Source organism: Bacillus sp. LSHTCR4 (genome assembly GCF_057197025.1).
Genome location: NZ_JBXUNO010000005.1, coordinates 1 through 57,671, shown reverse-complemented (window position 1 = coordinate 57,671; position 57,671 = coordinate 1). Strand labels below are relative to the sequence as shown.

General features: G+C 35.7%; 59 protein-coding genes (1 of these 59 running past the window's edge). 40 read left to right on the top strand and 19 right to left on the bottom strand.

Annotation, left to right across the window (positions count from 1 at the left end):
- Window positions 1-82: the 5' portion of a pyridoxamine 5'-phosphate oxidase family protein gene (locus AC2CGR_RS24155; RefSeq protein ID WP_000550219.1), read on the bottom strand. The gene continues 335 nt to the left of window position 1, outside the view; 82 of the gene's 417 nt are visible here — the first part of the coding sequence; the start codon lies at window positions 80-82; its stop codon lies beyond the left edge, outside the window.
- Window positions 83-261: 179 nt separating this feature from the next.
- On the opposite strand from AC2CGR_RS24155, the gene cax reads away from it, so the two are divergent.
- Window positions 262-1,317 (top strand): calcium/proton exchanger, encoded by a 1,056-nt coding sequence (gene cax / locus AC2CGR_RS24150; RefSeq protein ID WP_000482146.1) that lies wholly within the window; start codon window positions 262-264, stop codon window positions 1,315-1,317.
- A 79-nt stretch (window positions 1,318-1,396) separates the two neighbouring features.
- Window positions 1,397-2,194, top strand: a complete 798-nt coding sequence (locus AC2CGR_RS24145; RefSeq protein ID WP_001990596.1) for a YfkD famly protein — start codon at window positions 1,397-1,399, stop codon at window positions 2,192-2,194.
- A gap of 35 nt (window positions 2,195-2,229) precedes the next feature.
- On the opposite strand, the gene yfkAB is transcribed toward AC2CGR_RS24145, so the two are convergent.
- Window positions 2,230-3,357 carry a radical SAM/CxCxxxxC motif protein YfkAB gene (gene yfkAB, locus AC2CGR_RS24140; protein ID WP_000156015.1) on the bottom strand — a complete coding sequence of 376 codons (1,128 nt, stop codon included), beginning with the start codon at window positions 3,355-3,357 and terminating at the stop codon, window positions 2,230-2,232.
- Window positions 3,358-3,570: 213 nt separating this feature from the next.
- Between yfkAB and AC2CGR_RS24135 the strand changes: the two genes are divergently transcribed.
- The 6 genes from AC2CGR_RS24135 (at window position 3,571) to truA (ending at window position 9,497) form a co-directional block, all read left to right on the top strand.
- Entirely contained in the window at window positions 3,571-3,753 is a 183-nt protein-coding gene (locus AC2CGR_RS24135; RefSeq protein WP_000513558.1) for an SE1561 family protein, read from the top strand.
- A gap of 206 nt (window positions 3,754-3,959) precedes the next feature.
- On the top strand, window positions 3,960-5,480 hold the full coding sequence (gene fumA / locus AC2CGR_RS24130) for a class I fumarate hydratase (protein WP_074565800.1): 1,521 nt from the start codon (window positions 3,960-3,962) through the stop codon (window positions 5,478-5,480).
- A gap of 127 nt (window positions 5,481-5,607) precedes the next feature.
- The gene (gene pdaA, locus AC2CGR_RS24125; protein ID WP_000875962.1) at window positions 5,608-6,390 is read left to right on the top strand and encodes a delta-lactam-biosynthetic de-N-acetylase; all 783 of its coding nucleotides are present in this window, start codon (window positions 5,608-5,610) and stop codon (window positions 6,388-6,390) included.
- A 59-nt stretch (window positions 6,391-6,449) separates the two neighbouring features.
- Window positions 6,450-7,313, top strand: coding sequence for a DNA-3-methyladenine glycosylase family protein (locus AC2CGR_RS24120; protein WP_131101347.1), 864 nt, complete (start codon window positions 6,450-6,452; stop codon window positions 7,311-7,313).
- Window positions 7,314-7,323: 10 nt separating this feature from the next.
- Window positions 7,324-8,703 carry a 23S rRNA (uracil(1939)-C(5))-methyltransferase RlmD gene (gene rlmD / locus AC2CGR_RS24115; protein WP_000615194.1) on the top strand — a complete coding sequence of 460 codons (1,380 nt, stop codon included), beginning with the start codon at window positions 7,324-7,326 and terminating at the stop codon, window positions 8,701-8,703.
- Between the two features lie 56 nt (window positions 8,704-8,759).
- Complete coding sequence (truA, locus tag AC2CGR_RS24110; protein ID WP_029437333.1) at window positions 8,760-9,497, top strand: tRNA pseudouridine(38-40) synthase TruA; 738 nt, start codon at window positions 8,760-8,762, stop codon at window positions 9,495-9,497.
- Between the two features lie 51 nt (window positions 9,498-9,548).
- Here truA and AC2CGR_RS24105 read toward each other — a convergent pair whose 3' ends face one another.
- Both AC2CGR_RS24105 and AC2CGR_RS24100 read right to left on the bottom strand, forming a co-directional pair.
- On the bottom strand, window positions 9,549-9,746 hold the full coding sequence (locus AC2CGR_RS24105) for a hypothetical protein (protein WP_029437334.1): 198 nt from the start codon (window positions 9,744-9,746) through the stop codon (window positions 9,549-9,551).
- Between the two features lie 170 nt (window positions 9,747-9,916).
- On the bottom strand, window positions 9,917-11,320 hold the full coding sequence (locus AC2CGR_RS24100) for a sigma-54 interaction domain-containing protein (protein ID WP_087966808.1): 1,404 nt from the start codon (window positions 11,318-11,320) through the stop codon (window positions 9,917-9,919).
- A gap of 274 nt (window positions 11,321-11,594) precedes the next feature.
- Here AC2CGR_RS24100 and AC2CGR_RS24095 point away from each other — a divergent pair, with 274 nt between their 5' ends.
- The 3 genes from AC2CGR_RS24095 (at window position 11,595) to AC2CGR_RS24085 (ending at window position 14,757) form a co-directional block, all read left to right on the top strand.
- Window positions 11,595-11,849: a biotin/lipoyl attachment domain-containing protein gene (locus AC2CGR_RS24095; protein WP_000859486.1), complete on the top strand. Its 255-nt coding sequence runs from the start codon at window positions 11,595-11,597 to the stop codon at window positions 11,847-11,849.
- Between the two features lie 104 nt (window positions 11,850-11,953).
- Complete coding sequence (locus tag AC2CGR_RS24090) at window positions 11,954-13,375, top strand: amino acid permease (RefSeq protein ID WP_087966807.1); 1,422 nt, start codon at window positions 11,954-11,956, stop codon at window positions 13,373-13,375.
- A 107-nt stretch (window positions 13,376-13,482) separates the two neighbouring features.
- Entirely contained in the window at window positions 13,483-14,757 is a 1,275-nt protein-coding gene (locus tag AC2CGR_RS24085) for an acetylornithine deacetylase (protein ID WP_087966805.1), read from the top strand.
- Between the two features lie 99 nt (window positions 14,758-14,856).
- On the opposite strand, the gene AC2CGR_RS24080 is transcribed toward AC2CGR_RS24085, so the two are convergent.
- Entirely contained in the window at window positions 14,857-15,510 is a 654-nt protein-coding gene (locus tag AC2CGR_RS24080) for a DUF1232 domain-containing protein (protein WP_087966803.1), read from the bottom strand.
- A gap of 129 nt (window positions 15,511-15,639) precedes the next feature.
- Between AC2CGR_RS24080 and AC2CGR_RS24075 the strand changes: the two genes are divergently transcribed.
- Both AC2CGR_RS24075 and AC2CGR_RS24070 read left to right on the top strand, forming a co-directional pair.
- On the top strand, window positions 15,640-16,251 hold the full coding sequence (locus AC2CGR_RS24075) for a manganese efflux pump (RefSeq protein WP_087966801.1): 612 nt from the start codon (window positions 15,640-15,642) through the stop codon (window positions 16,249-16,251).
- A 114-nt stretch (window positions 16,252-16,365) separates the two neighbouring features.
- Entirely contained in the window at window positions 16,366-16,524 is a 159-nt protein-coding gene (locus tag AC2CGR_RS24070) for a hypothetical protein (RefSeq protein ID WP_000532409.1), read from the top strand.
- Between the two features lie 23 nt (window positions 16,525-16,547).
- Here AC2CGR_RS24070 and AC2CGR_RS24065 read toward each other — a convergent pair whose 3' ends face one another.
- Both AC2CGR_RS24065 and glsA read right to left on the bottom strand, forming a co-directional pair.
- Complete coding sequence (locus tag AC2CGR_RS24065) at window positions 16,548-16,889, bottom strand: DUF3969 family protein (RefSeq protein WP_000766603.1); 342 nt, start codon at window positions 16,887-16,889, stop codon at window positions 16,548-16,550.
- A gap of 174 nt (window positions 16,890-17,063) precedes the next feature.
- Window positions 17,064-17,993 (bottom strand): glutaminase A, encoded by a 930-nt coding sequence (gene glsA / locus AC2CGR_RS24060; protein WP_001992507.1) that lies wholly within the window; start codon window positions 17,991-17,993, stop codon window positions 17,064-17,066.
- Between the two features lie 69 nt (window positions 17,994-18,062).
- Between glsA and AC2CGR_RS24055 the strand changes: the two genes are divergently transcribed.
- The 13 genes from AC2CGR_RS24055 (at window position 18,063) to AC2CGR_RS23995 (ending at window position 33,263) form a co-directional block, all read left to right on the top strand.
- Window positions 18,063-18,176, top strand: a complete 114-nt coding sequence (locus AC2CGR_RS24055) for a transcriptional regulator (RefSeq protein WP_087966797.1) — start codon at window positions 18,063-18,065, stop codon at window positions 18,174-18,176.
- A gap of 142 nt (window positions 18,177-18,318) precedes the next feature.
- Window positions 18,319-19,812, top strand: coding sequence for an N-acetylglucosamine-specific PTS transporter subunit IIBC (gene nagE, locus AC2CGR_RS24050; RefSeq protein WP_087966795.1), 1,494 nt, complete (start codon window positions 18,319-18,321; stop codon window positions 19,810-19,812).
- A 254-nt stretch (window positions 19,813-20,066) separates the two neighbouring features.
- Window positions 20,067-21,317 carry a serine hydrolase domain-containing protein gene (locus AC2CGR_RS24045; protein WP_484481298.1) on the top strand — a complete coding sequence of 417 codons (1,251 nt, stop codon included), beginning with the start codon at window positions 20,067-20,069 and terminating at the stop codon, window positions 21,315-21,317.
- Window positions 21,318-21,402: 85 nt separating this feature from the next.
- Complete coding sequence (locus AC2CGR_RS24040) at window positions 21,403-22,218, top strand: sugar ABC transporter ATP-binding protein (protein ID WP_484481297.1); 816 nt, start codon at window positions 21,403-21,405, stop codon at window positions 22,216-22,218.
- Between the two features lie 168 nt (window positions 22,219-22,386).
- Window positions 22,387-22,788: an LSm family protein gene (locus AC2CGR_RS24035; protein ID WP_087966789.1), complete on the top strand. Its 402-nt coding sequence runs from the start codon at window positions 22,387-22,389 to the stop codon at window positions 22,786-22,788.
- A gap of 16 nt (window positions 22,789-22,804) precedes the next feature.
- A complete protein-coding gene (locus tag AC2CGR_RS24030; RefSeq protein ID WP_000899481.1) occupies window positions 22,805-22,999 on the top strand; it encodes an LSm family protein in 195 nt (64 codons plus the stop codon).
- 13 nt (window positions 23,000-23,012) lie between these two features.
- Window positions 23,013-24,560 carry a glycosyltransferase family 2 protein gene (locus tag AC2CGR_RS24025; protein WP_270185532.1) on the top strand — a complete coding sequence of 516 codons (1,548 nt, stop codon included), beginning with the start codon at window positions 23,013-23,015 and terminating at the stop codon, window positions 24,558-24,560.
- Window positions 24,550-25,794 carry a nucleotide sugar dehydrogenase gene (locus tag AC2CGR_RS24020; RefSeq protein WP_087966784.1) on the top strand — a complete coding sequence of 415 codons (1,245 nt, stop codon included), beginning with the start codon at window positions 24,550-24,552 and terminating at the stop codon, window positions 25,792-25,794. The genes AC2CGR_RS24025 and AC2CGR_RS24020 overlap by 11 nt, the downstream gene beginning before the upstream one ends.
- Window positions 25,791-26,756: an NAD-dependent epimerase/dehydratase family protein gene (locus tag AC2CGR_RS24015; protein WP_029437344.1), complete on the top strand. Its 966-nt coding sequence runs from the start codon at window positions 25,791-25,793 to the stop codon at window positions 26,754-26,756. Before AC2CGR_RS24020 ends, AC2CGR_RS24015 begins: the two co-directional genes overlap by 4 nt.
- On the top strand, window positions 26,749-28,293 hold the full coding sequence (locus tag AC2CGR_RS24010) for a glycosyltransferase family 2 protein (protein ID WP_131102699.1): 1,545 nt from the start codon (window positions 26,749-26,751) through the stop codon (window positions 28,291-28,293). Before AC2CGR_RS24015 ends, AC2CGR_RS24010 begins: the two co-directional genes overlap by 8 nt.
- 340 nt (window positions 28,294-28,633) lie before the next feature.
- A complete protein-coding gene (gene pflB / locus AC2CGR_RS24005) occupies window positions 28,634-30,883 on the top strand; it encodes a formate C-acetyltransferase (protein WP_087966778.1) in 2,250 nt (749 codons plus the stop codon).
- Between the two features lie 69 nt (window positions 30,884-30,952).
- Complete coding sequence (pflA, locus tag AC2CGR_RS24000) at window positions 30,953-31,684, top strand: pyruvate formate-lyase-activating protein (RefSeq protein ID WP_000238471.1); 732 nt, start codon at window positions 30,953-30,955, stop codon at window positions 31,682-31,684.
- A gap of 412 nt (window positions 31,685-32,096) precedes the next feature.
- The gene (locus tag AC2CGR_RS23995; RefSeq protein WP_087966776.1) at window positions 32,097-33,263 is read left to right on the top strand and encodes a diglucosyl diacylglycerol synthase; all 1,167 of its coding nucleotides are present in this window, start codon (window positions 32,097-32,099) and stop codon (window positions 33,261-33,263) included.
- A gap of 363 nt (window positions 33,264-33,626) precedes the next feature.
- Here AC2CGR_RS23995 and AC2CGR_RS23990 read toward each other — a convergent pair whose 3' ends face one another.
- The 4 genes from AC2CGR_RS23990 to AC2CGR_RS23975 all read right to left on the bottom strand — a co-directional run bounded on the left by AC2CGR_RS23990 (window position 33,627) and on the right by AC2CGR_RS23975 (window position 36,832).
- Window positions 33,627-33,746: a YfhE family protein gene (locus tag AC2CGR_RS23990; protein WP_087966774.1), complete on the bottom strand. Its 120-nt coding sequence runs from the start codon at window positions 33,744-33,746 to the stop codon at window positions 33,627-33,629.
- Between the two features lie 110 nt (window positions 33,747-33,856).
- Window positions 33,857-34,414, bottom strand: a complete 558-nt coding sequence (locus AC2CGR_RS23985) for a GNAT family N-acetyltransferase (protein WP_000914738.1) — start codon at window positions 34,412-34,414, stop codon at window positions 33,857-33,859.
- Window positions 34,415-34,655: 241 nt separating this feature from the next.
- On the bottom strand, window positions 34,656-35,786 hold the full coding sequence (locus AC2CGR_RS23980) for an amidohydrolase (RefSeq protein ID WP_000698299.1): 1,131 nt from the start codon (window positions 35,784-35,786) through the stop codon (window positions 34,656-34,658).
- 140 nt (window positions 35,787-35,926) lie between these two features.
- A complete protein-coding gene (locus AC2CGR_RS23975) occupies window positions 35,927-36,832 on the bottom strand; it encodes a TIGR01777 family oxidoreductase (protein WP_270185528.1) in 906 nt (301 codons plus the stop codon).
- A gap of 81 nt (window positions 36,833-36,913) precedes the next feature.
- Here AC2CGR_RS23975 and recX point away from each other — a divergent pair, with 81 nt between their 5' ends.
- Window positions 36,914-37,726, top strand: a complete 813-nt coding sequence (gene recX / locus AC2CGR_RS23970; RefSeq protein ID WP_000268520.1) for a recombination regulator RecX — start codon at window positions 36,914-36,916, stop codon at window positions 37,724-37,726.
- Between the two features lie 9 nt (window positions 37,727-37,735).
- Window positions 37,736-38,053: a YfhH family protein gene (locus tag AC2CGR_RS23965; RefSeq protein WP_270185527.1), complete on the top strand. Its 318-nt coding sequence runs from the start codon at window positions 37,736-37,738 to the stop codon at window positions 38,051-38,053.
- Between the two features lie 64 nt (window positions 38,054-38,117).
- Here AC2CGR_RS23965 and AC2CGR_RS23960 read toward each other — a convergent pair whose 3' ends face one another.
- Together AC2CGR_RS23960 and AC2CGR_RS23955 are read right to left on the bottom strand one after the other, a co-directional pair.
- The gene (locus AC2CGR_RS23960) at window positions 38,118-38,270 is read right to left on the bottom strand and encodes a YpzG family protein (RefSeq protein WP_000122093.1); all 153 of its coding nucleotides are present in this window, start codon (window positions 38,268-38,270) and stop codon (window positions 38,118-38,120) included.
- A gap of 37 nt (window positions 38,271-38,307) precedes the next feature.
- Window positions 38,308-38,466, bottom strand: a complete 159-nt coding sequence (locus AC2CGR_RS23955; RefSeq protein ID WP_000517891.1) for a small, acid-soluble spore protein K — start codon at window positions 38,464-38,466, stop codon at window positions 38,308-38,310.
- Between the two features lie 121 nt (window positions 38,467-38,587).
- On the opposite strand from AC2CGR_RS23955, the gene AC2CGR_RS23950 reads away from it, so the two are divergent.
- Window positions 38,588-38,854: a YfhJ family protein gene (locus AC2CGR_RS23950; RefSeq protein WP_000998158.1), complete on the top strand. Its 267-nt coding sequence runs from the start codon at window positions 38,588-38,590 to the stop codon at window positions 38,852-38,854.
- Window positions 38,855-38,878: 24 nt separating this feature from the next.
- Here AC2CGR_RS23950 and AC2CGR_RS23945 read toward each other — a convergent pair whose 3' ends face one another.
- A complete protein-coding gene (locus tag AC2CGR_RS23945) occupies window positions 38,879-39,859 on the bottom strand; it encodes a metal-dependent hydrolase (protein WP_000379127.1) in 981 nt (326 codons plus the stop codon).
- 149 nt (window positions 39,860-40,008) lie between these two features.
- On the opposite strand from AC2CGR_RS23945, the gene mutY reads away from it, so the two are divergent.
- A complete protein-coding gene (gene mutY / locus AC2CGR_RS23940) occupies window positions 40,009-41,106 on the top strand; it encodes an A/G-specific adenine glycosylase (RefSeq protein WP_029437349.1) in 1,098 nt (365 codons plus the stop codon).
- 187 nt (window positions 41,107-41,293) lie between these two features.
- On the opposite strand, the gene AC2CGR_RS23935 is transcribed toward mutY, so the two are convergent.
- A complete protein-coding gene (locus AC2CGR_RS23935; protein WP_000289263.1) occupies window positions 41,294-41,518 on the bottom strand; it encodes a hypothetical protein in 225 nt (74 codons plus the stop codon).
- Between the two features lie 125 nt (window positions 41,519-41,643).
- On the opposite strand from AC2CGR_RS23935, the gene AC2CGR_RS23930 reads away from it, so the two are divergent.
- The 4 genes from AC2CGR_RS23930 to AC2CGR_RS23915 all read left to right on the top strand — a co-directional run bounded on the left by AC2CGR_RS23930 (window position 41,644) and on the right by AC2CGR_RS23915 (window position 44,978).
- Complete coding sequence (locus AC2CGR_RS23930; RefSeq protein WP_000039045.1) at window positions 41,644-41,925, top strand: gamma-type small acid-soluble spore protein; 282 nt, start codon at window positions 41,644-41,646, stop codon at window positions 41,923-41,925.
- Between the two features lie 195 nt (window positions 41,926-42,120).
- Complete coding sequence (locus tag AC2CGR_RS23925) at window positions 42,121-42,381, top strand: YgaB family protein (protein WP_000997582.1); 261 nt, start codon at window positions 42,121-42,123, stop codon at window positions 42,379-42,381.
- Window positions 42,382-42,632: 251 nt separating this feature from the next.
- Entirely contained in the window at window positions 42,633-43,163 is a 531-nt protein-coding gene (ntdP, locus tag AC2CGR_RS23920; protein ID WP_087966766.1) for a nucleoside tri-diphosphate phosphatase, read from the top strand.
- 54 nt (window positions 43,164-43,217) lie between these two features.
- Window positions 43,218-44,978 carry an ABC transporter ATP-binding protein gene (locus AC2CGR_RS23915; protein ID WP_087966764.1) on the top strand — a complete coding sequence of 587 codons (1,761 nt, stop codon included), beginning with the start codon at window positions 43,218-43,220 and terminating at the stop codon, window positions 44,976-44,978.
- Window positions 44,979-44,991: 13 nt separating this feature from the next.
- Here the strand turns inward: AC2CGR_RS23915 and AC2CGR_RS23910 are convergent, their stop codons facing one another.
- The 3 genes from AC2CGR_RS23910 to hemL all read right to left on the bottom strand — a co-directional run bounded on the left by AC2CGR_RS23910 (window position 44,992) and on the right by hemL (window position 52,278).
- Window positions 44,992-46,080: an aromatic acid exporter family protein gene (locus AC2CGR_RS23910; RefSeq protein WP_000765789.1), complete on the bottom strand. Its 1,089-nt coding sequence runs from the start codon at window positions 46,078-46,080 to the stop codon at window positions 44,992-44,994.
- 258 nt (window positions 46,081-46,338) lie between these two features.
- Window positions 46,339-50,775: a glutamate synthase-related protein gene (locus AC2CGR_RS23905; protein ID WP_087966762.1), complete on the bottom strand. Its 4,437-nt coding sequence runs from the start codon at window positions 50,773-50,775 to the stop codon at window positions 46,339-46,341.
- A 198-nt stretch (window positions 50,776-50,973) separates the two neighbouring features.
- Window positions 50,974-52,278: a glutamate-1-semialdehyde-2,1-aminomutase gene (gene hemL, locus AC2CGR_RS23900; protein WP_087966760.1), complete on the bottom strand. Its 1,305-nt coding sequence runs from the start codon at window positions 52,276-52,278 to the stop codon at window positions 50,974-50,976.
- 121 nt (window positions 52,279-52,399) lie between these two features.
- Between hemL and AC2CGR_RS23895 the strand changes: the two genes are divergently transcribed.
- The 6 genes from AC2CGR_RS23895 to perR all read left to right on the top strand — a co-directional run bounded on the left by AC2CGR_RS23895 (window position 52,400) and on the right by perR (window position 56,691).
- Complete coding sequence (locus AC2CGR_RS23895) at window positions 52,400-53,413, top strand: ABC transporter ATP-binding protein (protein WP_087966758.1); 1,014 nt, start codon at window positions 52,400-52,402, stop codon at window positions 53,411-53,413.
- Complete coding sequence (locus tag AC2CGR_RS23890) at window positions 53,406-54,197, top strand: ABC transporter permease (RefSeq protein ID WP_087966755.1); 792 nt, start codon at window positions 53,406-53,408, stop codon at window positions 54,195-54,197. Before AC2CGR_RS23895 ends, AC2CGR_RS23890 begins: the two co-directional genes overlap by 8 nt.
- Before the next feature lie 4 nt (window positions 54,198-54,201).
- The gene (locus tag AC2CGR_RS23885; protein WP_000639352.1) at window positions 54,202-54,987 is read left to right on the top strand and encodes an ABC transporter permease; all 786 of its coding nucleotides are present in this window, start codon (window positions 54,202-54,204) and stop codon (window positions 54,985-54,987) included.
- 72 nt (window positions 54,988-55,059) lie between these two features.
- On the top strand, window positions 55,060-55,464 hold the full coding sequence (locus AC2CGR_RS23880) for a potassium channel family protein (protein ID WP_001974554.1): 405 nt from the start codon (window positions 55,060-55,062) through the stop codon (window positions 55,462-55,464).
- Window positions 55,465-55,508: 44 nt separating this feature from the next.
- Window positions 55,509-55,964 carry a thioredoxin-dependent thiol peroxidase gene (bcp, locus tag AC2CGR_RS23875; RefSeq protein ID WP_000259038.1) on the top strand — a complete coding sequence of 152 codons (456 nt, stop codon included), beginning with the start codon at window positions 55,509-55,511 and terminating at the stop codon, window positions 55,962-55,964.
- A 298-nt stretch (window positions 55,965-56,262) separates the two neighbouring features.
- Entirely contained in the window at window positions 56,263-56,691 is a 429-nt protein-coding gene (gene perR / locus AC2CGR_RS23870; protein WP_000237831.1) for a peroxide-responsive transcriptional repressor PerR, read from the top strand.
- A 209-nt stretch (window positions 56,692-56,900) separates the two neighbouring features.
- Here perR and AC2CGR_RS23865 read toward each other — a convergent pair whose 3' ends face one another.
- Complete coding sequence (locus AC2CGR_RS23865; RefSeq protein WP_000511742.1) at window positions 56,901-57,257, bottom strand: YgzB family protein; 357 nt, start codon at window positions 57,255-57,257, stop codon at window positions 56,901-56,903.
- Between the last annotated feature and the right edge of the window lie 414 nt (window positions 57,258-57,671).

Here is a 57,671-nt window from a genome sequence, read left to right as displayed (position 1 = left end):
GAGGTTTCTCATTTCGCACTGTAGATAATACACCAGTACGTTGACCTTGAATAATAGTTGCGATTTTTTCTTTTAAGTGCATAATTTTAACCCCTTTTCACAATTTATAATTCTGTCTGTTTAAACAAGATAATTTAAATATCTTTCATACTGTTTTCTTCAATCCGATTTTTTAAACGCAATTGTGATGAAATCGGACAAGTTAGGAGAAGAATAATAATAATATTGAGGAGAAATACATACGATGGAAGGATGGAAAGCATGTTTAATAAAATATTTCTTATCGTGGCTCTTATAGGTGTACCACTGTCTGTACTTGGGAAAACACTTCATTGGCCTCAAACAATTATGTTCGCTGTGTATTGTATTACGATTATCGCATTAGCGGGTTTTATGGGGAGAGCGACAGAAAGTTTGGCAATTGTTTCTGGTCCTAGAATAGGTGGATTATTAAATGCTACTTTCGGTAATGCCGTTGAACTAATCATTTCAATTTTTGCACTTCAGGCAGGATTAATTGAGGTGGTGTTAGCCTCTTTAACGGGTTCTGTACTTGGAAATTTATTATTAGTAGGGGGGCTATCCTTTTTTGTAGGAGGGCTTAAATACAAAAGACAAAGTTTTAATGTGTATGATGCAAGGCATAATTCAGCTTTATTAATCTTTGCTGTAGTAGTAGCATTTGTTATTCCAGAGATTTTTTCAATGAAGATGGACGCTGGAAAGACGTATCAATTAAGTATTGGTGTCTCGATTATTATGATTATTATGTACCTTGCTGCATTGCTATTTAAGTTAGTTACGCACCGTGGTGTATATCAGCATAAAAGTGATGAAGTCGCTCATGAGGAAGAACCAGAGTGGTCGAAAGGGAAAGCATTACTCATTTTAGCGATAGCAACAATTGCGGTAGCTTATGTGTCAGAGGCGCTCGTGCATACATTTGAGACAGTTGCAAAATCATTTGGTTGGTCAGAACTATTTATAGGGGTTATTATCGTCGCAATTGTTGGGAATGCAGCGGAACATGCATCTGCAATTATTATGGCGTATAAAAATAAAGTAAATATTGCAGTTGAGATTGCAGTTGGTTCTACATTACAAATTGCCATGTTTGTTGCTCCTGTATTAGTACTGCTTTCTATGTTCTTCGCGCAAAGGATGCCTTTAGTATTTACAATACCAGAACTTGTTTCTATGATTACAGCTGTTTTCTTAACGATTGCGATTTCAAATGATGGAGATACAAACTGGTTTGAAGGCGGTACTTTATTAGCGGCGTATGTCATTATGGGAATTGGTTTTTATTTATTATGAAAAATAGGCATAACAATTGTGCCCAGAGAAAACAATAAACGAAGTAGTATATACCTTTACGTAGGAAGGAGCCAGACAGGTGAAACGAGTATACAGCATATGTCTTTCAACTATGGTCTCGTTTATTCTATTATTTCCTAACATGAGTTTTGCAAAGACAACGGTAGAAACAAAAATGCCTTCATCTGTTTTAAATATTTCTAAAGACAATACGTTTCCAAACGATGCGCAAGATTTACCGCGTTTGCAGCCGAGTAAGTTTGCTCAAGAACTATTGAAAACAGCAAATATTAAAATTGAAAACCCAGACTTAATTCGAATGTTTAATGAAACGACAATTTCGAATGCGCCGCTTGCGGTAGGGTACCGAGCGAAGATTTATTTAGGTCAATGGGCTTTGCACTATGAATCGATTGATACATCGATTAATTGGGAATATAAACAAGTAAATCGCAATGTGTATGATAATCGAGGGGGAGATCGCCTATATCCGCTACGCTATAAGCAAGAAACGCAAAAGACGGTTGAAGGTGATTTAACAGCAGATATGAAAGATGCTGCTGATGTGAAAAAAATGATGCTTCTCAAAGCGCTCGAAAAAGTACAATTGCCGCTTTCATTTAAGACGACCATTGGTTATGGTACAGGACATGAGCGTGTGTATAATATTAGTCCGAGTCAACTTGGATATTTATATGCTTATACACCAGCGGTAAATGAAAAAGGAAAAGTAACGTTTGGAGAAGTATACCTTGTATTAAAGGGAAATCAAAAAAGGCTCGTTGTAAAAAATATTACTTCTCAAGGAATTGGAGCTGCTATTCCAATTCATGATCATTTATTCTTTAAATTCATTTCTTCTTCTCACTCGCAATAATAAAAAAAACGTCAGCTTATAAGCTGACGTTTTTTTTATAATGTAATGTTTGCTGTTTTTGATAAGAAATCTTCTGTCGGATAGTAGCTGTTTTTTACAAGAACATTCGGTCCAAGGCATTTTACTGCAGGACAGTGACAGCTTAATGATTTTGCTGTTTTTGAAGCACTCCATTTATCATAAGCTTCTTGTAATGTGTTTGTTTGTATGTTTCCTAGAAGGGGAACGTCACCAAAATCAGTTACAATAATATTTCCATCGAAAATGTTAACGTTTAAACGAGAACGACCATCGGGATCGTTACGAACAGTGACATTTTTGCTTTCTTGTAATTTTTTAAATGTGGCAATGTCTCGCTCGTCATCGCTACAAGCATAGAAAGGTAAAGTTCCAAATAACATCCATACATTTTCATCGCGAATTTCTAGTAAATGCTCAATTGCATCACGAATCTCAGCTTTTGTTAAAATCTCTAGCGTACTCGCGAAGTCACTTGGATACATTGGATGAACTTCATGACGTTTACAGCCCATTTCGTCAACGATTTGACGATGAATATGTTCAATGTGTGGTAGAGTTCTTTTATTCAGCATCGTTTCGGCTGATACGAGTACACCGGCATCTGATAGAGCTTTACTATTTGTAATCATACGTTCAAATAATTTCGCACGCTGTTCATACGTAGGTTTACGCTCCATCATTGCAAATCCACCTTCAACGAAGTCATCAATTGTTCCCCAGTTATGAGAGATATGCAATACGTCTAAGTAAGGAATAATTTGTTCGTAACGTGCTAAATCTATAGTTAAGTTTGAGTTGATTTGAGTGCGAACGCCTCGTTCATGGGCGTATTTTAAGAGTGGTGTTACATAGTTGTCGACGGATTTTTTTGAAAGCATAGGTTCTCCGCCAGTAATACTTAAAGAACGTAAATGAGGAATCTCATCTAATCGTTTTAATAAAAGATCCATCGGAAGCGGATTCGGGTCTTTCGGCTGTAACGTGTAACCAACAGCGCAATGCTCACAGCGCATATTGCATAACGTCGTCGTTGTAAACTCAACATTTGTTAATAGTAGTTTGCCGTACTCTTCAAGGTCCATATACGCTTCCCATGGATCGTAAGAAGGAGTAATCGGCTTCATTTTTTGTGATATCGTCATATGAAATACTCCTTTGACTATTGAAATAACAATTTGTCCATTCTCTATAATAGAAGAATATGTGCTTTTTATAAAGCGAAACTTTTTAGAGGAAAAAGAGAGAGGGCTTACATTATAGCGAATAACCGTGACAAAATTGATGAAATTACATACCCATTGTAATCATTTTTGCGGTATAATAAAAGCAACTCGAATTAAAAGGAGAGTGCCTTCATGGGAAAAGCAATTCAAGATAAAGATACACAATTAGTATATTTAAAAGAACGTTTAAATATGTTCATTGAAGTAATTGATACAATTGAACCTGAAGAAGTAGAATTAGAAGATGTAGATCGTCTTCTTGCAATGTTAGATGAATTAGAATTAAAATGTGAGCAATTTAAAAAAGACGAATAATATATTAAAAAGGCTGCCAATTCCAATTTGGTAGCCTTTTTCTGTGCGGATAATAGAAGGACGATAGAAAAAGAGGTATAATCAAGTTGTGAAAAATTTCATTTATGCTTGAATAGCTTGAAACAAATAAAAAGCTAAAGAGCATAACAATGAAATTTTCAGCTCATAACGTTTTGGTAGCGTTCACAATTGAGGGGGAAGTAACAATGGAAAAGCTTCAAGAAAGCATGTATCAACTAATTGTTGAAACGTCAACGAACTTACCGAAAGATGTTCGTCGTGCGATTCAACAAGCGAAAGAGCGAGAAAATGCAGGGACTCGTTCTGCAATGGCACTTGGCACAATTACAAATAATATTAAAATGGCTGATGATAACATCTCACCAATTTGCCAAGATACAGGGATGCCAACGTTTAAAATTTATACACCAGTTGGTGTGAATCAATTAAAGTTGAAGGAAGCTATCTATAATGCGCTTGAGCGGGCGACAAAAGATGGTAAACTTCGTCCAAATTCTGTTGATTCTCTTTTTGGAGATAATAGTGGAAATAATTTAGGACCAGGTACACCGGTTATTAAGTTTGAACAATGGGAAAAAGATTATATTGATGCACGTTTAATCCTAAAAGGTGGTGGCTGTGAGAATAAAAATATTCAGTATAGCTTACCATGTGAATTAGAAGGACTTGGACGAGCTGGCCGTGATTTAGAAGGGATTCGTAAATGCCTTCTTCATGCAGTATATCAAGCACAAGGTCAAGGATGTAGTGCAGGTGTAATTGGTGTTGGTATCGGGGGAGACCGCACATCAGGTTACGAATTAGCAAAAAATCAATTATTCCGTACATTAGATGATGTCAATCCAATTCCAGAGTTACAACAACTTGAAGATTACGTATTAGAAAATGCGAATAAGCTTGGCATTGGTACGATGGGATTTGGCGGAGAAACAACTTTACTTGGCTGTAAAATTGGCGTGTATAACCGTCTGCCAGCTAGCTTCTACGTATCTGTGGCGTATAATTGCTGGGCATATCGCCGCCTTGGTGTAACAATCCATCCTGAAACAGGTGAAATTATGGATTGGTTATATCAAGAAGGTGACGATACACTGAAGCAAGAAGCACAAGAAAAAACAGAGCAACGTGAGATTGTATTACAAGCGCCAATTACAGAAGAGCAAATTCGTGAACTTCGCGTTGGTGATGTTGTAACAATTAATGGCATGATGTATACAGGTCGTGACGCAATCCATAAGCATTTAATGGATAACGATTGTCCGGTAGATCTAAATGGGCAAATTATTTACCACTGTGGTCCAGTTGTTGTGAAAGATGAAAATGACAATTGGCAAATTAAAGCGGCAGGTCCAACGACAAGTATTCGTGAAGAACCGTACCAAGGCGATATCATGAAGAAATTCGGTATTCGCGCTGTTATTGGAAAAGGCGGTATGGGTGCGAAAACATTAGCGGCTTTAGAAGAACACGGCGGTGTATATTTAAATGCAATTGGTGGTGCAGCACAATATTATGCTGAATGTATTAAAGAAGTGAAAGATGTTGATTTCTTACAATTTGGTATTCCAGAGGCAATGTGGCATTTACGTATCGATGGATTTAAAGCAGTTGTAACAATGGATTCTCACGGTAATAGCTTACATGCAGATGTTGATAAAACATCACTTGAAAAATTAGCTAGCTTTAAAGAGCCAGTATTTAAGTAAATAAAAAATGCATCTCGAATGATTCGAGATGCATTTTTTTGGTATATATAGAAAAACATGTTCAGCATGAAAGAATGCACGGCAACAGAAACTACAAGTACGATTATATATGGAAAGGAGACTATTTATGAAATATAAATGGTTATATATCGGTCTCATTTTTTCAATTATGATGGCACTTGTTCCAGTTTCAGCACTAGCTTATACAAATACCCCACATAACTGGGGAATTCCGCGTCCTAAAAATGAAACAGTACCAGATGCAGGGAAACTGTATACAGAATTGCTACAAAAAAATGGCGGGTTTTATTTAGGAGATACGAAGAAAAAGGATATTTATTTAACATTTGATAATGGATATGAGAATGGATACACAGGGAAAATATTAGATGTATTAAAAGAGAAAAAAGTACCAGCAACTTTCTTTGTAACGGGGCATTATATTAAAACACAAAAAGATTTATTGTTAAGAATGAAGGATGAAGGACACATTATTGGAAACCATTCGTGGAGTCATCCTGATTTCACAGCGGTAAATGATGAGAAACTTCGTGAAGAATTAACGAGTGTAACGGAAGAAATTAAAAAAGTAACTGGGCAAAAAGAAGTGAAATATGTACGTCCTCCGCGCGGCGTATTTAGTGAAAGAACGTTAGCTCTTACGAAAGAAATGGGCTATTATAATGTATTTTGGTCACTTGCATTTTTGGATTGGAAAGTAGATCAGCAAAGAGGATGGCAATATGCGCATAATAATGTTATGACGATGATTCACCCGGGATCTATTTTATTACTTCATGCAATATCAAAAGATAATGCAGAAGCACTTGCAAAAATCATTGATGATTTGCGCGAGAAAGGGTATCATTTTAAAAGTCTAGATGACTTAGTAAAAAGCAATCAACCGTAAGCATGTATGCTTGCGGTTTTCTCATGCTATAATGATGTGTAAAAAGGATGGGGAAACGTATGTGGAGCGAACATGTTACGTTAGAGTATCCGTATCATTTTGAAGAAGTATTAAAACGTTTATCTTTTGATCCTCTTAACGTCATTCAATTAGATGAGAAAGTTATTTATGTCCCGCTTTGTATAGACGAGGAACAGATTGTTGTTCGCCTGCAAGGGATTGGTACTGTTCAAAATCCACAGTTTTGGATTTCTAGTCCGACAGGAGATCCAGAGAAAGTTATGAAACGAATGAGGGCCATTTTTCATTGGAATGAACCGTTTCAAGATATACAAAATCATTTTTTAAACACATCATTACGTCCACTATTTGAAACATATGCTTATACTCCAATTATTTTAGAATTTGATTATTTTGCTTGTCTTCTTCGTTGTATCATTCATCAACAAATAAATTTGAAATTTGCTACTGTGTTAACAGAACAGTTTGTGAAACGATATGGAACAGAGAAGAACGGTGTATTCTTTTTCCCCACTCCAGAAATAGTAGCAAATATTTCAATAGAGGAATTGAGAGAGCAGAAGTTTAGTCAGCGAAAGGCTGAATATATAGTAGGATTAGGTCGAAGTATTGCCAGCGGTACATTAAATTTAGCGAGTATAGAAAACAAGGCGGAAGAAGAGGTTTCAGCACAATTGTTACCAATTAGGGGGATTGGTACATGGACAGTGCAAAACTTTTTAATGTTTGGGCTTGGACGGAAAAATATGTTTCCGAAAGCAGACATTGGGATTCAGCGTGCAGTACAAGGTGTATTTCAATTAGATGATAAACCTGATGATGCATTTTTAGAAAAAGTGAAACAAGAGTGTGAACCATACTGCAGTTATGCAGCGTTATATTTATGGAAAAGTATAGAGTAGAGGTGTAATAATGATACAAAAGCAACATGAGAGTAAGTTGGAAGTTGGTCAAACGTTTCCTGTGACAATTAAACGTCTTGGGATTAACGGAGAAGGCGTTGGTTATTTTAAGAGACAAGTTGTTTTCATTCCAGGGGCATTACCAGGAGAAGAGGTTGTTGCTGAAACGACGAAAATTCAGCGTGGCTTCGCTGAAGCGAAAGTGAAAAAAGTTCGTAAAGCTTCACCACATCGCGTGAAAGCACCATGTCCGGTATATGAAGAGTGCGGCGGTTGCCAATTGCAACATTTAGACTATAAAGAACAATTAAATCAAAAGCGTGATATCGTTGTACAAGCATTTGAGAAGTATATGAAAAACAGTTTGGAAGAGAAAATTCGTCCGACGCTTGGTATGGAAAATCCATGGCATTATCGTAATAAGAGTCAATTACAAGTGGGGCGTAAAGACGAAAAGGTTATTACAGGGCTGTATAAACAAAACTCACATCAGTTAATTGATATTGCTCATTGTATGATTCAACATAAAGCAACGAATGAAGCGACAAAAGTTGTAAGACGTATTTTAGAAAAATTAAATGTTTCTATTTACAATGAGAAAAAACAAAAAGGTTTAGTACGTACAATTGTGACACGTACTGCAGTTCAAACAGGGGAAGTACAAGTTACACTGATTACAACAAAAGAAGAGTTGCCAAATAAAGAACAATTTATTGCAGAAGTACAAAAACAGATGCCAGCTGTTAAATCGATTATGCAAAATGTAAACTGGCGTAAAACATCTGTTATTTTCGGTGATAAAACATTTAAATTAGCTGGAAAAGAAGTAATTCAAGAAACACTTGGTGATTTATCATTTGAACTATCAGCACGTGCATTCTTCCAGTTGAATCCAGAACAAACGGTTGTTTTATATAATGAAGCGAAAAAAGCGGCTGCTTTAACAGGAAATGAGAAAATTGTAGATGCGTATTGTGGTGTTGGTACAATCGGACTTTGGCTTGCAAATGATGCAGCGGAAGTACGTGGTATGGATGTAATTCCAGAAGCAATTGCAGACGCAAGAAAAAATGCGAAGCGTCACGGATTTACAAATACGAAATATGAAGCAGGTAAAGCTGAACAATGGTTACCGAAATGGGTAAAAGAAGGATGGCGTCCAGATGTAATTGTTGTCGATCCACCTCGTACAGGTTGCGATGATAAATTACTGGAAACAATTTTAAAAGTGAAGCCGAAACAAGTTGTTTACGTATCTTGTAACCCTTCTTCATTAGCACGTGATGTACAAGCGTTAATGAAGAGCTATGAAGTGGAATATGTACAACCAGTTGATATGTTCCCGCATACAGCTCATGTAGAAAATGTAGTGAAGCTTGTTAGAAAGTAAAGTGTATTTATATTCCCTCACGATATGAGGGAATATTTTCTATGAAGGAGAATAAAATGAACAATTATAAATTAACGATTCAGTACGATGGTGCACGTTTTAAAGGATGGCAACGTCTCGGTAATAACGATAATACGATTCAAGGAAAAATCGAAAGTGTCATTTCTGAAATGGTCGGAAAAGAAATTGAAATTATCGGTTGTAGTAGAACAGACGCTGGTGTACATGCTTTGAATCAAGTTGCTAACTTTCAAAGTGATGAGAAGTTAGTGGAACATAAAGTGAAAAAATATTTAAATCAATATTTACCTAATGATATTAGTATTACGAATGTAGAAGAAGTACATGATCGCTTCCATGCTCGTTATAATTCTAAAGCAAAAACATATCTGTATAAAATTTGGAATGAAGAGCATACGAACCCATTTATGCGTAAATACAGCATGCATGTGAATAAAAAATTAAATGTGAAAAGCATGAAAGAGGCTGCGAAATATTTAGTTGGTTCACATGACTTTACTGCTTTTTCAAACGCGAAATCAAAGAAAAAGTCTATGGTGCGAGAAGTATATGCACTTGATGTGATGGAAGAGGCAGGATTTGTACAAATTAGAGTAAGTGGTAACGGATTCCTTCATAACATGGTACGAAAAATTGTTGGAGCATTAATTGAAGTTGGATTAGGACAATTAGATGCAGAAGCAATTCCACAAATTCTAGAGGCGAAACAACGTAATCAAATTAATTGTCTTGCTGAGGCGAGTGGTTTGTATTTGGAGAATGTTGAGTTTTAATAATCAGTAAAAAAATCGAGCTGTGTAGGCTCGATTTTTTATGTTTTGGCGTTAAGAAGATTTCTCTTTCTTCATACGTATCTTCAAATTCCAAAAAGTAGCAAGCATAATAGCTGCAAAAGAGCCGCTAATTGTTGCTAGTAGTTTTGCATAAGGATAGGCATTCATATCAATGAGTAACATCATACATACAAGGGTAGGGAAGAAGGCTAAGTATTGTAATAACTTTAATTTTGTATCACTACTCATATATATCATTCCTTTCAAGTATGTTATATGTTAATTATAGCATATTTTACCAAAAAATATTTGTACTTGGAAACAGAGTAATCAAGTTTGAGTAGGCAATAAAAGTCTAATCGGTGAGGGCTAGTAATCAGTGGAAGATGGACAAAAACTCCACTGACTAAATTCTTATTTTATATGTGTAAATGCAGTTTTTTAATTCGATATTGTAAGTTTTGCCTACTTAATCCTAAAAACTTTGCAGCTTGTGAGATATTACCGTGGTACTCTTTCAAAATTTGATTGATGTAGTTCTTTTCCATTGCCTCTATTGTGTGCTTTAACGTTTTAGGTGCATCAGCATTGTTATTAGTTAGGAAAGGTTGCATATTGAATTCTTTTTTTATTCGTTCGCGAAAGCGAGTGGGAAGATGAAACGCTGTAATGATATTTTCATCTTCAACTAAATTCATTGAACCTTCAATGACATGTTCCAATTCTCGTACGTTTCCAGGCCAATCATATGCATACAGGAATTCTCTTACATGTACATCTACATCTGTTACGCCGAGTCCAAATTGAATGTTGTACTTTTCGATAAAGTATTGAACAAGAGCAGGAATATCTTCTTTTCGTTCACGTAAAGGCGGGAGACATAAAGTAACGACACTTAATCGGTAATATAAGTCTTCCCGCAATCGATTGTGTGTCATAGCTTCAAGAGGGTCTTCATTAATAGTTGCTATAATACGAACATCAATTTCTTTTTCTTGTGTGCCACCGATTCTTCGTATTGTTTTTTCTTGTATAGCTCGTAGTAACTTCGCTTGAAGTGCTGGACTTAATGAGTTGATCTCATCTAATAACAAAGTTCCTCCGTTTGCTTCTTCAAATAAACCAGCTTTATCAATAGCTCCTGTAAATGCACCGCGGTTCGTACCAAATAATAAGCTTTCCATGAGTGTATCAGGTATAGCGGCACAGTTTTGTGAAATAAATGGTTTGCCTGAACGCTGGCTTTCATTATGGATACTTTGTGCAAATAGTTCTTTACCGGTCCCTGTTTCTCCTACGAGAAGTATAGAAGAGGATGTACGAATTACTCTCTTAGCTTCTGTAATGACGGATTGAATAGCGCTAGAATTACCGATTATGTGATCAAAGGTAAACTTATTATTTTGTTTTCGAGAAAAGCTGGTTTTCATTGTTTGTTTGAAATGATTCATCTCTGTTGAAATTTCAATAGCGCCTTTAATTTTTCCATTTTCTATTATAGGGAAAGTATTGTTAATCGTCGTAATTTCTTGCCCTTTATTGTTAAAATATGTTTGTTTTATATTTTTGTTTGTTTTTCCTAATTTTAATGCTTCTATAAGAGTACTATTTTTATTTTCTTCAAATGCGAATACTTCTAAAGGATTTTTATATAACACATCTGAGCGTTCCATTGATTCAATTTCCATCATTTTGCGGTTATAGATAATCGTTTTACTTTCCTCATTAATAATATGAATCCCGATATCGAGTTCATTGAGTAAAGTTTCATATAGCATATTCATTTCAATGATCTGTTTTAAATTAATTTCTTCTGTACGCATAGATTATCTTCTCCTCATTTCACCCTATGAAAACTGACTTTTTATAATTTTATTAAAATTCTTATAAAATCGCAAAATTTTTTTGCTATTTACCTTTTAAAACTTCTTAAATGATAGAAAAATTTTGCGGTTAGGAAGTTTTTTTTGTGAGAAACCTTCATTTTAAGTAGGAATTGGAGATTGGTACGCATTTTGCATAAATAATAATTGAAATTTTTAAAGGAGGGATATGCAACGTTTCAGTACCAACTAATAAGAAGGAGGAATTGATAAAGTGAAGACGGTTATAGAAGGCGTGTATAGTCCTTGTTACGGGAAAGTAGAGAAGTTATTTGTTAAGGAAAGTTCTTACGTATATGAGTGGGAGAAATTAGCGTTAATTGAAACGATAGATAAACAGAAAGTAGAAATTAAGGTAGGAATAAGTGGGTATATTGAATCGTTAGAAGTAGTAGAAGGACAAGCTATCGCTGATCAAAAGTTACTAATAACAATGAGGGATGATCTTTTAATAACAGGTAGTGATTAATAGCATGATATGTATTTTGCAATCTTTAATAATTTATTTTACGATGAAGGATTTTTGAAACGCTTACATTTAATGGGTTTACAAAGTGAAAAGGGGGGATTTATATGATGAATCAAAATCAAGGACTAAAAAGAGAATTGAAAAGCAGACACATATTTATGATTGCACTTGGAGGAGTTATTGGTACCGGTCTTTTTTTAGGATCTGGGTATACAATTCATGAAGCTGGGCCTGGAGGAGCGATTGTAGCGTATCTTGTCGGAGGATTTGTTATGTATTTAACGATGCTCTGTCTTGGAGAGTTAGCTGTTGCAATGCCTGACGCAGGATCTTATCAAACGTATGCTACGAAGCACATTTCCCCTGCAGCGGGTTATGTAGTCGGATGGATGTCATGGTTAAACTGGTCAGCTACGATAGGGATTGAACTAATTGCAGTTAGTATTTTAATGAAACGATGGTTTCCAGATGTACCGTCATGGATTTGGTGCGTAGTGTTTGCGGTACTGCTTTTTGCTATCAATGCGTTATCTTCAAGAAGTTTTGCAGAAGTTGAATTTTGGTTTGCAAGTATTAAAGTAATTACGATCATTGCATTTATTATTTTGGGCGGGGCAGCAATGTTTGGTTTTCTAGATATGAAAGGAAATGAACCAGCACCAATGTTCTCTAGTTTTACTGATTATGGTGGATTGTTTCCAAATGGATTATCCGCTATTTTAATTACGATGATTGCTGTTAATTTTTCCTTCCAAGGAACAGAACTAGTCGGTATTGCAGCAGGTGAGAGTGAAAATCCAGAGAAAACAATCCCGAAGGCCATTAATAATACAGTTTGGCGCATACTCGTGTTCTTTGTATTATCTATTTTCATTCTTGCAGGATTATTCCCTTGGCAACAGGCGGGAGTAATAGAAAGTCCATTCGTAGTTGTATTTGATAAAATTGGTATTCCTTATGCAGCCGATATTATCAATTTCGTTATTATTACAGCGGTTCTATCCGTTGCGAATTCAGGATTATATGCAACTTCTCGTATGCTATGGTCTATGTCTAATCAAGGAATGATTAGTCCGATTTTTGGTAAGTTATCTAAAAATGGTGTTCCTGTTTATGCATTGATTGTAAGTACAATTGTAGGTTGCCTTTCATTACTATCAGGTATTTATGCGGAAGATACAGTTTATTTATGGCTACTTTCTATTGCCGGGTTCGGAGCGATATTAGTTTGGGCATCTATTGCTCTATCTAACTTATTAGCTAGAAGGTCATATATAAAGCAGGGCGGGGATGTGAAAGACTTGAAATTTAAAACACCACTGTATCCATTCGTACCACTGCTTGCGCTAGTATTAAATGTAACAGTAATTATTGCTATGGCTTTTATTCCAGAGCAAAGAATGGCATTGTATTGCGGAATTCCATTTATGATTGTTTGTTTACTGTTTTACCGTGCGACAAAAAATAAGGGAAGCAAAATAGAACATGTTGAAAAAGTAAATACAACAGAAGCAGAAAGTTTATAAATATATTAGAAACTTATGCTAAAAAAGAGACTGTAAAATTGTAAACAGTCTCTTTTTTTGTGAAAATAAAGGTGGAAACATACTAAGTATGTAAAGGGGAATTAGCGATGAATGAAGAAGTTTCACAGCTATTAGAACAGATTGATTTACGAAAAGATGAGTTACTAGAGCTTACAAAAACCTTAATTCGTTTTGAAACACCAGCACCGCCGGCGAGAAATACAAATGAGGCGCAAGAGTTTGTCGCAGAGTTTCTAAGAAAACGAAATTTTAGTGTTGATAAATGGGATGTATACCCAAATGATCCGAACGTTGTTGGGGTGAAAAAAGGGATAGAAAGTGACACACATAAAAGTCTTATTATTAATGGACATATGGATGTAGCTGAAGTATCGGCAGATGAGACGTGGGAAACAAATCCGTTTGAGCCATTTATAAAAGATGGTTGGTTAGTTGGACGTGGTGCAGCTGATATGAAAGGGGGACTAGCTGGGGCATTATTTGCTATTCAGCTTTTAGAAGAAGCAGGTATTGAACTGCCTGGAGATTTAATCTTTCAATCCGTAATTGGAGAAGAAGTTGGAGAAGCTGGTACACTTCAATGCTGCAAAAGAGGTTATGATGCTGATTTTGCAGTCGTAGTGGATACGAGTGATTTACATATGCAAGGACAGGGTGGCGTAATTACTGGATGGATTACTGTGAAAAGCCCGCAAACGTTTCATGATGCAACACGTAGGCAAATGATCCATGCAGGGGGGCGTTTATTCGGAGCGAGCGCGATTGAAAAAATGATGAAAATTGTGCAAAGTTTACAAGAATTAGAGCGCCACTGGGCAGTCATAAAAACATATGAAGGCTATCCATCTGGAACAACAACAATTAATCCAGCTGTTATTGAGGGCGGAAGACATGCAGCATTTATTGCGGATGAGTGCCGGTTATGGATAACAGTACACTTTTATCCGAATGAAACACATGAACAAATAATAAAAGAAATTGAAGAGTATATTGGGAAAGTGGCAGCTGCCGATCCATGGCTAAGTGAAAATCCACCACAATTTAAGTGGGGCGGAGAATCAATGATTGTGGATCGTGGCGAAATTTTCCCTTCTTTAGAAATAGATAGTGAACATGTAGCTGTAAAAACGCTTAGCTCAGTACACGAATCAATTCTTTCTAAAAATGCAATTTTAGATATGTCTGCAACGGTAACGGATGGTGGTTGGTTTAGTGAATTTCATATTCCGGCGGTTATTTACGGACCAGGTACATTAGAGGAAGCTCATTCAATAAATGAGAAAGTGGAAATAGAACAGTTAATTGAATTTACAAAAGTAATAACAGCATTTATATATGAATGGTGTCATACGAAAAAATAGATTCGTATGTTGAAATCGTACAGGTATGTATACTTGTACGATTTTTTAGTGAACTATTTCAGAGTTGGATAGAAACAACTGAAATAGTTCTTTATTTTTCTATGTCTTTCGTTTTAGCTCGATTAATTTCTCTTTCGCTAATTCAACAGCAATTGCATCATCTAAATAGCCAATTGGAAAGAGATAGTCGGGAATAATATCTGTCGATAAAATGAAATACAGTAATGCGCCGCCAAGAACTGCACGTTCTTCTTTTGGAATCGTTTCATTGCAAAATTGTTGATACATATCCGTTAATTGTTCAATGAAAGGACCAGCACTATCAATTTGTTCTAACTTGCTTGCAAAACTTTCATGAATACGCTTTTCACCCTCTGTTGTTTGCGCATATCGTTCATAGTTTTCAAGTTCTTGTTTTACGCGGGTTGTTGTGTAGTCGAAATCGAATAAGTTAGAGGATTGCAGCGTTTGCTGAATTGTATCAAGAGATGTGTACATATCCGTCTTTTCTTTATTCATGTGAGGAGAATCCGGATACATTTCATCAAATAACAATTGGGGTGGAACTTGCAGACATTCTGCAAATTTTTGTATATGTTTTTGCTTTGGCGGTTGTTTACCATTCATAATTCTTGAAATTGTTGCGGGATCAATATTTGTAAGCATTCCGAGTTGGCGCATAGATAAGGCACGTTCTTTTAAAAGTTTTTTTATTAATCTACTAAGCCGCTCATTTGGATTTTCTTTAGGCATAGCGAAGGCACTCCTTTTTGTTGTTGAAAAAATGTTGAGCATTTATTACATGTATATGAAACAGACAGGCACAGTTGCTCAACATTTTCATAAGATGCATTGAAAAGTGAGAAAAAGGGGTGGCTGTTTATGAGTACGGCAGGTCTATTTTCAATTTTTTTAATTGGGATTGCTTCTAATTTAGATAATGCAGGTGTTGGGATTGCATATGGCATTCGTAAAATCCGAATTTCGTGGTTCAACAATTTTGTCATCGCATTTTTTGGTTTTTTATTTACTTTATTAGCTGGATTTTTTGGGAACTGGATTTCGTTATTTATTTCAGAGTTTACAGCAAACTTAATTGGAGCAATCGTTTTAGGGATAATCGGTGTGTTTATTTTGTGCCAGCCTTTCTTGGGGCAAAGAAATCCCGTAGGCTCTAAAGATGGTAATGTACTTATGGGGATTTTACGTGATCCAGAAAAAGCAGATTTTGATGGTTCTAAAACAATTAGTTTTTCAGAAGCAATTGTACTAGGGATTGCGTTGTCTATTAATAATATTGCAGGTGGATTTGATGCTGGGGTAACAAACTTGAACCTTTGGCTTACAGCAACTATTTCTGGGGTGTTTAGTTTTATTTGTATTAGTGGATTTGCGTATGTAGGAAAACGATTTTTAGCAGAATACTTAGGGAAATGGGCTACGGTTATTGCAGGCGTGTTATTAATTCTTATCGGGATAGATCAGTTGTTGTAAGGAGAGTAGAAAACAAGGTTCGAGTATTTCCTTGGAAATACAGCAAGGGATTGCATATATCGACGTACTTTTCTCCATACTAATACGGATTTCTTTTAAGAAAGGGGGATTTGTATGGGACGCGGGAAAGCATTTGATCATAAGAAAAAAGGGCATGATCACCAACCACCTAAAGGTGCGTTCATTCATAAAGATGTAAATGAACATACTTTGGAAGAGGAAGAGCTACCAGTAAATATTGAGGCGTATAAAAATAGTTTGAAAAAACATTAAAAGCACCTACATAGGTGCTTTTTTTACCGTATATCTTCAATTAATTGTTCCGATTCTTCATGCATACTGTACTCACTTAATACTTGGATACAAAGCCACTTTAATTCTTCGATCGTATGCTCAAGTTCTTCAGGAAGCACATGATGAATGTCTTCAAGTCCCATTCCAAAATGAATAAGTTCAAGTACTTGATCATCGATGTTGCGATCCATTAATAGTTCAAGTACTTCTAAATTGAATATGTATCGGTGAGCTTCATCGAGTGAAACAACTTTTAGCTTTAAGCTTTCTACAATACTCAATATAAAAAGAAGAATTGTTTTTTCAAGAACAGGCTGTTTTCCCATTTGAAATATTAGTTTCATCTTTCACACCTCCACATATAGCGCTAGGTTGTACTATATTATTCAGGAGGGGGGAGCAAATATGCATGATATAGAGAAACTTTCAGTACGGTTTTTGTAAGGGCATGGATAGCTGATAAAGTTGAGGTTTTTATAAAATAAAAAATCCTGCTAGTATAGCAGGATAACTCTCAATTAAAAAATGCTCCAACCTTCTTGAGCAGAAAGAAGTTCAAGAATTTTAAAACCGGCGATACTATTTCCGTTTGCATCTAAAGCTGGTCCGAAAATACCAATTCCCATTTCGCCTTTTACGCAGCCGAAAATGCCACCAGCTACACCGCTTTTTGCGGGGATACCAACACGAATCGCAAATTCACCAGACTCGTTATACATACCGCATGTAACCATAAATGTTTTACAAATCTTTGTAATATGCTTAGGGATAATTTGTTTTTTCTTATATGGATCATATCCATCCATCGCAAAAATTAAACCGATACGTGCTAAATCGATACAGTTTACCTCAACTGCACATTGACGAGTGTATAAATCCATTAGTTCTTCGATATCACAATCGATAATTCCGTTTTGTTTCATATAGTAACAAAGTGAACGATTTAAGTAAGCTGTCTCTAATTCTGAATTGGCAACTTTAGAAGAATAATTAATAGTAGGATTATCTGTTATTTCACGTACGAAATGAAGAATGCGATCCATTTTTTCTTCATTATCTTTTCCTGCTAACATGCTTGTAATGGCTAGTGCCCCTGCATTAATCATTGGATTAAGTGGTTTAGAAGGACTTGTCGTTTCTAATTTAATAATAGAATTAAATGGATCACCAGTTGGTTCCATTCCAACTTTAGAAAATACATATTCTTCACCACGATCTAAAAGGGCAAGCGCAAGTGTAATTACTTTTGAAATACTTTGAAGAGTGAATAGTGTTTGTGAGTTGCCAGCATGGATGTATTCTGTTTCTTTATGGAAAATGGCAATCCCTAAATCATCTGGATTGGCATTTCCTAGTTCGGGGATATAAGTGGCAAGCTTTCCTTTTTTCGTATATGGTTTTACTTGTTCTAACAACTGTTGTAAGTTGTTTGTTTCAATGCACTGCATAGTACCAACGCTCCTATTTTGAATTAACTAAGTTTACTTTTCCCGATATGCTCGGAAATAAATAATAACATGAAAAAGTGGAATGATAAAACGAAAGTTGCATGTTCTATAGTGGGTCTTTCGCTTCGCGTATTCTATAGTAAAAAAGGAGAAATTTCCTTTTATATAACAGTTTGGAAATAGGAGATTTCTCCATAAAAAATTCAAAAATAAAAACTACACATCTATACAACTATATGTTATTATGGTTATGTAAATAGAAAGCGTTTTCTAAGGCGTACTTATAATGATAACGATTTCATAAATTGAATTAGGGGGAATTAAAATGTTGCAGTTTTTACAACGTATTGGTAAAGCTTTAATGCTTCCGATCGCCGTACTACCAGCAGCAGGATTATTGCTTCGTCTAGGACAAGAAGACGTATTAAACATTCCTGTTATGGCACAGGCCGGTGCAGCAATTTTTGATAATTTAGCACTTATTTTTGCAATTGGTGTTGCAATCGGCTTATCTGTTGACGGTAGTGGTGCAGCTGGTCTTGCAGGTGCAATTGGTTATTTGGTTATGAAGAATACAACCAATGCTTTAAGTGTTACTTACTCAACAGCAGAATTAAATGATAAATTAAAAAGTGTTCAAGATTTAGTCGGTTCAGTAGATCCAACTAAATTAGCGGATACGATGAATAAAGTTTCTAAAGCAGCAGCTTTGACACCAAAAATAAATATGGCCATACTCGGTGGTATTATTGCCGGGGTTATCGCTGGATTACTATACAACAAATTCCATAAGATTAAACTACCAGAATGGTTAGGATTCTTCGCTGGAAAACGTTTCGTACCAATCATTACGTCTATTGTAATGCTTCTTTTAGGATTAGTATTCGGTCAAATTTGGCCAACAATCCAAACTGGTATTGATGCAGTGTCACACGGTATTGTAAACTTAGGTTCAATCGGTGCAGGGTTATTCGGATTATTAAACCGTTTATTAATTCCAATCGGTTTACACCATGTAATGAACACTTATTTCTGGTTTGTACTTGGTGACTTTACAAATGCAGCTGGTGATCTTGTTCATGGTGATATCGCTCGTTTCTTTGCAAAAGATCCATCAGCGGGTATGTTTATGACTGGTTTCTTCCCAGTTATGATGTTTGGTTTACCAGCAGCATGTTTCGCAATGATTGCAGCTGCTAAACCAGAAAAGCGTAAAGCAGTTACTGGTATGTTAGCTGGTCTAGCATTAACTTCATTCTTAACTGGTATTACAGAGCCAATCGAATTCTCATTCATGTTCTTATCACCAGTATTATATGGTGTGCATGCAGTATTAACAGGTCTTTCTTTATTCATAACAACATCACTTGGCATTCGTGATGGTTTCACATTTAGTGCAGGTGCTATTGATTATGTTATTAACTTTGGTATTGCAACAAAACCTGTATTATTAGCGGGTATCGGTTTAATTTATGCAGCAATTTACTTTGCAGTATTCTACTTCTTAATTAAGAAGTTCAACTTAAAAACTCCAGGTCGTGAAGATGACGATGAGTTAGTTGAAGATGCGGATGCACCAGTTGCAGGTTCAATTGGTGAAACTTACGTAGCAGCTCTAGGCGGAAAAGAAAACTTAACAGTTATTGATAACTGTGCAACACGTCTACGCTTACAAGTGAAAGATGCTAGTCAAGTAAACGAAGCAGCATTAAAACGTGCCGGTGCAAAAGGTGTTATGAAATTAAGTGACACAAGTGTACAAGTTATCGTAGGTACAAATGTTGAATCTGTTGCCGATGATATGAAAAAACACGTATAAATAATTAAATAAGAGGATATCCAAAAAGATTGATAACATCAGTTTTTTAGAGGGTATCCTCTTTTTTTATGTTAAAAATTTAACGGGAATCTTACTTTTGTAAATTTTCTTTTTCTTTTTTATACATATAGGTTGGTAATATGGGCAGTGCGTGATAAAGTAGGGATGATATAGAATTGATTATCCATAATCTACTAAAATAAACCTTTAGTAGAGAGATTAAATTATTGGTGAATAAGGGGAAAAAAGCAATCATGGATCACGAAAAAAATAATGCGAATGGGAAATCACGTCGACCGATTGTATACATAAAAAGAACAATCATTCTCGTCTTACTATTTTCACTGGTATATTTCATGTATACAAAAATTGTTGCGCATAATAAGAAAGAGGAAACTTTAAAAGCAGCAGCAGAAATGAAGAAACAAGAAGAGCTAAAAAAGAAAGAAGAAAAAAAGAAGCAAGAAGCAAAAAAACAAAAAGAGCAGGAAGAACAAGAAGAACAAGTGAAGCAAGCACAAGCTGTGGAGAAGCCTGCTGAGGCACCACCTCAAGAAATTAATGAAAACGCTCAATTAGATCAATATTTACAAAAAACAGGATTTGGCGGGACAGCGGTTATTGTGAAGAACGGAAAAGTTCTTTTGAATAAAGGATACGGTATGGCGAACAAAGAGAAACAAGTACCGAATAATTCAGAGACAACTTTTTATATTGGTTCTATTTCAAAGGCGTTTGTAGCGACTGCTATTATGCAATTAAAAGATCAAAATAAATTAAACGTAGAGGATACGATTGCGAAGTATATTCCGGATTTCCCTCAAGGTAATGGTATTCAGTTAAAACATTTACTAACACATACATCAGGAATTCCAGAGTATGAGCAGGGAACAGAGGATATCTCTCATGAAGAATTGATAAAACGAATAGGAAAGCAAAAGCGTATTGGAAGTCCAGGAGAGAAATGGAAGTATTCCGATTCGAACTATTCGATACTCGCCTATATCGCTGAGAAGGTAAGTGGACAACCGCTAGAAGAGTATATTAAACAACATATTTTTGCTACTGCGGGTATGGAACATTCTGGTTTTGGTAAAGCGTTAGAGCAAACAAGATTCCCGTCAACGGGTTATAAAATAGTAAATAACAATATGACAACACCTAATATTCCAAGCATGTCACAACTATATGGTTGTGGTGATATATATACGAGTGCCCATGATTTATATTTATTTAATGAAGCGCTTTTCTCCGGAAAGTTAATTTCAAAAGAGAGCTATGATCAAATGTTTACGGCCGTGAAAAAGGATTACGGATTTGGTTGGTATGTAGACCCCGGAAGTTACTCAAATCACGGTGTAATGCCAGGATGGAACTGTTTAAATGGATTTAGTAAAAATGGAAGTGTGTATGTCGTTTTATTATCTAACATTCAAAACAACATTAAATCATTTGGTAAAGTGAATAACGACATTTATACGATGTTGCGAAATATTGAAGTGTAAGAGACTATCCTTTTGGATAGTCTTTTTTTATTGAGGAAGTTTAGGGGCAATGAGATAATGAAATAAATGGAAAAGGGGGAGGGATATGAGTATACATAAGCATCACGCACGTAATGCGAAACGCATTTTTTTTGTATCTGTCATTGTATGGATTATCGTCACAATTGGATTAGTGATGGAATATAAAAAAGGGATGCTATTCACTTCGGAGAAAGAAAATCTGAAATTAATAGGTGTTGTACTACCGGCATTTGGATTATTAATATATAGCTTTATAGAAAAACGAAGAGCAAAAATGCTCAAACAGGAAAATTATAATATAGAGGCTTCTGAATTATTGGAGCAACAAAAATTTGTTGTCCGCAAAGAGGTAGGAGTATTTCAAGTAATTACATACTTTGGATTAGATGGAAATACAGTAGGATTTTTAAAAGAAGAGTATGATTTTGTGATTCAAAGTGTATGGCAAGCTGTACTCTCTTTTCTTTTTAATGGACTACATAAGCAACAATTTTATTTATATAATAATTCGGGAGAAAGATTATTGTGTGTTCAAAAGAAGATGGGAGTACGCAACTTTTATATTTTTTCTAATGTAGATGGAAAGAAAATTGGAGAGTTGAAACAAGTACTAAGTTTAACAAAGTGGGAATGGATCTTTCTAGGGTTGGATGGTAAAGAATTTGGTAAAGTGACTGGGGACCTTTCAGCAACAATGCAAAAAATAGACTGGCGAGATGGAACTCATATTGATGTGAAAGAAGATGGTATTCCGTTAGAAGCTGTTAAGTATTTTTCGGCAAGCGGTGGTTCTCTTGTTACAGCTTCTATAAGTGAACAGGCAGAATTACCAAGAGCGGTTTATTACAGTGTCTCTGCGATAGTTACAATTAAAAATTAAAATATAAAAAAAGATAGATGGGATACCATCTATCTTTTTTTATGTGATTAGAACATATTGTTTCGTTGAAAAATGTATGTCTTACCTATCACACAAAAAGCCTGCTCTGTATACATTAAGATGTATGGATATATTTTTATACTTTAAAAATAATAGGAGGAGAAGTGTATGTGTCTGTTCAGAAAGTATTGGCATAAATTATCGAGATTGTTTAATAGACAATTAGGTTATTTTTTAGATGACAAGTTACTGCCTGCTGTGGAACGACTTTTGTTTTCGCAAAACTTCGCGAGGTTTATTCAAAGAAACTCTAAGCAAGCTACGGAAGAATTTATTGAATCAAGTAGATTTCAATCTATTATTTGTAACATTTTAAAAGAATGTAATACATCACCTTTTAAAGAAATTGCAGAGCAGTATTTGGGTAAAAATGTTGAAATTACGGTGACCGTTGGACAGTTAACGGGTGTAATTGTAGCAGTTGGTGATGATTTCTTAACACTGCAAGAAGGAATAGGAACAGAAATTTTATTACCATTTACAAGTATTATATCAATTAAAGAAGCGTAAGAAAGGAGACTTATATATGTTATTTACTGAAGAATTACGTAACCATGTTGGTGAGCTAGTGCAAGTTGTGACAGCAGTCGAAATTGTTGCGGGTATTTTGTTATCTGTGACAGACGGGGCAGTAAGTGTTCGTACTTCTCCTTCTTATGGACCACCGGAAGATGTAGTTGTACGTATTCCTATCATTTCTTATGTTCGCTTAGAAGGGTAAGCGTGGTACAAGTATGAGGGTATCAGTTATTATTCCGGCGCATAATGAAGCGAGTACTTTATCACAAGTTTTAGTAGAAGTGGAGAAATTGAAACCATATGAAATTATCGTAGTAGATAATGGATCGACAGATGGAACAAAAGAAATAGCCTTACAACATCATTGCCATGTCATTTATTATAAATATTCTCTTGGTAATGATGTTGGACGGGCAATTGGTGCAAGAGAAGCGAAAGGCGACATTGTTTTGTTTTTAGATGGTGACATCATCATTGATAATAAAGAGCTGCAACGTTTTATAAAAGGCATTCAGCAAGGCCACCAAATTGTTGTGAATAATTTAACATGGTCCGTTTATTTAAAGATGAGACCGCACTATACGACAGTTGGAAAATTTATGTTGAATCGTTATTTAAATAAAAAAGAGCTTGTTGTTGGATCTTTAATTGCAATTCCACATGCAATGAGTAGGGAAGTTATTCAGAAGTTTGGTTGGTGGAATTTAACGGACCCAGCACTATTTCAAGCGATGGCGATGTCTAGAGGAGTAGATATTGTCGATATGGCTTCGGTCGATGTCATTCATACAAATAAAGTTCGTCCTGTTCATACTGGTACATCACCCGGTTCTCCTTATCCGAAAGCGACTAGCCGTATTATGGGGGATCATTTACGTGCTTTGCAATATGTAATCGAAATATATGGTAAGCGTGGTGGCTTTTCGGAAGGAAATAGGGATAGAGAGTTTATAGGAAAGTATAAACCAATTTTATTACAAAGAGAAAAAGCAAAATATAGTGCGATTATCCCAGTATCAGAAGAAAAGACGACTATAAGATCTGTTATACAAGAAGTGAAAGAAGCAGGTATAGATGAAATTATAGTTGTTGCCAATGGAGCGGACGTTGAGACAATTAAACAAGCGAAGCTAGAGAATGTCATTGTTATTGAATTTGAGGAAGCACTCGGACATAATGTAGCTCGAGCGATAGGAGCTATGCATGCCACGGCCGATATTTGTTTATTTGTCGATGGTGATTTTGTTATTCCAGGAAAAAAACTAATTCCATTTTTACATGCTATCGAAGATGGAAATGATGTGGCATTAAATGATTTACAGTGTTTATTAGATATGTTTCATCCGGCAGACCCAATTAGTATGGGAAAATATTTTGTGAATTTGGTAGCGAAACGACCAGATTTATGGAATAACTCATTAACGGCAGTACCACATGCTATGCATAAAAAGGTAATAGAGAAAATTGGATATGATTCTCTTATCATTCCACCACTAGCTCAAATGAAAGCTATTTTGGAGGGATTCTCTATTACAGCGGTAGAATTTGTAGATGTTATAAAAACAAATCGAGTACGCCCAGAGCAACATGGATTTGTAAATGGGCGTATTCCAGCATTTGATCGTATTTTCGGTGATCAACTCGAGGCGATTGCATATTTATTGCAATCCACAGACGAGCGCGGGAGTTTTACAGATGGAGAGCGGGATAGAAATATAATTCAACAATTGAGAAAGGAAGAAGAGAATACAGATGAATGTTAGTAGTACAGTTGCCATTATCGGATTAGGATATGTTGGTCTTCCTTTGGCGGTTCATTTTGCAGAGAGAGGACATACAGTACTTGGATTAGATAAAGATACTAGAAAAATAGAATCAATTATAAAAGGCGAAAGTTATATTCCAGATGTTTCTTCTAAATTGTTACAAAGTTTATTGACTAGAAAAAAATTAATAGTAAATACACCGGATCAAGGTATTGATGATTTTCAAAATAGTGATTACGTTATTGTCACTGTCCCAACTCCAATTAATGACCAAAGAGAACCAGACTTAAGTGCCCTCATTTCAGCTTCGCATTATATACAACAAAACCTTCAAAAAGGACAAACCTTCATTTTCGAAAGTTCCACATATCCAGGTACGCTCGAGGAAGTTATTATTCCGATTATTTCTCAAACAGGAAAAAAGGTAGGAGAAGATTTCTATATTGGGTATTCTCCTGAAAGAATTGATCCAGCTAATAGTCAATATTCAGTTCAAACGATTCCAAAAGTAATTAGTGGACAAACAGACATGTGTAAACAAAAAGTACAGGCTTTGTATAGCACTATATTTGATGTAGTTGTTCCAGTTAGCTCCCCAAAAGTAGCAGAAATGTGTAAGCTATTTGAAAATATTCAGCGCTTAGTCAATATTTCATTAGTAAATGAGTTAAATACACTATGTGAAAGTTTAGGAATTGATTTTTATGAGGCACTTGAAGCGGCATCTACAAAACCATTTGGATTTACGCCGTATTGGCCAGGACCAGGGATAGGGGGACACTGTATTCCGGTAGATCCTTTATATTTCCAGTGGAGAATAAAAAAGAATGGAGCAATTAGTCAATTAATTGAGGCGGCACATGTAATTAATGAGGAAATGCCAGAGAAAATGGTCCGGAAAGTAAAAGGTGTGGTGCAATCACCTGCAACGGTTTTAATTGTAGGGATTGCATATAAAAAAGATGTAAATGACTTAAGAGAATCACCAGCGTTACCAATTATTGAATTGTTAATAAAAGAAGGATATGAGATAGAGTATCACGATCCATATATTTCTTCTGCAAAATTTGGAGATAAGGTGTATCAATCTGTTTCTTTGGATGAACAAGTGGTTAGACAAGCGGATTGTATTTTAATTTTAACAGACCACTCTAATATCGATTGGAAGGTTTTTAAAGGGATAAAGCAAGTCGTAGATACACGTGGAATTATAAAGAAGGTGAGTGTATGAGTAAGAAATGTTTAATTACAGGTGGAGCAGGATTTATTGGATCGCATTTAGCTGAAGAGCTGGTGAAAAGAGGTTATGATGTCACTATCGTTGATAACTTCTATAAAGGGAAAAATAAATATCATGATGAGTTAATGAAAGAAATTCGGGTTATTCCAATAAGTGTTTTAGATCAAAATTCTATTTATGAATTAGTAAACCAACATGATGTAGTGTTTCATTTAGCGGCAATTTTAGGTGTGAAAACGACAATGGAAAAGAGTATAGAGCTTATTGAAACGAATTTTGATGGAACGAGAAACATTTTACAAGCAGCGCTAAAAGGAAAGAAGAAAGTAGTTTTTGCGTCTACTTCAGAAGTATATGGTAAGGCAAAGCCGCCCTTTTCTGAAGAAGGAGATCGATTATACGGTGCAACCTCTAAAATACGTTGGAGTTATGCAATTTGTAAAACGTTAGAAGAAACATTATGTTTAGGATACGCTTTAGAAGGTTTACCTGTAACGATTGTTCGTTATTTTAATATTTATGGTCCAAGAGCGAAAGATGGTCCGTATGCAGGGGTAATCCCACGATTTATCCGCGCAGCACTGCAAGGAGAAGATATTCTCGTATATGGAGATGGAAAACAGACACGTTGTTTTACGTATGTAAGTGATGCGGTAGAGGCAACGATTCGAGCAATGGATGAGAAGGTAAATGGTGAGATTATTAATATAGGTTCTGAGAATGAAAAGAGTATAAAAGAAGTAGCAGCAGTAATAAAAAAATTAACGAATTCTTCTTCAAAAATTGTTCAAGTTCCTTTCGAAGAGGTATATCCACATGGCTTTGAAGAAATTCCAAATAGAAGACCAGATGTAACGAAATTAAGAGAACTTGTTCAATTTCAAGCGAAAGTAACGTGGGAACAAGGGTTGAAAGAAACTATTAAATGGTTTCGTGAAGAAAACAATGGCTAAGTCACTATCGATTATTATACCTGTATGTAATGAAGCGGATACGATTTCAGACGTTATTCAGTCGGCAAAAGGATTAAATCCAGTAGAGATTATTGTAGTAGCAAACGGTTGTAATGATGGTACAGAAGAGATTGCTGATTGTTTAGGGTGTAAAGTAATCAAGTATACAGAGCTACTGGGGAATGATGTGGGCCGTGCAGTTGGCGCAAAATACGCGATAGGTGACGTATTACTATTTATAGATGGAGATTTTGTTATTCAAACTTCAAAATTACAATTATTCCTAAATCCAATTTTACATGATCAGGCCGACATCGTTTTAAATAATTTGGATGCGTTATTTTTAAAGAAACAAAAACCGCACTCAGTGACAGTGTGGCGCCAAATATTAAATGCAATGTTAGAGAGTGAGGAGTTAAAAATTGACTCTTTATTATCTGTACCTCATGCGTTGACGAAAGAAGTTGTTCAAAGCATTGGGTATGAATGTTTTGTTAATCCTATTGTCGCTCATTTACGTCTTGTTCAAAGTAAATGGAGAATTAGTCGACATTGTGCAATTGACGTTATTACACCAAATAAATTTCGGCCGACCGAGCATGCTGCGTATGGCACGGGTCTTTCTCATTCTGAAAAACGGATGATAGGTGACCATATAGAAGCTGTAGCGGAGCGAATAGTAGGTAGCGATGAGCGCGGAGGGTATTATGATGGAAATAGGAAAAGAGATAGTGTCTATCATACTTTAGATTTTGAAGATTTTTATCAAGGATGGGGCGTTACATCTAAGCTGTATCAAGAAAAGCAATTATCGGTCATTATTCCTGTACAAGATGAAGAGAAAACAATTGGAAACGTTATAGAAGAGCTTCGCAAAATTGAACCTTTTGAAATTATTGTTGTTGTAAATGGTTCGTCTGATCAAACAGCAACGATTGCAAAAGAAAAGGGAGCAACGACAATTGTATATAAAGAAGCACTCGGAAATGATGTGGGGCGCTCACTTGGAACGTATTTTGCAAAAGGAGAAATTGTGTTATTTATAGACGGCGATTTTGTTATTCCAGCGAGTGAGCTATATCCTTTTGCGAAAGCTATTGCAGATGGAACAGATGTTGCATTAAATGATCTAAATCATTATTTAGATTTAAGAGTACCGCTTCATCTTGTAACTGCATTTAAATATGCATTAAATTTAGCTTGTGATAGAAAAGATCTAGGCGTAGGCTCTCTTATCGCTGTACCGAATGCGTTTAGCCGTAAGTGTTTGAAAGAAATTGGATATAGATCTTTACTGGCACCGTGTGTAGCCCAAGTGAAAGCCATTCTTTCAGGATTTGAAGTTGCATGTGTAAGTCGTGTTGAGGTCGATAAGATGAACCGTATTCGTCCCAGTGAACATTTTGCTAAAATAGGTCATCCACCAGCTGTACTTCGAATTATAGGTGATCATATAGAAGGGTTAGAGCAATTAATTGTATTAACAGGCAGTCGTGGTGGATTCCATGATGGAAATAGAAAAAGAGATATTTTATAAGTAACAAAAAAAGTGTACAACATATGTACACTTTTTTGTTCTGTTATAAAAACTATAACAGATTAGGAGATAAGAGTATTACAGCTCTACAATGGGTATTGTTCTTATATTACAAAATAGGACTCGTATATAAGAATACCAAAAAAATACAATTAAGGGAAGGGTTAATTTTAAAGACTTTCAAATGAAGTTAACACTATGTATATAGTAGTTTGCTCAACATTTCACAAACATGTCACAACTATTTCGTTCACTTTCGTAAAAAAGTAGTATTCTAAGTGTGTAAGCTGTTATATAAAAAATCTTAGTCCTGTACTAATCAAAAATGGAGGAGATTAGGATGACTCAAGTATTAGAAAATGTTAAAAACGCATGGGAAAACTTTAAAGGTGAAAAATGGAAAGCAGAGATTGATGTTCGCGATTTCATTTTAAATAATGTAAACGTTTACGAGGGAGATGAATCTTTCTTAGCGGGAGCAACTGAAGCAACGAAACAACTTTGGGATCAAGTAATGGATTTAACAACGAAAGAACGTGAAAACGGTGGCGTTCTTGATATGGATACAAAAATTGTTTCTTCTATTACATCACATGAACCAGGATATTTAAATAAAGAGACTGAAAAAGTAGTCGGTTTCCAAACTGATAAACCATTTAAACGTTCTTTACAACCATATGGTGGTATTCGTATGGCGGAACAAGCTTGTGAATCTTATGGATACGAAATGGATAAAGAGCTTAGTCGTATTTTCAGAGATTGGAGAAAAACTCATAACCAAGGTGTATTTGATGCTTATACACCAGAAATGAGAGCTGCTCGTAAATCAGGTGTTATTACTGGTCTTCCAGATGCATACGGACGTGGACGTATTATTGGTGACTACCGCCGCGTAGCATTATATGGAGTAGATCATTTAATTGAAGCGAAAAAAGCAGATTTAAATTTAACTGGCGGTGTAATGAGTGAAGATACAATGCGTTTACGCGAAGAGCTATCTGAGCAAATGCGTGCACTTCAAGAGTTAAAACAAATGGCTGCTTCTCATGGCTTTGATATTTCTAAGCCAGCAACAACTGCTCAAGAAGCATTCCAATGGTTATACTTTGCATATCTTGCAGCAATTAAAGAGCAAAACGGAGCTGCAATGAGTCTTGGACGTACTTCTACATTCTTAGATATTTATATTGAAAGAGATTTAGCAAATGGTACTTTAACAGAAGAAGACGTACAAGAAATTGTGGATCACTTCATTATGAAATTACGTCTTGTGAAATTTGCAAGAACACCTGATTATAATGAATTATTCTCTGGTGACCCAACTTGGGTAACTGAGTCTATCGGTGGTATGGCATTAGATGGCCGTCCATTAGTAACAAAGAACTCATTCCGTTTCTTGCATACATTAGATAATTTAGGACCAGCTCCAGAACCAAACTTAACAGTTCTTTGGTCTAAACAATTACCAGAGAACTTTAAAAACTACTGTGCGAAAATGTCTATTAAAACATCAGCAATTCAATATGAAAATGATGACATTATGCGTGCTGACTACGGTGATGACTATGGAATTGCTTGTTGTGTATCTGCAATGAGAATTGGTAAACAAATGCAGTTCTTCGGTGCACGTGCAAACTTAGCAAAAGCATTATTATATGCGATTAACGGTGGTAAAGATGAAAAATCTAAAGCACAAGTTGGTCCTGAGTACGCACCAATTACTGCTGAAGTATTAGATTATGAAGAAGTTATGCATAAGTTTGATATGACAATGGAATGGTTAGCGGGTCTATATTTAAACACATTAAATGTTATTCACTACATGCACGATAAATATAGCTACGAACGTATTGAAATGGCACTTCATGATACAAATGTTCTTCGTACAATGGCAACAGGTATCGCGGGTCTATCTGTAGTAGCAGACTCTTTAAGTGCAATTAAACATGCAAAAGTAAAACCAATTCGCGATGAAAATGGAATTGCAGTTGACTTTGAAATTGAAGGAGATTTCCCTAAATACGGTAACAATGATGACCGTGTAGATGAAATTGCTGTAGATCTTGTGAAAACATTTATGAATAAACTTCGTAAACATAAAACATACAGAAATTCTGTTCATACAATGTCAATTTTAACAATCACATCTAACGTTGTATATGGTAAGAAAACTGGTAACACTCCAGATGGTCGCCGTACTGGAGAACCATTTGCACCAGGTGCGAACCCAATGCATGGACGTGATACAAAAGGTGCGTTAGCTTCATTATTATCTGTAGCTAAATTACCATATGAAGATGCACAAGATGGTATTTCTAATACATTCTCTATTATTCCAAAAGCACTTGGTAAAGAAGATGAAGTACAAGTACGTAACTTAGTATCAATGCTTGATGGTTATGCAGTAAAAGAAGGCCATCACTTAAATATTAATGTATTTAACCGTGAAACATTAATGGATGCAATGGAACATCCTGAGAAATATCCACAATTAACAATTCGCGTATCTGGTTACGCTGTAAACTTTATTAAATTAACTCGTGAACAACAAATCGATGTAATTAACCGTACAATGCATGAAAGCATGTAAATGAAAAAAGTGTCCCTCTGCGTTTTATAAACAGCAGAGGGAGGCTGTTTCAATAAAGGAGGAAGTAACATGGTAAAAGGAAGAATACATTCTGTAGAGTCTTGTGGTACTGTTGATGGCCCAGGAATTCGTTATGTCATATTTACACAAGGGTGTTTATTACGTTGTCAATATTGTCATAATGCTGATACGTGGGAGATCGGTAAAGGAAAAGAAATAACAGTCGAAGAAGTAATGCAGGATGTGACATGTTACCTTCCTTTTATTGAAGCTTCCGGAGGCGGTATAACAGTTAGTGGTGGGGAACCATTATTACAGCTAGATTTCTTAATTGAGTTATTTAAGAAATGTAAGGAAATTGGAATCCATACAACAATTGATTCTTCGGGTGGGTGTTATTCTGAAGAACCAGAATTCCAAAACAAGCTAGATATTTTAATGGATTACACAGATTTAGTTTTATTGGATTTGAAACATATTGATTCAAAGAAACATCGTAAATTAACAGGAAAACCAAATGAACATATTTTACAATTTGCTCGTTATTTATCGGATAAAAATAAACCGATTTGGGTACGACACGTATTAGTTCCTGGTATTACTGATAATGAAGAGGATCTACAAAAATTATCTAGCTTTATTCAAAGCCTGTCTAATGTTCAGAAAGTTGAAGTGCTACCATACCATAAGCTTGGTGTATATAAATGGGAGGCACTTGGGCATAAGTATCCACTCGCGAATGTAGAACCGCCTACTGAAAAAAATGTAGAACAAGCAAGACATATTTTACAAGCAGTCTAATCCAAATATTGGATTAGGCTTTTTGCTTTCTTGACAATAAAGCCTAGAGTATATATAGAGAAAAGAGTATACTGAAAATAGAATATCCATATTTTTGTAAGGAATAAGTGGAGAAATTTACATAATTGTAAAGGGAAATCAAAATAGTAAAAAGAATTAAGAAGTAAAAGAGTGAGTATCATGGAATAGAGAACATTTGTAAGTTATTGCGAAAGCTCTTATAGGAAAGTATAATGTAAAGATATGAGCACAGATAGGATTAAGGGGTCAATCTTATATGCTTTGCATATCCACGACAGGTACATAGCTGAAAGAGAAGTATTAGAATCTGTTTATGTAATTTTTAAGGAAAATGTTTTTCCTATTGTCGTATATGCAATATGGAGAAACAATAAGCTAGGAGTGGATTTGTTTGATAAAAAACCCCAAGGTTTTAATATTAACTGCACATTACGGTAATGGTCATGTGCAAGTAGCGAAAACATTAGAACAAACATTTCGCCAAAAAGGAATTAAAGATGTAATTGTATGCGATCTGTTCGGAGAATCACATCCAGTTATAACCGATATTACAAAATATTTATATTTAAAAAGTTATACAATAGGAAAAGAATTATACCGCTTGTTTTATTATGGCGTAGAAAAAATTTATGATAAAAAAATAGCATCTTGGTATGCGAATTTTGGACGAAAACGTTTGAAATTACTTTTACAAGCAGAGAAACCGGATATTGTTATTAATACCTTTCCGATTATAGCTGTACCAGAATTAAAAAAGCAAACAGGTATTTCAATTCCTGTGTATAACGTATTAACGGATTTTTGTGTGCACAAAATATGGATTCATCGGGAAGTAGATCGTTATTTTGTAGCAACTGATCACGTAAAAAAAGTTATGGTTGATATTGGTGTGCCTGCGGAGCAAATTGTTGAAACTGGAATTCCGATTCGTAGTAGTTTTGAGTTAAAGATCAATCCAGACATTATATATAATAAATATCAGTTATGTAAGAATAAAAAGATTTTACTAATTGTAGCAGGTGCTCATGGGGTATTAGGAAGTGTAAAAGAACTATGCCAATCATTTATGTCAGTACCTGATTTACAAGTAGTTGTCGTTTGTGGGAAAAATGAAGCGTTAAAACAGGATTTATTAGGGTTACAAGAAAAAAATCCTGATGCATTAAAAGTATTTGGTTATGTTGAAAATATTGATGAACTATTCCGTGTTACTTCTTGTATGATTACAAAGCCAGGCGGTATTACGTTAAGTGAAGCGGCAGCATTGCAAGTACCTGTCATTTTATATAAGCCTGTTCCAGGACAAGAAAATGAAAATGCGATGTACTTTGAAAGAAAAGGAGCTGCAGTTGTCATTCGTGATGATAGTGAGGTTTTTGCAAAAACAGAGGCGTTATTACAAGATGATATGAAGCTTCTTCAAATGAAAGAAGCGATGAAAAACATTTATCGTCCGGAGCCAGCTGATCATATTGTGGATACAATTTTGGCAGAAAATCATGTAGAACCGAATCATATACCTATTAAATCACCTGCTCTTGCACAATCATTTACTTAATATGAAACCCTCTTTTGTATGTTTAAAGAGGGTTCTTTATTGTTTTCCAAGATAAAGACTTATCCACATGAAGATTACGCTTTCATTAAACAGTAAAGTCGGAATATTAACAACTATATCCACATTATCCACAATTTTTAGAAAAAAATCCACAATTCTAACATTTAATGTGCGTTACAATATATAAACTGGTGAAAGTTTTACTTAATTTATTAACAATTCTATGAATTCTGTGGATAACGTTATCCACAGAAAAAAGGTTCCTTATAAATAAGGAACCTTTTTTCTACTCTATCACGTAGAAAAAATATGTAATGAGAATGAATAATTAGGGGGGAGAACTTCTAATTATTCATTCTCACTTTAAATACTTTTCGAGCGATAACCCGCTGCGCGATCTGCTTTACGGAATTCTCGTTGGTAGAGAACTTCTTGTGTACTAGATAATGCTTTTTTTCCTTTGTCACGTTTCTTTTTATCCATTACAAATCACCTCGTGTCCTAAAGTCACTATCTATCGTTTCCAAAGACATGGGGTGATATACGTATATATCAAAATGTTAATGGTTAATTATTATTTCTGAAAATTTAGATTATGCTTCTTTTAAGTGATGAGAATCTTGGAACGTTGTATCTCGCATTGTAGCAAGTGTATATTGATCTTTTGGAATTTCATATAAGTTATATACTTCTTCATTTGCGTTAATTTCATCATAAACGGCTTTTCTTGTTTCGTTTGCTAGATTTACATATTGTAATTTTTCTGCAGCTTTAATAGAACGAATATTTATTTTGCGAATACGCATAAAGATCGTTTCAATATCTAACTCGTAGAAAAGTTCGCTAAAAAATGAATCTTTTGCCAATTTATTGTAGCCTTTTCCGTGATAAGGTTTGCCAAGCCATGTTCCAAGAAATCCGGCTTTTTCTTGCACATCAAATAAAGTAATTGTTCCGATAGGGTTACCCCATTCATCTAAAATTGTGCGTGAAATTAATTCCCCACGCTCTTCAGCTTCAATCGTTTGTTTCGTTAAAAATAAATATTCCTCATAAGAATAAGCCTTTTGACGCACAAAAGGGAAGACAGCTGGATCCACCATTAACTCGTATAGAACGTGGCTGTCGTGTAAGTCGCGTTTTTTCAACATACTAACTCCTCCTCACACGAGGGTAGCATGACGAAAAAACACCCCACCCTCGAAATTTTTATATCAATCTTTAAAAAATTTCGGGGTGGGAATCGAACCCACTAGAACCAGTTTCTAACGCTGGTGGCGCACCATTTGCCTTCCCCATTCATCAATTTGAAAATGATAATCACGACACAAATTGATTATGGTTTCATTCAGTTTATAATCGTATAATACTTTATCTAGTCAAAAAAATAAACTAGTTTTTTTTATTTTTTTTGTAAATTATTTTTCCATCAATCATAGTTAGTACAGGCTTGGCTAAATAATGGAAAGGATGATGGGTCCAGAGCACAAGATCAGCGTCTTTTCCAGCCTCAATGCTTCCAATTCTATCCTCTAAACGTAAATTTCGCGCTGGAAATATAGTGATTCCTTCTAGTGCAGTTTTTTCGTCTAATCCTTCCCTTACTGCGACAGCAGCACAAACATTTAAATATTGAATGGGTGTATAGGGGTGATCTGTTGTGATGGAAACTTCCACTCCATTTTTTGATAATATATGGTAAGTATCCCATGTTTTATTTTTTAGTTCGATTTTAGAACGGCGTGTAAGCGTGGGGCCAACTGAAACCTTCAAATTGTGTTTTGAAAGTTCTTCAACAATAAAGTGTCCTTCTGTACAATGTTCAATACGTAAATCAAGATTGAACTCTGTTGCAAAGCGTAGAGCAGAACTAATATCATCTGCTCTGTGAGCGTGGATACGTACGGGTATTTCACGGCGTAATGCTTTTAAGATAGGAAGCATTCGAAAATCAGCTTCATGCCCGTAGTGCTGTGCTTCATAGAATGATTCCCGAAGTAATCCCATAATTCCCATACGCGTAATGGACTCTTTTGTGCCATTACTATGGACCTTTTTAGGATTTTCTCCAAAGGCAATCTTTAAACCAGCAGGTTCTTGGATAATCATATGATCAATACAAGTTCCAGCTGTTTTTATTACACAAGTCGTACCACCGATAATGTTTTGACTTCCTGGCATAACGTGAACAGTTGTGATTCCATTTTGTACCGCATCTTGAAATGCAATATCAAAAGGGTGTATTCCGTCCAAAGAACGGATATGTGGTGTTGAAACTTCAGATGTTTCATTTGCATCATTGCCAGCCCAACCAGTACCTTCATCATAGAGACCAAGATGGGTATGGACATCAATAAATCCAGGTAAGAGATGAAGAGCACGTGCGTCTATAACTGTCATATCTTGAGTAGGTTGAATGGAAGGCTTGACCTCAGCAATTTTTTCTCCTATAACGAGTACATCCCCTTGAAATTTTTGGGATGTAATAGGATAGACAATGGCTTGTTTGAGCAATATTTTCATAGGTACCTCATTTCTGTTACTTTATAATGTTAATGGAATGTAAGGGAAAGTAACTGAAAGATTATTTGTGTAATAATGCTCCGGATGCTAGAAAATAAAAGTTTTGAAAGGAACCCCTGTAAAACTGTGTTTTAGAAGTACTACATTGTATGCGAAAGTATATTTTGTAATGCATGGTCTATTGACGGAAATGTGTATTGATACCCATACTCAATTGCTTTACTAGGTAATACATGTTGCCCTTCTAGTACAAGTATGCTCATCTCGCCTAATAAAGCATGAAGCATAAATGAAGGGACAGGTAACCAATGAGGTTTTTTTATTATAGTTGCAATGATTTCTCCAAATTCCTTCATTCTTATAGGCTCCGGAGCTGTAATATTGAGCGGGCCAGCAATTTCTTTTTTGTGTATGATAAAATCAATCATGCGAACGACATCATCTATATGAATCCATGATAACCATTGTTTTCCAGACCCAACGGTACCTCCGATATAGAATTGATAGGGAAGTAGCATTTTTGGAAGAGCTCCCCCGTCTGGACCTAATATTATTCCAAATCTTGCATAGATTGTTCGTATTCCGAGAGAGTGTGCTTTAGAGGCTTCTTGTTCCCATGAATATACTGTATTTGCTAAAAAGTCATTTCCAGGAGTCACATGCTGTTCTGTAAAAGACTCGGTTTCAGACGTTCCATAGTATCCAATTGCACTTGCGTTAATAAATGTGTGTGGTTTTGTAGGGAGTGTCTGCAATTGTTTAATGAGTCCTTTTGTTGTTTGAATTCTACTGTTTAAAATGACTTTCTTTTGTTTCTTTGTCCATCTACTATTAATAGACTCTCCAGCTAGATTAATAACTACATCGATAGAAGAGAGGGGGAAGGTTTGTAAATCTGGTGTCCATTGTACATACTGAAGGTTAGGATCGGAAGTTTCGGCAGTTTTTTTTCGTGAGAGAATGTAAACAGTATATCCTTTTTGAATAAAAAAAGTAGAAAGGTATTTACCGATAAAGCCGGTACCACCAGAAATTGCAATTTTCACAATTATTTCCTCCTCATTATATATATTCTTGAAAAGCAAAAACGTTCCTTGACTATGCTAAAATAATAGAGAGGTGAGAGTATGGCTGTCATTACAAAAATAGAAGTGCAAAAACGATCGAAAGAACGGTTTAATATTTATATCGATAAAGGTCAAGGTGAAGAATACGGATTTAGTGTAAACGAAGTAATCTTAATAAAGCACGGATTACAAAAGGGCTTAGAAATTGATGAAATAGCGTTAGGAAATATTTTGTACAATGAAGAGGTACAAAAAGCATATTTACAAGCAATCTCCTATTTATCCTATCAAATGAGAACGAAACTAGAAATAGAAGATTTTTTACGAAAAAAAGAAGTTGGACAAGCCATCATCTCTGAGGTCGTTTCGAAATTATTACATGACCGATATATTAATGATAAAGAGTACGCTATTTTATATACGAGAACGCAAAGTAATGTGAATCGAAAAGGTCCAACGGTTATTAAAAGAGAGTTGTTAAATAAAGGTGTTCAGGATTTAATTATTACGCATAGTTTACAAGAATATCCAAAGGAAAAGCAAATTGAGAATGCTTTAATTCTTATAGAAAAGAAGAAAAAGTCTTATCAAAAGCATTCCTTTTTACAAATGAAGTTAAAGTTAGACGAAATGCTTGTTCGTAAAGGATATTCTAGAGATGTGATTCAAATTTGTTTGGAAGAATTGAAAGACGAAAAAGATGACGAAAAGCAACAAGAAGCGTTACACTATCATGGGAATAAATACTATGAGAAATATAAGAAGTATGATGGATGGACATTTGAAAATAAGATGAAACAAGCGTTATATCGTAAAGGATTCTCTATTGATGAGATAGAGATATTTTTGCAAATGAAACGCGAAGAGGGATGAGGGAATAAAATGAATATGCCAAAACGCTACAGTGAAATGAAACCATATGAGCTAAGGGAAGAAATTGGGGTTTTGAAAGAGCAAGCAATAAAAGCTGAGCAACTTGGAATTGTAAATGAGTTCGATGTATTAATGCGAAAGATAGCAATGGCTCGCGCTTATATGACTGACATAAACAAATTCCATATTGGTGAAACGTATGAATTAGTAGAAGAACCTGGTGTATTATTTGAAATTACGTATTTCAATGGGGTATTTGCTTGGGGACATAAGCAAAATGATAATGAAGAGATCGGGATACCGATTTCTTTATTACAAGAAAAATAAAAACCAGAGAGCGAATATCTCTCTGGTTTTCATCTTTGGTAGGCGTTACAGGAGATAGGAGATTCTAAAATTGGCGTTTTTTACATTCATTCGCCAATATAATGAGAGACTGGGTTTGTTGCGTCTGTCCGTTAACTTGCGCTTTTGCATGTTTCGGACGAGTCCACGTATGGTTAAATAATTCAGAACGACTATCTAAGCGATCACGGTAGCTCATCTTTATCACCTCGTGTAGGAAGTTGAATTACTTTGTACTACTCTTCCTGCTGATTTGCAGCACGCATACGTTCTTGTGGGTGCGTGTTAATTGTGCCGTTAGGTCGCTTCGAAGCGAAGCGTGATTTCGCTTTCGGTTGACCGTCGATTTTGCTGTTGTTTTTTGACTCAGACCAAAATTCGGCTTGTTTACCCATTGCGAACGCCCTCCTCATCATCAGTTGATACCTCTTGAAGAAGTATCAATTATAGAATGTGCAAAATAGAAGAAACTATCCTTTAGAAATGAAGGGATAATTAGGTAAAGGAGATTAGAACATGAATGATATTTATGAAGCATTAACGAAAGAACTATTAGACAAAAATGACAAACTTTCTTACGCGCAAGCTCGTGCGTGGGTTGAATTACTGTGGGAAGATTTTCAAACAACTTATGCGAAATCAGGTCGTTATCAAGGAGAAGAAATGACTGAACAAGTGGTGCGATCATGGATTAATAATCATGGAGTACGCCTTCATGAAATGCGTACAAATAATCCGAAATATAGCCATTTAATCAATCAAGAAGATCATTTGAAACATTAAAAAAAGCGACTTAAGTCGCTTTTTTTAATGTGGAAGTAACTCCAGTTTTTTTCGAAGTTTTTCTTCACTAAAAATCCATCCTGTATAGGAACTAATAATATTTAAATTATGATCGAGTTGAACGATCGCAACGAATGGATAATAGTCTTTACTGCGATATCGCAAATCAATGAATCGAACTTCATAATAATGATCATAATCGAAAATGTCCCAGCGATATACAGGGGAGAAAGATAAAAATGCTGAGATGTTTTCATCTTGTTTAGCTGCGCGCATAATAGCATTATCTGGGAACGGTACCCGATCGAACTTATCATATACCATGATGTTACCACGATGCCATCTAGCAACGTAGTAATAATTGGTTGTAACGATTGCTAAATGATAATGATAAAATCGATAAGAAGGAGAAATAATTATCTTCTCAACATGTTTGAAACGTTTTTGTACAACGCTTCTTATATTTCTATGCATCATAATCCGTCCGATATAGTAAACAATCATCAATATATACGCTGCTAAGGCAGTATACCCTTTATGGGAACCTACGAGCATACAAGCAATTGCGAGTATATGGATGAAGAAAATGACGGTATCGAATGTATTAATGATACCTAGCGCTACCCATTTTTTTGTGAAGGGTCGTAATGCCTGTGTACCGTAGGCATTGAAAATATCTACAAAGACATGAAGAAAGACGGCAATAAATGACCAAAGTAGTAGATGCAAATATGGAGCGTCTGAAAAGAAGGCGAAAGAGATGCCACTTATAAGGAATGACCAAAGAATCACTGCAGGAATGGAATGAGTAATCCCGCGATGATTTCTTATATATTTAGCGTTATTACGCAATTTTAAAACTGTATCGATATCAGGAATATTGGAACCAGCAATTGTAGCGAGCATAACTGCTTGTGGCCCAATATCACTTTGTGCTATGGCTGGATCTAACGTGGCCAAGCTGCCTAGAGTAACGCCCATAACAAGGTGAGTGGCTGTGTCCATAGAAATCCACCTCCGTTTTTTATTAATGTAACTCTTTTTATTCGATACCTCAAGTCCTTTGCCTTCTATTTCCTATGTCATCTTACTTAAATTTTTTCCTAAAATCTTTATAATAGTACTTATATGCAAAAAAATGAGGGGGATCAAGTTTGACACTTGAAATATTAAATAATTTTAACATAGAGCAGTTTCAAAATGATTTAATTGGTTGGTTTGAAAAAGAGCAACGCGACTTACCGTGGCGTAAAAATAAAGATCCATACCGTGTTTGGGTTTCGGAAATTATGTTGCAGCAAACTAGAGTGGAAGCTGTAAAACCATATTACGCGAATTTTATGGGGAAGTTTCCTACTCTAGAAGCTTTGGCAAATGCTGATGATGAAGAAGTGTTAAAAGCATGGGAAGGTTTAGGGTATTATTCTAGAGCGCGAAATTTACATGCGGCCGTAAAAGAAGTAAAAGAAGTATATGGCGGGATAGTACCAAGTGATGTAAAGAAAATTGAAAAATTAAAAGGAGTCGGCCCCTATACAAAAGGTGCTATTTTAAGTATCGCCTATGGTATACCAGAGCCGGCAGTTGACGGAAATGTAATGCGTGTATTGTCTCGCATTTTATCAGTATGGGATGACATTGCAAAACCAAAAACGAGAAAAGTGTTTGAAGAGATTGTGCGTGAAATTATTTCGGCTGAAAATCCATCTTATTTTAATCAAGGTTTGATGGAATTAGGAGCACTGATTTGTATTCCTAAAAATCCAGCGTGCTTACTTTGTCCTGTACGTGAGCATTGCAGGGGATATGCAGAAGGTGTTCAAAAGGAACTACCAGTAAAAAGTAAAGCGAAAGCTCCTACGATGGTACCGATTGTTGCAGGAGTACTTCAAACGGAAGATGGTCGTTACGTCATTAATAAACGTCCAAGTACCGGTTTATTAGCTAATATGTGGGAGTTTCCGAATATTGAACTTAGCGAAGGGATTCGTAATCAGAAGGAACAGCTTATAGATTATATGAAAGAAAAATTTGAGCTTTCGATTTCTATTGAAGAATATGCAATGAATGTACAACATACGTTTACACATCGCACTTGGGATATATTCGTATTTTACGGAAAAGTAACTGGTGATATTGTTGAAACAGATACATTGAAATTTGTATCGAAAGAAGCATTTGAGCAGTTGCCTTTCTCTAAATCGCATCGTACGATTTATGAGAGTTGTGTTGAGAAAATTACAATGCAATAAAGTGAAACTTTAATCAGTGGGGGTTTTCTTCATCCCCCACTGATTATTAGCCCTCACCAATCGGACTTTTATGGGCAGCCCGACCCCCACCTAAATTCTTTGCTTTCGCTGCATTTTGAGGTGGGGGTCTTACTGCCCATTAAAGCGGGATAAACAAAAAAGTGTTCCCTAGATTGGGAACACTTTTTTAATCGTAAGAAATTTTTGTTCCATGAGTCCAACTAGCATCACCCTCTTGTAAGCCACCTCTTGATTCAATTTCTATTACAATTTCTTTGTAAATACTTTGACCTTCTGCGTTTAAATAAGGCAAAATCTGTTGTAATGAATGATGAAAATAAGCTAATTCATCTTCTTTCCATTCACTTTTTGAAACCATCGTTAGTTCAGTCATATCGCGTCCTACATACATATTCCCACCTCCATTTTCTATAGTTTGAATGAGTAACAAGAGATATATGCGGAATTTTTTTAAAAGAAAATTACGGATAGCTTCTAGTTGAATTGGTTACATTATTGATTGTGGAGGTGAGAAAGATGAGTAAAAAACAACAAGGTTATAACAAGGCAACTTCTGGTGCTAGCATTCAAAGTACAAATGCTAGTTATGGTACAGAGTTTTCAACTGAAACAGATGTGCAAGCAGTAAAACAAGCAAACGCACAATCAGAAGCGAAGAAAGCACAAGCTTCTGGTGCACAAAGTGCAAATGCTAGTTATGGTACAGAATTTGCAACTGAAACAGACGTGCATGCTGTGAAAAAACAAAATGCACAATCAGCTGCAAAACAATCACAATCTTCTAGTTCAAATCAGTAATGAAAGAAAAACACTTCTCTAATTCGAGAGAAGTGTTTTCTTTGTGCTTTGGTCATGGGAATGAAAATAAAACGAACGACATAACTTCTAATAAGTCAACAAATGTAGTCAAAGGAGAAGGAAGTTAAAGATTAGAAATATGTAATGAGGAATAATAAATGATAAATGATAAATAAGTCCAAAAGGGGGTAAGTAATGAACGATTTTGATAAGTTGGTAGGAGAGCAATTGGAAACGATGGATGAGTTGTTGAAGTTACAAGCTCACCTAGAGAAGTATCAGCAAATTGAAATGAGCGAAAAGGATACGTGCGATAAAAAGGAATTACATTTTATCCGCCAAGAAATATATAGAACAGAATTAGCTCTCAAGCTATTACATGAGAAATTTGAAGAGCAAACAAATAGTGTGATTCAATCTTTTGAAACTGAAAAAATGATTTCAAATTTAGGATAAGATATATCGTTACCTTTAGGTGAAAGGTCCTTCTTTACATGGAAATGAGGAAGGACTTTTTTTATTCTCATTTCTTCCTTTATAAATTGTTAAGCGAAGATCCTTGTTTCTTAATAGGATTAAGGATATCGTATTCAATGTAAAATATAGAGTCTTATCGCTTTAGTTTTAAAATTTCGACAAAAAAGTTATAATAGAAAAAAAGTGAATGCAGTTCAAAGGGCATTTGCAGTTGAAGGAAGGGAGCATATATGGGATTTCCCAAAGAAGGAGAAAAAGTACAAATACATAGTTATAAACATAATGGCTCCATTCATAGAATGTGGGAAGAGACAACAATTTTAAAAGGGACACAGAGCCTTGTAATCGGAGCGAATGATCGTACAGTAGTGACGGAATCAGATGGCCGAACATGGATTACTCGTGAACCAGCAATTTGTTATTTTCATGCAAACAATTGGTTTAATGTAATTGGAATGTTAAGGGAAGAGGGAGTATATTATTATTGTAATTTAAGCTCACCTTTTGCATATGATTCTGAAGCGTTAAAGTATATTGATTATGATTTAGATATTAAAGTGTATCCAGATATGACATATACGCTTTTAGATGAAGATGAATATGAAAAACATAGTCAAATTATGCAATATCCACCTGTGATTGATACGATTTTAAAACGAAATGTAGCACAATTAACACAATGGATTCATCAAAGAAAAGGGCCATTCGCACCAGACTTTGTAGATATGTGGTATGAGAGATATTTAATGTACAGAAATTAAAACAAACCTGCAGGGGATTTCCCGGCAGGTTTGTCCTATTAGAGGGGGGATTATGTGCAAGGTATAAAAAGATATTTGCAATTTGTTAAACCATATCGATGGCTTATTGCTATTACGATTGTGATAGGTCTAGTTAAATTCGGCATCCCGCTTATTATGCCGTGGTTATTAAAGTATATTATTGACGATGTTATTCAGGGCGGAGGGTCACTTCAAGATAAAACGTCCCAACTAGTAACAGCGATTGGGATTGCTTTTTTTATTTTTGCAGTATTAAGACCGCCAATTGAATATTATCGTCAATATTTTGCGCAACGTATCGCAAATACAATACTATATGATTTGCGAAAACATATTTTTGGTCATTTACAAAAGTTGAGTTTACGTTATTATTCGAATACAAAAACAGGGGAGATTATTTCACGTGTCATTCATGATGTAGAACAAACGAAGGACTTTGTAATTACTGGTTTGATGAATGTTTGGTTAGATACGGCAACAGTTGCTATCGCTATTATTGTTATGTTTTCTATGAATATAAAATTGACATTTGTTGCGCTATTAATTTTACCGATTTATGTAGTGGCAGTGAAATATTTTTTCGGGCGTCTTCGAAAATTGACGAAAGAGCGTTCACAAGCGTTAGCAACGATGCAAGGGTATTTACATGAACGAATTCAAGGAATGCAAGTGACACGCAGCTTTGCATTAGAAGAGTATGAGGGGAAGCAGTTTGAAAAAAGAAACAATGAATTTTTGACGAAAGCGTTAACGCATACGAGTTGGACGGCGAGAACATTTTCGGCAGTAAATACATTAACAGATTTGGGGCCGTTACTTGTAATCGGTTTTGCAGCATATGAAGTGGTTCAGGGGCAGTTAACATTAGGGACTATGGTTGCCTTTGTTGGATATATGGATAGTTTGTATAGTCCACTTCGTCGCCTTGTCAATTCCTCTACGACATTAACACAGTCTTTTGCATCGATGGATCGGGTGTTTGAACTGTTAGATGAAAAATACGATATTGTGAATGTGCCAGATGCGGTACAAACGAAAAAATTAAATGGTGAAGTGATATTTGATAATGTATCTTTTCGTTACAATTCGGATGAAAAAGAGGTATTACATAACCTTTCGTTAACTATGTTGCCAGGAGAGAAGGTAGCACTTGTAGGAGCGAGTGGAGGAGGGAAGTCATCTCTTGCTAGTTTAATCCCGCGTTTCTATGATGTTTCTTCAGGGGCAGTTTATGTAGATGGGATAGATGTCAGAAAGTATGATATGAGAAATTTACGGAGTCATATTGGAATTGTACTGCAAGATAATTTGTTATTTAGCGATACAATCGGGGCGAATATTTTATACGGAAATCCGAAAGCTACAGAGGAAGAAGTGATTGCAGCTGCCAAAGCTGCGCAAATTCATGATTTTATTATTGAGTTACCTGATGGTTATGATACTGTCGTCGGGGAACGTGGTGTGAAGTTATCTGGTGGGCAAAGGCAACGTGTAGCGATTGCACGAGTGTTTTTAAAGAATCCATCGTTACTTATATTAGATGAAGCGACTTCTGCTTTAGATTTAGAAAATGAACGATATATTCAAGAGGCGCTTCAGACGTTAGCTGCTGATCGAACGACGATCATAATTGCACATCGATTGGCGACGATTACGCATGTGGATACGATTATTTACATTGAAGATGGTGAAATTAAAGAAACAGGTTCTCATGAAGAATTAATGAAAAAAAGAGGATATTATCACAATTTATATCAACTTCAACATATAACAGAAACAGCTCCTTTAGCGTAAAAGGAGCTGTTTTTTATTCGTCTTCTTTTTTATCATCGATTTTAAGTTCTGCTTCTGGTTTATGGTATGTGTAGAAGCTATCCACAAGTAAATCTAAATGCTCTACTTCTTCACTATAGTTAATAATAGCAGAAATAAGAGGGAAGAGATGTAGCCATGTTTTATATGCTTCTTCATCATCCTTGTTTTGATATTCCATAAAGATATCAATTAATTCCTGTTTACCTGTTTCAACTTCATCAAGCATTTCAACAGATTGTTGTTTTTTTGCTTTACCAATAAATTTTAATAAAACCTGTTCATGATAATGTGTTAATGAATCAAGTTCGTTCTGGATAGATTCCTGAAATTCTTCTGGCATATAGCGCAGTTCGTTTTCAGTACGATGTAATGATTTTAACGTACTTAAAGCGCGACTTGTCGTCGCTAACATTTGTCTGAATAAAACAAGCTTACGAATTTTTGCGAACTTTACTTTTTTCGTATAGCTTCTTTCTTCTTTATACAGCAAATAGTAATGGTTGAGTTTGATCATTTTTTCTTTCATACGATCAATATCAGTTTTTAATGTTGTAAAATCAGAAGCTTGCCTGCTATTCATTCGAATCCATTTTACAATTTCTTCTGTATTATCAACGATACGATGATAGAGCTTTGTTTCGTATTTTGGCGGCATAAACACTAAATTTACAAGTGAAGCCGCAATAATTCCAATCATAATCGTTGCAAAGCGAAGTAAGGCAAAACTAAAGAAATCTTCGCCCTGATACTCCATAATGGCGATAACTGTTACTAAAGCGATTGATATTGTGTTTTCTAATCGTAATTGTAAAGTAAGCGCAATTACTAATATACATGTTAATCCAATAATAAAAGGATTATGTCCAAAAGCAGTAGCGAATGCGATAGCGAATACCGCACCAATGACATTTGCTTGAATTTGTTCAAGTGCAGTTAAATACGAACGGTATACAGACGGTTGAACAGCGAAGATAGCTGAGATTCCCGCAAACACCGGACTCGGTAATTGAAGCAAAATACAAGCAAATAAAGCTAATGTGATGGCAATACCCGTTTTTAAAATGCGAGCACCAAGTTTCATACCCTAAATAAGATCCTTTCTCTTGTCATAATGGATGTACAACATGATACTATACATTCATTACAATATGTTAGCAAGTGATATTTTAGTGACATTCAAAAGAAATTAAGATTCATTTATACTTTTTCCTAATTCTTTTTAAACATCAATTTTTAGTAAAAAAACCTGCTGAATTTCAGCAGGTTTCAAATTGTTACTATAGATTACTATGAGAAGTGTACTTCGTCAATTTTTTCTTGAAGATGAAAATTAGGCATATCACTCTGTTGAGATAGATGGATCAGCCTGCTCTTTTTTCGGGATGATTTCAAAAAACTGTTGAGGCATATCATCTAGTAACGGTGTTAACAAAGCAACTTCCTCGTATTGCTCATGTTCATTTAATACACGGATATAATCTAGTAATAACTCGGTCACATCTTGCACACCATTTTTACTAATTGGTTGTAATGTAACATTTGCTCCTTTTGCGATTCTTCTTTTTAAGGCCTGTTCTGTTAAACCTAAGCTTGAATCATGACGTAAATAAACAACACCGCCAGTCATACCAGCACAGATCCACGGGCCAGGATCCCCTAAAACAAGCGCTCGCCCATTTGTCATATATTCAAAAGCGAAACCTTTAATATTAGAGTATGCTCCTATATTCCCTTGCTCTTTTTCACGAAGTGGCTTTGTCATGCGTCCTCCAATTATCATATCTGCTCCAGAGAGGCGAATGCCAGCGCGAGCATCAGCGTTACCTTGAACGTATAGCGCCCCTTTTTGTGCACCGTATCCAAAACCTTTTCCGACAGAACCGTTATAATATAGGCCATCTTTTCCTTTTGCTTTTGTTATATAAATACCACCACCAAAGGAGGTTTTACCAATACCATCTTGTGCACCACCATTTACGTGTATAAATAAGTTCTCACTATTGTAAGCGCCTAACCCATTTCCAGGAATAGAGCCATTCGTATACTTTAATGTAAGTGGTTCAAGCTTCGTGTCTTCATATAATTTACTACGAACGCGATAGCAAGATTCTAGACCACCCATAACGCGTTGCTCTACACCAACGCCCACTAATTCTTTTGAATGAGGGGAATGAATTGTTTCAACTTGTTTTTCTGGTACGTGTTCTGTTTTTGTAACAGATGGATGTTCTATCGTTTGTAGTAAATTACATAAGTCTAATAAATTTTTGCCTCGAACTTGTTCTAGTAAATCAGAACGCCCGACAATTTCTTGTAAATTTGTATAACCAAGATTTCCTGTTAATTGTTTTAGTTCTACGCCAAAAGTGGTGAATAAATGTAGTAATCCAGCAACGGCACTTTCTAATTCACGCGGGACGAAGCGGCGTAATCCGTGTTCTTTCGCTTGAGCTTCAGATTCAATTTGTGTTGCAATTCCAACGTGACAAGTATCTAGATGACATCCGCGGCAAGTTGTACAGCCGATTGCAATCATGGATAATGTACCAAATCCAATACGGTTTGCTCCAAGGAGCATGATTTTCAAGGCATCATCAACACTTCGAATACCACCATCAGCCCAAATTTCTACTTTATGTCTCATATTTGCTTCTAATAAAGCATTGTGAGCAGCTTTCACCCCAATTTCTACAGGAAGCCCTACATGTTGCAATGCGTGAATACGTGCAGCCCCTGTACCACCATCAAATCCGCTAATGTTAATAAAATCAGCACCAGCTTTTGCGATACCAACAGCAATTGTTCCAATGTTAGGGACGACAGGGACTTTTACAGCTACTTTCGCAAGTTGATTAGCCGTTTTAATTTCTGTAATCATTTGAGCTAAATCTTCAATGGAATAAATATCATGATTGTTAGAAGGTGAAATTAAATCAGAGCCAATTGTAGCATTACGTGCTTCAGCGATTTTGGCTGTTACTTTTGAACCTGGCAAATGTCCACCTTCACCAGGCTTTGCGCCTTGCCCAATTTTTATTTCAATTAAGTTTGATGAATTTAGTAGTTCGGCGTTTACACCAAATCGCCCAGACGCAACTTGTTGTCCACGTGTATGTGGATATTTTCCAATCATATCTTTAATTTCGCCACCTTCACCGTTCAAACTAATCATATTTAGCTGATCGGCGGCTTCTGCATATGCACGAAAGGCAATTTCGTTTTGAGAACCGAATGACATGGAACTAATAATAAATGGTAAATCATGATTTTGAATGCTGATGGACACTTCTTCAGCCGGCACGACATGTTTTGTTTCTTTCGTTTGAACAAGGTGTCTAATTGCGATTGGGTTATTTTCTTCTAATTCACTTAATTTGTCACGGTAATCATCATAAGAGTTTCCTTTTGCGACATCTCCGATTGCTTTCCAAATTCGCGGGAATATATGAAAAGATTTTCGCATTCTAACTTTAGGATTGTTGTAATCATCCGCTCGCATTTGTGCATCTTCAGCAAGTGATTCAAGAGAAAAAGCTAAATCATTTGAACCTAAGAAATTCGTAATTTGCAATATATTTGCGATTTCTTCATGTAACCCGATAGAAGAATAGAGGCGACCGTAACCACGCAATTCATGAATTCCAATTGTTGAAATGACTTTTTCCAGTCCTTTATTAAGTGCATGATATAAATTCGTAATTGGTGTTTTTGTCCCATCATTTACCGTTGCAAATAATAAATATGGATTAATACTATCTGCTCCTAATCCATACAGTGTGACGATATCGTGTAAGGAGCGAAGGGCACCCGAACGTATAACGAGAGAGCAGTTTCGGCGTAATTTATTTTCGCTTAATACTTGATGTACTTTCGCAGTAACTAAATGTGGATCAATCCATAACCGTTCATTTAGATGAGCGTTGGCATCGTCTATTAATAGTAGGGAAGCCCCATCGTTCACAGCTGTTACCGCTTCGGAACTAATTCGACTTAAGGCGCATTGTAAAGTTTCTGTCTGACTGAACGTAGCAGAAATTGTAGAGATAGAGCTATGAGTATTGAATAGCTGTATAAGTTGTTCGTACGTAATTGTGTGTAATTCCTCTGCAATAGATTGCGCTGTGATTCCTTCTAAAATAATTGGGGAAAGCATCTCAACTACAAATGGTTGTTTAGCACCGCTTAATAAACTTGGTCGCTCTCCAAGTATCGTTCGTGTGGAGAAGTGTTCGACCTCTCGATCGCGATCGATTGCTGGATTTGTAACAACAGCTACACTTTCCTTAATGAAGTCAGCGATATTTCGTCTATCAGTATCGAGTGCGGCAAGTGGTGAGTCATGCCCAAGTGAGCGAATGGGCTCAACGCCTTTTGTTGCCATCTGTTCAAGGAGCTGAATATGTTCTCGATCCCATCCGAAAGCAACATATTGCTTCGTTTCAACTTGCATAAAATCACATGAATCTGGAATTTCTTTCGTTTCAGGGATAGATAAATGTAAATGATAATTGGTAACATCTACTCTCTTTTTAAAACGGTTATATACTTGAGTTTGGTAGTCGTCGTATTCGTAGAGTACAAGCTCATCTTGTTTATTCCACTTTAGGCCGACTTTTTCTCCTGGAGCGAGTGGTTTTGGTTCTGCTACATATTCAGTTGGTGATACAACTCCAGGTTCAGAAGAGAAAATATAAGAGCTTTCTGTCTCTACTTTCCATACTGGTCGTAGTCCAAGGGAATCCACGCTGAAAACAGCTTCATCTTTATAACGTGAAATAATGCCAGCTGGACCTTGTGCAAAATGGCCCCATGCTTCACGTATATACGTATATAAATCTTGTAAATGTGGTTCATAAAGTTTAATTTCATTAATAATTGGTGGGAATAGTATATCCATTGCTTCAAATAAACTGTAGTCGTATTGAACAAGTAGAGTTTCTAAGGTGCGGTTTAAATCTTGGGAGTCACTGCCCCCAGCAGTAAGTGGAACGTGAATCATTTCAGCTTGATCGCGTAATTTTGCAATTGTGTTAATTTCACCATTATGTCCGAGAACACTAAATGGTTGTACACGAAAAAAATTAGATAATGTATTAGTAGAATAGCGATTGTGTCCTAGTGTCATGGTTGAAGCGATAAGTGGGTGTTGTAAATCATTGTAATAGGCAACAAGTGTATCTCCGGCACCGAGAACTTTATATACAACGTGATCACGACTTAAGGAAGCGACATGAATCGCTTCGTTTTCCTCTATTTTTATCGTTACTGCAAATAAGCTTTGCTCAATATTTGCCACTTCATTTTCTGCGATAAGGGCAACTTGCCAAAATAAAGGTTCTTCTTGTTTACCAAGTGGACCGAGTGCATCGGAGTTTATTACATTGTCACTTTCGAAAAGAATTGTAAAGTTTTCGTTGTTTAGTTGTGTACGAATATGATTTTTTAAATTAACTATATTTTCGTTTTTGTTTAGAAAAAAATGTCCAACGATAAAGTGGGGATGATCCACGATCGTTGGATTATATCCGCTACTTTTTAATTTTTCATTCCAAAGTGCTTTTGGTACATCAATGTGAATGCCGATTCCATCGCCTTCGCCATTAATGAAACCAGCTCTATGATTCATTTTGACGAGCGATTGTATGCAAAGGTCAATGTTTTCTTTTGTAGGAATTTTTCGTTTCTCCATAACGGAAACGATTCCACACGCATCATGTTCTGCATTTTTATAATCTCGAAATAAAGACGGTGTCCATGTATTTGTTTTATTGAGCATCCGTCAATCCCCCCTCTTATGAAAGTTTGAATAATCTTACTATTTAAGGCGTGAGCAGCCTTGTATACAAAGATAGTAAGGATATAAAAGAAAATTAAACAGATAATTATGAATAATTATACTATTAATAAGGAATTTATGAAATAGAAAAAAGGAAAAAAGAAAGGTGTGCTTTCTTTTTTCCTTTTAATGACGAGATTATTTATTGTTTGCCAAAGCAGCAAATGCTCTACCTACAGCTTCAATTGTATATTCAATATCTTCTTTTGTATGTTCTGTCGTTAAGAACCATGCCTCGTATTTAGAAGGTGCTAAGTTAACTCCTTCTTGAAGCATAAGTTTGAAGAATTTACCGAACATTTCACCGTCTGTATCTTGTGCTGCATCGTAATCTTCAATTGTATTTGTTGTGAAGTATACAGTTAAAGCACCTTTTAGGCGGTTTAATGTAATATCGATATTATGTTTTTCAGCCTGCTCTAAAATTCCTTTTTCAAGCATTGCGCCAAGTTCATCTAATTTTTCATAAATCCCTTCTTGTTGAAGAACTTCTAAACAAGCAATACCAGATGCCATAGAAGCAGGATTGCCTGCCATTGTACCAGCTTGATATGCAGGTCCTAGCGGGGCAACTTGTTCCATAATTTCTTTCTTACCACCGTAAGCACCGATTGGAAGTCCGCCGCCAATAACTTTACCAAGCGCTGTTAAGTCTGGTGTTACGCCAAGTAAGTCTTGAGCACCACCGTACATGAAGCGGAAAGCAGTAATAACTTCATCATAAATTACTAGTGCACCAGCTTCGTGAACAAGTTCATTCACTTTCTCAAGGAAGCCAGGTTTTGGCTCTACAATACCGAAGTTTCCAACAATCGGTTCTACAAGAATAGCTGCTACCTCATGTCCCCATTTATCTAATGCTTCTTTTAAAGTTTCTACATTATTAAATGGAACGGTAATAACTTCTTGAGCGATACTTTGTGGTACACCGGCTGAGTCAGGAGTTCCTAGTGTAGAAGGGCCAGATCCAGCTGCTACAAGTACTAAATCAGAATGACCGTGGTAACAACCAGCGAATTTCATAATTTTTGTGCGGCCTGTGTAAGCACGAGCGACACGAATTGTTGTCATTACAGCTTCAGTACCAGAGTTTACAAAGCGAACTTTATCTAATGCAGGCATTGCTTCTTTTAACATTTTTGCAAATTTTACTTCTAGTGCTGTTGGTGTTCCGTAAAGTACACCATTTTCAGCAGCTGTTGTAATTGCTTTTGTGATGTGTGGGTGAGCATGTCCAGTAATAATAGGGCCGTATGCTGCTAAATAATCGATATATTTATTTCCGTCTACATCCCAGAAATAAGCACCTTTTCCGCGTTCCATAGCAACAGGAGCGCCACCGCCAACTGCTTTAAAAGAACGAGAAGGACTATTAACGCCGCCAACGATATGTTCTAAAGCTTCTTTATGTAATGCTTCTGATTTTGTGAATTTCACTACCATTCATCTCCTTACAAAAATCTATGTATTATTCTAACATGTTTTTCGAAAAGACGTATTGTTTGTGATAGAGAAGGCAGTTGGGTAAACTATTCGTTGTGACATTTAGGAGGGGGGTCCGATTATGAAATCGGTAATTGAGGTACAAGGGTTACGTAAAGAGTTTACAGCCTATTCAAGTCGTCCAGGTTTAAAGGGTGCATTTCGTGATTTATTAAATCGTAATTATAAAATAGTACCAGCAGTAAATGACGTATCTTTTACTGTAAAACAAGGTGAAATGGTTGGATATATCGGTGAGAACGGTGCCGGTAAATCAACGACAATTAAAATGCTTACGGGAATTTTGACTCCGACATCAGGAGACATTTTAGTAAATGGGATGAATCCACATAAGCAGAGGGAAGAATTTGTAAGAACAATTGGTGTTGTTTTCGGTCAACGCTCGCAACTGTGGTGGGATATTGCCGTGCAAGAATCGTTTCGTTTATTAAAAAAAGTGTACGGTGTCTCAGACGCTCAGTATAAGGAACATATGGAGCACGTAATCGAAACGTTAGATATTGGTCCTTTGTTAGACAAGCCAGTTCGAAAGTTATCTTTAGGTCAAAGAATGCGTTGTGAATTAGCGGCGGCATTAATTCATAATCCACCGTTATTATTTTTAGATGAACCAACAATTGGGCTAGATGTACTTGTGAAATTGAAAATACGTGAATTTTTAAAAGAAATGAATGAACGTTATAAAACAACAATTTTATTAACAACCCATGATATTACTGATATTGAAGCATTATGCGAGCGCGTTATCATGCTGGATGAAGGAAATATTATGTATGACGGTTCTTTAAATAATCTTCGTACGCAGTGGGGGGCAGAGAAGGAAATACATTTTCAGTTTATTGCACCAGTTTCCTATCAGGCTCTATCAATGGTTATGCCAGATAGTCATGTCGTTTGGTCGAAAGCGAAAGAGGAAAACACGTGGATTGCAAAAATCCCGAATGAAGAAGTTATCATTTCAATGCTTATTTCTAAAGTAGTACAAGCATTTCAGATTAAAGATTTAAAAATTAATGAAGTGTCTACAGAGGAAATTATTCGTAACATTTATGAAGAAGGTATTAAACATGGGTAAGTACATTGAAATGATTCGAATTCGCTTTTTAATGATGCTTGCGTATCGTACAAATTATTATAGCGGGATTTTAATTTATACGATTAATATCGGTGCATATTATTTTTTATGGCAAGCAATTTATAGCGGAAAAGAGAACATTGAAAGTTTATCTATTTCGCAAATGACTACGTATATCGCAATTGCGTGGATGGCACGTGCCTTTTATTTTAATAATATAGATAGGGAAATTGCGATGGAGATTCAAGAAGGACGTGTAGCGGTAGAACTAATTCGTCCATATAACTATTTAGGAATGAAAGTGATGCAAGGTCTTGGTGAAGGAATATTTCGCTTTGCCTTCTTTTCAATTCCTGGTATGGTCATCGTTACCTTATTGTTTTCATTGCAAATTACAACGAACTTTCAAACGTGGTTATATTTCTTCTTATCATTAATATTTAGTTTTATTATTAATACACAAATTAATTTAATGACGGGAATGCTCACATTTTTCTTATTTAATAATAGTGGAATTATGTATGCAAAACGTGTTGTTATTGATTTATTTTCAGGTCTATTATTACCAATTAGTTTTTATCCGCTATGGGCCCAAAAGGCAATGATGTTTTTACCGTTTCAGGCCATTAGTTATATTCCGAGTATGATTTTTTCAGAAGGTATACAAGGAAGTGAATTGTATGAGGCATTATTATTCCAAGTAATTTGGGCAATTGTACTTATTATTCCAATTGTACTCATGTGGAGAACGGCGAGAAAACGTCTAATTGTACAAGGGGGATGATGAGATGATATATATAAAACTATTTTTGCAATATGCAAGCCAATATATAAAAACAAAATTGGAGTATCGGGGCGATTTTATCGTTGGATTACTTTCTGATTTATCACTACAGGCTGTTAATTTAATCTTTATTCTTGTTGTGTTTGGACATACACAAGCATTAAAAGGTTGGAGTAGAGAAGAAGTCATCTTTATTTATGGTTTCTTTTTAGTGCCGTTTGCCATTTTCTCAGCTTTCTTTAACATATGGGACTTTAATGATCGTTACATTATTAAAGGGGAAATGGATCGTATATTAACGAGACCAATTCATAGCTTGTTTCAAATTATATTAGAAAGAATGGAACTTGAGTCTTTAATTGGGGCCATTACAGGAATGATTGTAATGGGCTATGCAGCTGTGGAGTTGCAACTATCTTTTTACTGGTACGACTTCTTCTTATTCTTACTGATGGTAGGAGGAGGTGCTCTTGTATATGGTGGGATATTCGTTACGCTTGCAAGCCTTGGTTTTTGGTCGGACGCGAAAAGTTCGATTATGCCGCTAATGTATAACATAGGTAATTATGGCCGCTATCCTGTTAATATTTATAACCGTGTGATTCGCTTCATTTTAACGTTTGTCCTACCATTTGCGTTTGTCGGAGTGTATCCAGCAGCGTACTTTTTAAGAAAAACAGAGTGGAATAGCTATGCATTTGCAACACCGCTCGTTGGTGTTATCTGTTTTACGATTGCAATCACTCTTTGGAATCAAGGGGTAAAAAGGTACCGTGGTGCTGGGAATTAATTATAGAAGCTTGTTTGTTTCTAAGGGATAAATCCAATGGTCGTCTCATACATATAAAATGAGGTGGAGGACATGTTATGGGGATTTATTCTATTACTTGCAGCGATAGCTATTTTGAAGAGTGTCCAATTATTATGGAGTTCCTATTCAGATTCAACGCGTTTTTTTTCGTTGTATAATTTAGCCACATTATTTTTGATTTATACAACTGTACTAATTGCGTTTGGATTAAGTTATGTTGTATTAGAAGAAATGGGTTTTGCAGTTTTGAAAGAGGATGGAGAAAGTTTGAACGCTCACTCTTTTCAACTCGTTGAAATTTGTTTATATTTTAGCGCAGTTACTTTATTGTCTGTTGGATATGGTGACATATCTCCGATTGGAATTGGGCGGTGGATTGCAATTGGAGAAGCGCTAATTGGATATACATTACCGTTTGCTTTTGTAATGAGGTCTGTAATAGACAATGAAAAATAAGATAGCATTTGTTATAGTAAAAGAAAAGCGTAGGAGTGATAACAATGGTTACAGTAGGAGAAATGGCACCGGAATTTACATTAGAGGGAAGTAACGGAGAACAAGTTCGCTTAGCTGATTTTCGTGGTAAAAATGTAGTTCTATATTTTTATCCGAAAGATATGACTCCAGGGTGTACAACTGAAGCATGTGATTTTCGAGATGCATATGGATTATTTCAAGAGAAAGATACAGTTATTCTTGGTGTAAGCCCTGATTCAGCGAACAGACATCTGAAGTTCATTGAGAAGCATGAACTTCCATTTGTACTTTTAGTAGATGAAGATCATAAGGTAGCGGAATTGTATGATGTTTGGAAATTGAAAAAGAACTTTGGGAAAGAGTACATGGGAATTGAGCGCTCTACATTCCTTATTAATAAAGACGGTGAGCTTGTAAAAGAGTGGCGTAAAGTGAAAGTGAAGGGACATATTGAAGATGTTCTTTCTTATATAAAGTAAATCCATTGTGGAGATAAAATATATAGAAGTAAGGCGAGTGTCTATACATATTTTATTGTCTTACATAAAGTGAAGTGTAGGGCATACCTCCTCAGATGATAGTATTCCAAGTGCGATTATGTCGCACTTTTTTTCTATGTAAATGTATAAAAAGTGGGGAAAGATACATAAGAATAAGGCTATATACAAAAATAAACCACATACTTATAGTAGAAATATTGACGATTTATAAGAAAAGGAGTACACTCTTTATAAGAATTATAAAATAATAATCCGTATAGAATCGGGGTGCATGACGGTGGTCAAAGAAGAATTAAAAGAAGCGCTAGAAATGCTGAAAAATACGGGTGTACGCATTACTCCACAGCGTCATGCTATTTTAGAGTACCTTGTGGAATCAATGACGCACCCAACAGCGGATGACATTTATAAAGCATTAGAAGGTAAGTTTCCAAATATGAGTGTTGCAACTGTCTATAATAACTTACGTGTATTTAAAGAGGTTGGACTTGTAAAGGAATTAACTTATGGAGACGCTTCAAGTAGATTTGATTATGTTACAAGTCAACATTATCATGTGATTTGTGAAAAATGTGGTAAAATTGTTGATTTTCCTTATGGAGGTTTGGAACAACTTGAAGAGGAAGCTGCAAAAACAACAGGCTTCGTTATTAATAGTCATCGCTTAGAAATTTATGGCGTTTGTCCAGAGTGTCATAAGGCGTAATATATAATAAAGAAAGAGGCTGACGGCTTTACGTCAGCCTCTTTCTTTATTATATATGGGAATTACGTTAGGTTCAGAAGGAGTTAAAATGTTCAGTAGAGATCTAATTTAATTAAGAATAAATACAAAAGGTGATTTCTTAACCAAGAAATCACCTTTTGATGTTTAGCCCTGTAAGGATACATTTTCCTTACTGTACTCATATGTGCCTATGATTTATAGCTCTTCTTATTATATTTTTCATCAAATTCTTTTCCTTCTAGATTTCGATCCATTGTTAAAGGTTGGTTGCAATGCATACATGCGTCGACACGACCGAGCATTTTTGTAGGCTTATCGCAGCTTGGACAAATAATTTGTACAGTTTTAGTAGATAACATACCAATCCAAAAGTAAACGACAGTACTAGCAATAACAGCTAAAAAGCCAACCATCATAAATGTTGTCATAATAATAATGTTCTCACGGAAAAAGACTCCTAAGTATGCAATAAAGAGACCGATAAATACTAAACTTAATGCAAAGGTCCGGATTTTATTGATTTTGTTCGAATATTTAATGCCCATTCTCACCACACTCCTATAACAATAATATAACATAAAATTTAGAATTTTCACTCGTTGAAAAAATGTGATAGAGTGATAAGATATGAAATGTGGAGTAGGATGAAGGGAAACTATAATGGTTTTTGGAACAGGGTTTTAAAGTTTTAACGGGATGTGAAATTTTTTTTATAAAAGGTATTGACCCTGTATGTACTGCATGATATATTAATAACCGTCGCTGATGCGGAAACGCAGAAAACGACAAAAAAGAAATTGAAAAACTTAGTTGACATCGAAAAACGAAGATGTTAACATAAGGAAGTCGCAAATGAGCGACCAAGTAGTTCTTTGAAAACTGAACGAAACAAACAACGTGAAACGTCAATTTTTATTTTAGATGCTAGACAAACTAACTTTATTGGAGAGTTTGATCCT

What these genes read in the sequence shown, in the direction of transcription:
- cax (WP_000482146.1), top strand. Translation starts at nt 262, where the DNA reads ATGTTTAATAAAATATTTCTTATCGTGGCTCTTATAGGTGTACCACTG.
- yfkAB (WP_000156015.1), bottom strand. Translation starts at nt 3,357, where the DNA reads ATGACGATATCACAAAAAATGAAGCCGATTACTCCTTCTTACGATCCA.
- AC2CGR_RS24135 (WP_000513558.1), top strand. Translation starts at nt 3,571, where the DNA reads ATGGGAAAAGCAATTCAAGATAAAGATACACAATTAGTATATTTAAAA.
- fumA (WP_074565800.1), top strand. Translation starts at nt 3,960, where the DNA reads ATGGAAAAGCTTCAAGAAAGCATGTATCAACTAATTGTTGAAACGTCA.
- pdaA (WP_000875962.1), top strand. Translation starts at nt 5,608, where the DNA reads ATGAAATATAAATGGTTATATATCGGTCTCATTTTTTCAATTATGATG.
- AC2CGR_RS24120 (WP_131101347.1), top strand. Translation starts at nt 6,450, where the DNA reads ATGTGGAGCGAACATGTTACGTTAGAGTATCCGTATCATTTTGAAGAA.
- rlmD (WP_000615194.1), top strand. Translation starts at nt 7,324, where the DNA reads ATGATACAAAAGCAACATGAGAGTAAGTTGGAAGTTGGTCAAACGTTT.
- truA (WP_029437333.1), top strand. Translation starts at nt 8,760, where the DNA reads ATGAACAATTATAAATTAACGATTCAGTACGATGGTGCACGTTTTAAA.
- AC2CGR_RS24105 (WP_029437334.1), bottom strand. Translation starts at nt 9,746, where the DNA reads ATGAGTAGTGATACAAAATTAAAGTTATTACAATACTTAGCCTTCTTC.
- AC2CGR_RS24100 (WP_087966808.1), bottom strand. Translation starts at nt 11,320, where the DNA reads ATGCGTACAGAAGAAATTAATTTAAAACAGATCATTGAAATGAATATG.
- AC2CGR_RS24090 (WP_087966807.1), top strand. Translation starts at nt 11,954, where the DNA reads ATGATGAATCAAAATCAAGGACTAAAAAGAGAATTGAAAAGCAGACAC.
- AC2CGR_RS24085 (WP_087966805.1), top strand. Translation starts at nt 13,483, where the DNA reads ATGAATGAAGAAGTTTCACAGCTATTAGAACAGATTGATTTACGAAAA.
- AC2CGR_RS24080 (WP_087966803.1), bottom strand. Translation starts at nt 15,510, where the DNA reads ATGCCTAAAGAAAATCCAAATGAGCGGCTTAGTAGATTAATAAAAAAA.
- AC2CGR_RS24075 (WP_087966801.1), top strand. Translation starts at nt 15,640, where the DNA reads ATGAGTACGGCAGGTCTATTTTCAATTTTTTTAATTGGGATTGCTTCT.
- AC2CGR_RS24070 (WP_000532409.1), top strand. Translation starts at nt 16,366, where the DNA reads ATGGGACGCGGGAAAGCATTTGATCATAAGAAAAAAGGGCATGATCAC.
- AC2CGR_RS24065 (WP_000766603.1), bottom strand. Translation starts at nt 16,889, where the DNA reads ATGAAACTAATATTTCAAATGGGAAAACAGCCTGTTCTTGAAAAAACA.
- glsA (WP_001992507.1), bottom strand. Translation starts at nt 17,993, where the DNA reads ATGCAGTGCATTGAAACAAACAACTTACAACAGTTGTTAGAACAAGTA.
- AC2CGR_RS24055 (WP_087966797.1), top strand. Translation starts at nt 18,063, where the DNA reads ATGAAAAAGTGGAATGATAAAACGAAAGTTGCATGTTCTATAGTGGGT.
- nagE (WP_087966795.1), top strand. Translation starts at nt 18,319, where the DNA reads ATGTTGCAGTTTTTACAACGTATTGGTAAAGCTTTAATGCTTCCGATC.
- AC2CGR_RS24045 (WP_484481298.1), top strand. Translation starts at nt 20,067, where the DNA reads ATGGATCACGAAAAAAATAATGCGAATGGGAAATCACGTCGACCGATT.
- AC2CGR_RS24040 (WP_484481297.1), top strand. Translation starts at nt 21,403, where the DNA reads ATGAGTATACATAAGCATCACGCACGTAATGCGAAACGCATTTTTTTT.
- AC2CGR_RS24035 (WP_087966789.1), top strand. Translation starts at nt 22,387, where the DNA reads ATGTGTCTGTTCAGAAAGTATTGGCATAAATTATCGAGATTGTTTAAT.
- AC2CGR_RS24030 (WP_000899481.1), top strand. Translation starts at nt 22,805, where the DNA reads ATGTTATTTACTGAAGAATTACGTAACCATGTTGGTGAGCTAGTGCAA.
- AC2CGR_RS24025 (WP_270185532.1), top strand. Translation starts at nt 23,013, where the DNA reads ATGAGGGTATCAGTTATTATTCCGGCGCATAATGAAGCGAGTACTTTA.
- AC2CGR_RS24020 (WP_087966784.1), top strand. Translation starts at nt 24,550, where the DNA reads ATGAATGTTAGTAGTACAGTTGCCATTATCGGATTAGGATATGTTGGT.
- AC2CGR_RS24015 (WP_029437344.1), top strand. Translation starts at nt 25,791, where the DNA reads ATGAGTAAGAAATGTTTAATTACAGGTGGAGCAGGATTTATTGGATCG.
- AC2CGR_RS24010 (WP_131102699.1), top strand. Translation starts at nt 26,749, where the DNA reads ATGGCTAAGTCACTATCGATTATTATACCTGTATGTAATGAAGCGGAT.
- pflB (WP_087966778.1), top strand. Translation starts at nt 28,634, where the DNA reads ATGACTCAAGTATTAGAAAATGTTAAAAACGCATGGGAAAACTTTAAA.
- pflA (WP_000238471.1), top strand. Translation starts at nt 30,953, where the DNA reads ATGGTAAAAGGAAGAATACATTCTGTAGAGTCTTGTGGTACTGTTGAT.
- AC2CGR_RS23990 (WP_087966774.1), bottom strand. Translation starts at nt 33,746, where the DNA reads ATGGATAAAAAGAAACGTGACAAAGGAAAAAAAGCATTATCTAGTACA.
- AC2CGR_RS23985 (WP_000914738.1), bottom strand. Translation starts at nt 34,414, where the DNA reads ATGTTGAAAAAACGCGACTTACACGACAGCCACGTTCTATACGAGTTA.
- AC2CGR_RS23980 (WP_000698299.1), bottom strand. Translation starts at nt 35,786, where the DNA reads ATGAAAATATTGCTCAAACAAGCCATTGTCTATCCTATTACATCCCAA.
- recX (WP_000268520.1), top strand. Translation starts at nt 36,914, where the DNA reads ATGGCTGTCATTACAAAAATAGAAGTGCAAAAACGATCGAAAGAACGG.
- AC2CGR_RS23965 (WP_270185527.1), top strand. Translation starts at nt 37,736, where the DNA reads ATGAATATGCCAAAACGCTACAGTGAAATGAAACCATATGAGCTAAGG.
- AC2CGR_RS23960 (WP_000122093.1), bottom strand. Translation starts at nt 38,270, where the DNA reads ATGAGCTACCGTGATCGCTTAGATAGTCGTTCTGAATTATTTAACCAT.
- AC2CGR_RS23955 (WP_000517891.1), bottom strand. Translation starts at nt 38,466, where the DNA reads ATGGGTAAACAAGCCGAATTTTGGTCTGAGTCAAAAAACAACAGCAAA.
- AC2CGR_RS23950 (WP_000998158.1), top strand. Translation starts at nt 38,588, where the DNA reads ATGAATGATATTTATGAAGCATTAACGAAAGAACTATTAGACAAAAAT.
- AC2CGR_RS23945 (WP_000379127.1), bottom strand. Translation starts at nt 39,859, where the DNA reads ATGGACACAGCCACTCACCTTGTTATGGGCGTTACTCTAGGCAGCTTG.
- AC2CGR_RS23935 (WP_000289263.1), bottom strand. Translation starts at nt 41,518, where the DNA reads ATGTATGTAGGACGCGATATGACTGAACTAACGATGGTTTCAAAAAGT.
- AC2CGR_RS23930 (WP_000039045.1), top strand. Translation starts at nt 41,644, where the DNA reads ATGAGTAAAAAACAACAAGGTTATAACAAGGCAACTTCTGGTGCTAGC.
- AC2CGR_RS23925 (WP_000997582.1), top strand. Translation starts at nt 42,121, where the DNA reads ATGAACGATTTTGATAAGTTGGTAGGAGAGCAATTGGAAACGATGGAT.
- ntdP (WP_087966766.1), top strand. Translation starts at nt 42,633, where the DNA reads ATGGGATTTCCCAAAGAAGGAGAAAAAGTACAAATACATAGTTATAAA.
- AC2CGR_RS23910 (WP_000765789.1), bottom strand. Translation starts at nt 46,080, where the DNA reads ATGAAACTTGGTGCTCGCATTTTAAAAACGGGTATTGCCATCACATTA.
- AC2CGR_RS23905 (WP_087966762.1), bottom strand. Translation starts at nt 50,775, where the DNA reads ATGCTCAATAAAACAAATACATGGACACCGTCTTTATTTCGAGATTAT.
- hemL (WP_087966760.1), bottom strand. Translation starts at nt 52,278, where the DNA reads ATGGTAGTGAAATTCACAAAATCAGAAGCATTACATAAAGAAGCTTTA.
- AC2CGR_RS23895 (WP_087966758.1), top strand. Translation starts at nt 52,400, where the DNA reads ATGAAATCGGTAATTGAGGTACAAGGGTTACGTAAAGAGTTTACAGCC.
- AC2CGR_RS23890 (WP_087966755.1), top strand. Translation starts at nt 53,406, where the DNA reads ATGGGTAAGTACATTGAAATGATTCGAATTCGCTTTTTAATGATGCTT.
- AC2CGR_RS23885 (WP_000639352.1), top strand. Translation starts at nt 54,202, where the DNA reads ATGATATATATAAAACTATTTTTGCAATATGCAAGCCAATATATAAAA.
- AC2CGR_RS23880 (WP_001974554.1), top strand. Translation starts at nt 55,060, where the DNA reads ATGTTATGGGGATTTATTCTATTACTTGCAGCGATAGCTATTTTGAAG.
- bcp (WP_000259038.1), top strand. Translation starts at nt 55,509, where the DNA reads ATGGTTACAGTAGGAGAAATGGCACCGGAATTTACATTAGAGGGAAGT.
- AC2CGR_RS23865 (WP_000511742.1), bottom strand. Translation starts at nt 57,257, where the DNA reads ATGGGCATTAAATATTCGAACAAAATCAATAAAATCCGGACCTTTGCA.